Below are 45402 nucleotides of genomic sequence, written 5' to 3'. Positions count from 1 at the left end.
TTTAAATTGAATATTTCAAGTGTTTTGAATAAATAAAATTTAATGTAAAATAAAAAAAGAGCTAGGAAATGTAAGGATTAAGGTTTGGCGAAAAAAACTAAACGAGATATGGCATATTATTTGGATATTGATGTCAGCACTTTATATAATTGGAGAAAATACAAACCCAATCTTTATCGTATCGTTATGCTTGGTTTTAAGTTTGATGAAGTAATAGAACAAAGCAAGAAAAACTATGAATCTCTTTTGGATTCGGATAATATTATAAAAGAGGAAATTGAAAGATTCAAATAGGAAAAGGATAAAAATTGCTTCGCTTTAGTGGCTTTAACTTATAACGCAAATGCCTAAAATTCTACAATATTTTATGGATTGCCTGAGCTCTTTTAAATTAAATGTATCCTTAATTTTAGTTAAATTAAAATCTTTAAAGTGAATTTGGAATCCACTTCACAATGCCATTTTGTGGGTGATTGACTCGCCATTGTTGCAATTCCTCAAAATTTCGCACCCCGCCCTCTATTACCCCTTGATAAATTTCTATCCCTGCAATTTTCACATTATCGGGAATTTCAAACTTAAGCTTTAGAATCGTCTCCTTTTGCTGCTCACTCATCACTGCAAGGATTCTCTCGGCTTGTTTTTCAAAGTATCCTGCATATTTGCTACCCTGCACGATATGAATCATATCTATCTGCCATTCCTCCTCGTCCCTATACCACGCGTGCCATTCCAAACATGAATCTTCTTCGTTTAAAAGATTACGATATTTGACATGGACAATCTTTGGATTCTTTGCAATCTGTGCCATCGCTGCAAAACTCTGCGCAACATCGAGCTTGGGCGTGTAGATATGAAAATCAATATCGCGATGTTTGGCAAGCAAGCCCATTTTGAGCGAACCAATCAGATTGATTTGTGCGCCGATGCTTTGCCAAGCCTGCTTGATTTGGCATTGCTCAATGATATTAAAAGCCTTTTGGCTATTGGCTTGGGAGAGGTGGAGGTGGGGCATGGGGAACTCACTCATTATAAATTTTATTTATAACTCCACATTGTAAGCACAAAATCTGCTAATTTGTCATCTCTTTTCTTTATAGATTCTTTATCCCATTTTTCATTTTTTGCAAAATCTTTTATTTCTTTTTGTTGCATTAAAGGGGAGTCTTCATAACTTACAAGTTTGTCCTTAAAAGGTTTGTTGCCAATAGCCCCATTGTGAGAAGCTCCAATCAATAAAAGATTTCCAATGCAATGCAAATAACACTCATCATAAAAATCTTTATCGTATTTACAATAGCCACTAGCTAACTTTTCACCACTTTCTGTTTGTGGAGCAATGTGCTCTATTTGAGGTTCTTTAATTTCTTTAAGCGTGAAATCATAGCACTTTGTTTTAGCATTTTCTCCCCTTAAATGATTTTCATATCGCATCAACAAATAAGCAATGGTATTTGTATCGCTTTCCTCATATATATTCCACAAGGATTCCTCTACTGCTTCATCACGCCAATGCTTAACATCACTACAAATCTTTTGTAATCCCGAAACAAGTTTTTCCACACTATCAAAATCTTTTAAAACATTATTAAGTCTCGAAGCTAAATTGGCTCTTGTGCGCACGAGCCTATCTCTAAAAGCAATAATTTCCAAAGCTTTAAAAATTTGCTCTAGTTGTTGCTTATCCTTAAATATTGTATATGCTTTTAATATAAAAGGATATACTTCCCATATCTTGAGATAGATTAAATATTCTTTATAAGCACTTTGAGAATTTTCAAATTCTTTGAAATTTACAAAAGCATTTTTAAGCTCTTTTGTATAATCCTCAATCCAAGCAATTTTTTCATCATTGCTTTTATCTTTTGTGTCGTCTTTATATTCTTTTTTGTAATTCAGGCTATCATCATTTTCTCTATAATTAAAACCAAATTTAGAATAATAAATATTAAAGTAATTTAAAATGGAATCTTCATCGGTTTTTATGTCATTAATCAAACGATAAATTGTTTCAAAAATACTTGTTATTTCCTTAAGCTTTATTTCTGCAGCCTCTTTATCGCAGTAAGTATAAATTTGATAAGCAAGATAAGATTTGAGTTTTTCCATATTCGTAAGCTCTTTGCCACGATTATTTTGTAGTTCAAACATCAAAACAGAATCTTTTTTGTTGGCAAAAGGTATGCTTAGAATCTCGGCATTTTGCAAAGTTTCAAAAATAGCCAAAATCTCTTTAGTTTCTTTTCTTTGCAACTCCTTGATAAAAAATGCCTTCGCCTCTTTAACGCGCTTTTGTGAGGGAGTTTGTGGCTTGTGTTTTTTATCGTCATTGCAAATAATCACATCTTTAAAATAATCCCTATCGTATTCTACTGCCTGAATCTTGGCTTTAGAACGATTGATTAAATAATCCTCTTCTATATATTTTAGAAAATCCTCATTGCTTCTTTCGCTACTTAGTGTTTTATTTTTTGCTCTATCGTGCAAAATATTGCATAAAGCTCTTGCAAAAATAATAATCGTGGTAATGCGTTGCTGCCCATCAATAATATCATTCGCTTTGTCTGCAGTATTTAATTCAAGCAAAACATTGCCAAAAAAATATTGATTATTTCCCTTTGCTGCTTCCTCTAAATCAGCTAAAAAGTCTTTCCATTGTTTTTCTTCCCAAGAATACGCCCTTTGATAAACAGGGATTGTATATTGCTTTTCTCCTTGAAAAAAGTCTTGTATTTTTGTTTTATTTGGTGTCATTTCACGCTCCTTTTATTTTAACTTTTAAATCAATCTCACAATTTTTATCAAGCAATCAACAATAAGCTATCTACACATTAAACCTAAAGTGCATCACATCACCATCTTGCACGATATAGTCCTTTCCCTCCACGCGCATTGCGCCCGCTTCTTTGGATTTCGCCTCGCCACCATATTTAATAAAATCCCTATAAGCAATGACTTCGGCACGAATAAAGCCCTTTTCAAAGTCTTTGTGAATCACCCCTGCAGCCACAGGTGCCTTATCCCCTTTATGAATTGTCCAAGCACGCACTTCTTTCACGCCAGCAGTAAAATAACTAATCAAGCCAAGCTTCTCAAATCCCAAGCGAATAATCGCGTCTAATCCACTCTCGCTCACGCCTAATTCTTGGAGAAATTCCGCCTGCTCCTCCTCACTCAAGCTTACCAACTCTTCTTCAATCTTAGAGCAAAGCTTAATCACCTCTGCGCCCTGCTCCTTTGCATATTTCTTTAATTGCACGACAAGGTCATTATCGGATTCCAAGCCCGCTTCATCTACATTTGCGCCATAAATGATTTCTTTGTTTGTCAAGAATCGCAATTCTTTATCCAAGAGCAAAAACCATTCATTTTCTTTTTCTTGAAATGTCCGCACAGGCGCACCACTCTCAATATGTGCCAAAAGCACATTGGCGACTTCTAACTGCGCTTTTGCTTCTTTATCTACGCCACTTTTTGCGCTTCTTGCAAGTCTCTCCACGCGTTTTTGCAAAGTCTGCATATCGGCAATTAATAATTCAGTTTCAATGATTTCCACATCACGCAAAGGTTCAATGCTTCCCTCCACGTGCGTAATATTGGAATCCTCAAAGCAACGCACGATATGCAAAATCACTTCGGTTTCTTTAATATTTGCCAAAAACTGGTTTCCTAAGCCCTCGCCCTTGCTCGCTCCCTTGACAAGCCCCGCAATATCCACAAACTCCACCACAGAATGCTGAATCTTTTGTGGATTGACAATTTTTGCCAACTCCAAAAGTCGCGTATCAGGCACAGGTACGATTGCTTTGTTTGGTTCAATCGTGCAAAAAGGATAATTCGCAGATTGTGCGTTTTGTGTCTTAGTTAGTGCGTTAAAAGTTGTGGATTTACCGACATTTGGAAGCCCTACGATTCCGATTGATAATCCCATAAAACTTCCTTTATTTTGTTTGATTTAAGATAAACTGCACAACTGCACGAATCCCTGCACCACTCGCCCCAAAAGGATTTACTCCCCAAGCTTTTTCTACATACGCAGGTCCTGCAATATCTAAATGCAACCATTTTTGCACTAAAGATTCCGCGACAAATTCGCCTAAAAACATTCCCGCACTAATTGCGCTTCCATAGCGACTAGAAGGAATATTGCACAAATCCGCTACTTCAGAGTTAAATAGCTTTCTTAAATAAGGATTAAAAGGCAAGATTCCGCTTAACTCTCCTGCCTCAAAAGCTGCTTTGGCGAAATTCTCCTTAAGCTTTTGATTGTATCCCATAACTCCCGTGCTATAATCGCCCAAAGCCACAACGCAAGCCCCTGTAAGTGTGGCTAAGTCAATCAAAAAATCCGGCTTCAAATCACTTGCGAAGCTTAAACAATCCGCTAGCACCAAACGTCCCTCCGCGTCAGTATTGCGCACTTCAATACTTTTTTGATTCCGCGCAATCAAAATATCATCAGGCTTATACGCATTCCCGCCAATCATATTTTCAGCCAATCCTAAGATTCCATGCACTTCGGCTTGCACTCCTAATTTCGCCACAGATTCTAAAATCCCGATTACCGCGCACGCACCGCTTTTGTCAGATTTCATTGTCGTCATATAATCGCCCGGCTTGAGACTAAGCCCGCCAGAATCGTAAGTCAAGCCCTTGCCAACTAGCACGATTTTAGGTAGCTTTTTGCTCTTTGTTGCTTTGGGTTTATAGCTTAAATGCACAAGATAAGGCTTGTTTGCGCTTGCTTTTGCTACTGCTAAAAACGCACCCATTTTTTCTTTTTCTAAAAACTTTTCATCATATACCTTGCATTCTATTTGCGATTCCTTTGCGATTCTTTGCGCAAAGTTCGCAACATATTTCGGTGTCGCAATCATCGGTGGAGTGTTAATCAACTCACGCACTTGATTGATACTCTCACTCAAAATTTGGGATTCTTTGATGATTTGTGCAAGCATTTTTTGTTCTAACTTCGTAGAGCTTAAATAGATTTCTTGAAGATTGTTTTCACTCTTTTTGCTTTTAAAGGTATCAAATGCATAAGAACCAAGCAAGATTCCCTCGCAAACCTCTTTTGCCTCTTGTTGCGATTCCACTACAAGTGAAGCAGACTTTACCCGCAACTTTTTAATGCTTCCTACTGCATTGGCAAGCGCATCGCGCACGGCATTTGGAAAGGGATAATTATAGCTCTCAATTCCTACAAAAAATTTCTTGCTTGTTGCCAAAAAGCAGCAACCCTCTCCTTTGTAATTTTGAATCTCTAGTGCGTCCTTTTCGGCTTTAGTTAAGGATTTTGGCAATTTTTTATCGCGCAAAAGGACGATTTCTAGTTCCGCTTGTTTTTTAAGATTTAAGATTTTCATTTTACTTTCCTGTCATTTTTTGTTCAGCTTTTACTGTGGCTTTGTGCATATAATAATAGATTCCACCACCCAAAATCAGCGCAAATGGAATCGCAATATAATAATGCTCCTTAGCATAATGCACAATTTTAAGCAATTGTTCGCCAAAAAAATAGGCTAACAAAATTGTAATTGCCGCCCAAACAAGCGCACTGATGAGATTGATAAAAGCAAAAGTTTTCGCGCTATATCGCGTTACACCAATACTCATTGGAATCACCGTGCGCATACCATACAAATATCTTTGCGCAAAAATAATAGGCCAGCCATATCGCTGTAAGAGCAAATGCGCTAGGGCAAATTTGCGCCTTTGAGTTTTGAGCTTTTTATAAATGAATTGCTTATTGTAGCGTCCAATATAGAAATAGACTTGGTCTCCCACAAATCCGCCTAGTCCAGCGACAATAATCGCAATAGGAATCGTCATATGCCCTGTATGGCACATAATTCCAGCCATAATCAATCCAAGCTCACCCTCTAAAGTGCTCCAAATAAACAAAATAATGTAGCCATATTCTTGCAGCCATTGCGTAAATAATTCTTCCATTTGCAGTTTCTTTTAAAAGATTTTAAATCAAGATTAAGTAGCGGATTTTAACAAAAATTTGCTTAACATTTTCTCTGCATTTACATAACGCAAAAGTTTGCACAATGCAAAAACTGCTTTCTTAAATTAAGCTACTAAGAGAACGAACGAGTAGTAAATAATGTGCCTTTGCTATGCTTAGAATGAAGCAAAAAATCTTTTAAAATATTCAAATCTTTGCCACTAGAGAGAAACATTTCACGCCCATTCTCCAATAAAAACTGCGCTGCTTTTAGCTTTGTTACGATTCCGCCTGTGGCAAAGGCATTGTTGGGTGTCGCTTCTGCTTGTAATTCTTCTTGCGAAATTTCTGTTACGATTTTGCGCATTTTTGCGTTGGGATTGTCTTTGGGATTCTCTTCGTAATATCCGTCAATATCGCTTAGAATCGCCAAAAGCGAAGCGTCAAAAAAATGTGTAACATAAGCAGAAAGTTGGTCGTTATCACCAAAGCCCAAAAACATCAACTCACCTGTTGTGGTTACATCGTTTTCATTAATGATTGGCAAAACCTTGTTTTTTAACAACACTTCCATTGCATTGCGCGCATTTTGGGTGCGTTTTCTTGAATCCAAATCATAACCCGAAAACAACACTTGAGCACTTAGGATTCCATAAGGTTGCAAGGCTTTGGCGTAAATTTGCATTAAAAGCGGTTGTCCAATCGCCGCTAAGGCTTGTTTGTTTGCTAGAATCGTTTTGTCCAATTCTAGCGCAGTGAAGCCCGAAGCCACCGCTCCAGAGGACACCAAAATCACTTCATAAGCTACATTCAGTTCGCTAATTAATCGCGCGAATGCCTCTATGCGCGCGAGATTCACCTTTTGATTCTCTACCAAAATCGCACTACCCACCTTAATCACAATTCTATTTTTGCGCATCAAAATCCTTTAAACAAGAATATAAAAGGAATCGCAAGGATTCTAAATTTTCTCCACTGACACTTGAAACACCAAGCGCAAAAAGAGGCATACTCCAATCATAATCTTTGCCAAAATCTCGCTTGTCCTTTTGGATAAAAAGACCGCTAGATTCTCTTTGCGTTAATTGGAATTGAAAGGCGTTCAAAAATTTTGCAATCTCCTCTTGAATGTCTTGCGATTCCGCATTTTGTTGCACATCAAGCTTAGAAAACATAATGCCAAAAGGGCGACGAGAAAGCTCTACGCTAAAATGTTCTAACTCCGCTCTTAATGTCCCAAACTGCTCTTGTAATGTGCGATAATTTGCCAAATCTAGCACAAAAAGTAAAAATCGCGTGCGCTCAATGTGGCGCAAAAACTCTAAGCCTAAGCCTTTTCCCTCGCTTGCTCCCCCAATGATTCCGGGAATATCCGCAATCACGAAGGATTGATACTCCCCGACATTAACGATTCCAAGCTTTGGAATCAGTGTTGTAAATTCATAATTCGCAATTTTGGGCTTTGCGTTAGAAAGCACCGATACAAGCGTGGATTTTCCAACATTTGGAAAGCCTACAAGTCCGACATCGGCAATCAATTTCAATTCCAAGCGGATTTGCTTTTCAATGCCCGAAAGCCCCTTTTGTGCATAGGTTGGGCGTTGATTTATGGCACTTTTAAAATGCACATTGCCTAAGCCACCTTTGCCACCCTCCAAAAACAGAATCTTTTGGGATTCCTCTACCAAATCTAGCAAAAGCTCTCCGCTTTGGCTATCAAAAACCTGCGTTCCGGGCGGGACGATAATCACTAAGTCCTCACCCTTTTTACCATATTTATTGCGTCCTTCCCCGGGCTTGCCATTTTGAGCCTTGAAAGTCTTATGCCCTCTGAAATGCGAAAGTGTGTCGGTATTTCTATCCACTTGAAAATACACATTTCCACCCTTGCCACCATCGCCGCCATCAGGTCCGCCATTTAGGACAAATTTCTCTCTACGAAACGAAACTGCGCCCTCGCCACCTTTGCCAGAAGACACAAAGATTTCAACGCTATCAACAAACATCAAATAACCTTAAAAGTTTAGCTTAGGATTCCACTGCGAATTGTGATTTGAATACCAAAAAGGATTAATATTAAAATCAAAACCCAAAAAACTATATTAATAAATTAGGCGGAATCCCAAAGCGGAATCCCGCTAAAGAAGCTTTAAGAAGCTGGGATAATAGAGACTTTTTTGCGTTCTCTATCTTTTCTTTCAAAAGAAACGATTCCGTCAATTAATGCAAAAATCGTATGGTCTTTGCCTATTCCTACATTATTTCCGGGATGCACTTTTGTGCCTCTTTGGCGGATAATAATATTGCCCGCACGAACAAACTGCCCACCAAACTTTTTAACACCTAAGCGGCGTCCCGCAGAATCGCGGTTATTCTGGGTGCTACCCTGACCTTTCTTGTGTGCCATTTCAACTCCTTAACAATCTTAAGCCGCAATTTTTACCACGCGCACACGCGTAAAATCTCGTCTAAAGCCTCGTTTTGTTTTACTATCTTTTCTGCGACGTTTCTTAAAAGTGATGACTTTCTTGCCTCTGCCCTCATTGATAACTTCTAGCTCTACTTTTGCGCCCTTTACATAAGGCGCACCAAGCTTAATATCCTCACCCTCGCAGATTGCTAAAACTTCGCTCACTTCAACTTTTGACTTTGGCTCAAGGTTTAAACAATCTAGCAAAATAACATCGCCTTCTTGCACCTTGTATTGTTTGCCTCCATTCGCAATGATTGCATACATCTACAATTCCTTAAAATTTGAAGTTCTTTTTATTAAAGCTAATAAAAGACGGGATTTTATCTAAAATTTTATTAAGATTACTTGAAGCAAAGAGAAAGCGTATTGTAAATTAAGAATCTAAAAGGAGTTATTTTTGTATATCTGATGAGAGGGAAGCGTGCGGGGGTCAATGGATTTAATCAGGGATTGAATTTCCTCATTATACATTTCTTGCGTGTAGATTTTCTCACGCATTTTAAATCCCGCTTCAATGAGTGCAAACAATTCAGGCTTCGTAGTTTTCCACCTCTCTGCAAAAACAAAGTAAGAATCTTGTGAATCTAGTAGAAAAACATCTACAAGGAGAAAGAACATTTGCGAATAGCATTTACCCGCTTTAGCGCAAATCCATAATGTGGAATCTCTGTAAAGATTTCATTGCAAAACTTAAAGTTACACGACATTATGGATCGCTTCAGTTTTTATTGTATTTGTTCCTTGCAAGGATATAGTAGTTTGTAGCGACTTAGATTCCAATATAACGCCCATTTCAAGAATTAAAATTCAAAATAGCACAATCTATCAAATACTTACTTATGATTCCTCACAAATTTAAACAAGAGAACAAAGATAAAAATTTATCTTTATCTTCTGTATTAAAAATATTTTTTTGCAGGAATTTGCTTGAATTGTATCCAAGCTATCACAAAAGCCAAAAAAGCTAACCAACTCAAAAACAATTTAAAAAGCCCAAAAAACCAAAAGATATAATCAAATAAACCTACACTCACAGATAAAATAGCAGCAATCAAGGAATATATAAAAAAATTTTTATTGCTTATTTTGAATAACTCCCACATATATAAAGCATAATTTATTGTAATCGTCCATTTAAGCAAGTTGTAAGTAAGGTAAAATTTATTAGAGGCAGGACTAAGATAAACTGATAAACTACTATGGTCTAAAACATTGCATACATAAACCAAAAACAAATCAATCAAACAATAAATAAAAATTTTTTTTTACTAATCCGTGAAAGCAAAAAGATGCCCCTTGCCATAAACAAGGCATAAATAGTATAAAAAACCGATTCAATCACAATATAATAATAGCCCAATATCAAATGCAAAGAATAGCTGAAATATTGCAAAAAATAAACAAAGAGCAAAAAAGCAGAAATAAAAGCATAAATGCCCAAAGCAATATAAATATGTCTTTTAATTTTTGCAAACAATTCTAAAATTTGCATTTGCATTGCGCTATCTCACTTCGCTCTACACCAACGCCATACACTCAATCTCCACCAAAGCATTTTTGGGCAATGTTTTTACCGCAATCGTGCTGCGCGCGGGTTTATGCTCTCCGAAAAATTCCGCATAGATTGCATTTACAAGCGCGAAATCCTCCATATTGCTTAGGAAAATTGTTGTCTTAAAAACTTGTTGCAAGCTACTTCCTGCTGCCTGTAAAACTTCGCTAAGGTTGTTTAGTACTTGTCTTGTTTGCGCTTCAATGCCTTCTACTAAGATTCCTTGCGGTGTTAATCCAATCTGCCCTGAAGTATAAACGATACCCTTTACAACCATTGCTTGAGAATAGGGACCAATGGCTTGGGGTGCATTTTGCGTGGAAACAATGTCTAACATTGCAATTCTCCTTTACTTTATTGTTTAAATGTTATAAAATTATAGCTAAATTTAATTTTAAGGAAAACTTATGAAATCCACTTTGAGATTCCTACTTGCGACTTTTTGTATTAGCACGTTTGCAAATGCGGATAATTTCGTGCAAGCCACCACTCCTGCTGCTGAACCAAAAGTCGTTGTCAAAGTCCCTCCACTCACGCCTTTTGATGAAACTTTGCAAAGAGAAATGCAAAAATACCCTCAAGATTCTATGTTTTTTGTAGATGGCAAGACAGGCAAGATTCTCTCTGTCAATAAAACTCCAAGCATAAAATCCAGCGGACCAAATCCGGGTAAATTTTATCCAAGAGAAACAAAAGAGATGAAAAATCAGCCCAATGAATTTGTGCCATACCAAATACAAGAAGAACGCATAGATTTATTATAAAACAAGGCAATGAATGATAGAAGTTGAATTTTTAGGACCTCTTGGCAATAAAACTTTCAAGAGCCAAGCAAAAGACTTTCACGCATTAAAACAAGAATTACAAGCGATTCCAGATTTAAAAGATTGGCTAAAAGATTGCGCCATTGCCTTAAATAACGAAATCGTTACCTCATTGGACACCCCGATTAAAAAAGGCGATAAAATCGTGTTATTGCCTCCCGTTTGTGGTGGATAAATGCAAACCCAAATTGATGGATTAGAAATTTTTGAAGGCGCATTGGACACTGCGACAATTTATAAAGATTGGATTGCCCTAAGCGCACAAGCCAATTTGGGAGCTAATGCAATCTTTACCGGAATCGTGCGCGCAGAAAATAGCTGCGAGGGCTTAAGCTTTGATATTTATCCTCCACTATTAGAACAATGGTTCTTGGATTGGGCAAAAAAAGCCCTTGAGAGCGAAGTTTTACTTAGAATGGCACATTCTAAAGGCGATGTTTTAAACCACCAAAGCTCCTATATGGCTGGGATTTTTAGCCCACAAAGACGCGCAACATTAGAGATTTTTGAAGATTTCATTGAGGATTTCAAACATCGTGCGCCTATTTGGAAATATGATTTGAAAAATGGACAAAGAATCTACGCAAAAGAACGCAGTCATAGACTACCCCATAGCGGAATCCTAAGCTAAAATGAAAATAGTCGCATTTACAGGAAATTCTAATAGCGGCAAAACAACCCTTATTGAGAAATTATCCCTACACCTAAAGGCGCAAAATAAACGCGTAGGAATCATCAAACACGACCCAAAGGATAAGGCAATTTTTGATGTAGAGGGCAAGGATTCTGCGCGTTTTTACCAAACAGGTGCTGATGTCGCAATTTTAGGAGCAACGCGAAGCACCTTGCGATTCCATAAAGCCTTAAGCATAGAATCCCTTGTGGGACAATTTGTAGATTATGATTATCTTTTTGTAGAGGGCTTAAAAACATTGCCCTTTCCTAGAATCTGTGTTGCTAGAGATTCCTTTGATACGCGATTCTTACCCTATATTCAAGCTATTGCGACAGATTCTAGTATTCCTAACCTAGAATCCTGCGCCCTACCCCTTTTAGACCTCAACAACACCTTAGAAATTTTAGAATGGATTGATACTAATATAAAGGAATCTTGAAGAATGGAAAAAAATAAAAAAAAGGCAAAAATCGGTGTTTTAACCCTATCCGATAGAGCGAGTGCGGGAATCTATGAGGACATATCGGGCAAGGCAATCAAAGAAACTTTGGAGCAATACTTAATCACGCCATTTGAATGCGTTTATCGTGTGATTGGGGACGATTTAGAGGAGATTAAGCGCAATCTAATAGAGCTAGCCGATGGGGAGCTTTGTGATTTGATTGTAACAACAGGTGGGACAGGACCAGCACCGCGCGATGTAACACCGGAAGCCACAGAGGCAGTTTGCCAAAAAATGCTTCCGGGATTTGGTGAGCTAATGCGCCAAGTAAGTTTAAAATATGTACCAACCGCCATTCTTTCTCGTCAAAGTGCAGGTGTGCGGGGCAAAAGCCTCATCGTCAATCTACCCGGCAAACCAAAATCTATCCGCGAATGCCTAGACGCAGTTTTTCCTGCGATTCCCTATTGCCTTGATTTAATCGGTGCAAGCTACCTTGAAACAGACGAAGAGATTATCAAAGCATTCCGCCCAAAAGCATAGTATAAAGGCGACTTTCTGCTGCCTTGTAAGCAAAACAATCTGTAAATGTTGTATCAATAAAAACTCTACGATGGAATCGCAAGATTCTAAGTTATGGATTGTTTTTGGCATTACCTTGCAAGGACGTGCAGCAAGTGTTTTAATTTGCAAGATTATGGATTGCAACTTGCATTTGAACGATATAGCAGTGAAGTATAAGCAATTATATTTTAAAATTTTAGGCTTTCACATTTAGTGTGAAATTTACTGAAAAATCCTCTTTCCTCCCCTCTTTTTCCTCGCGTTCTTTGCGGATTTTTTCTAGCTCTTCTAACATTTTTTCTATATAGCTTTTCTCGTTAGATTCACTCTTGGAGCGACTAATACTCCAACCACTCACGCTACCATCGGCATTAATCACAAATCCACTTGCTTCAATCTCACCACCTAGCAGATTCTTCCTAAGTGGATTCTTAGCAAGCTCGTTTATATCATAAATCAATGCCTCATATTTCTCTCGCACCTTTGGGTCTTGTGCCATTTCTTGTAAGATGTTTGGGGCTATACTAAGATTATTCAAGCCTTGTTGTGTATTAGCATTAAACTTAAAATTGGAATATTTCTTTGCAAGTTCGCTTAAGAGTGAATTTGCGTTTGGATTGTTAGAATCTGTATTTTCTGATTCTTTTGCCTCACTAAATCTTTGGCTTTTCACATAATCATACGCCGCTTGTGAAACATAAATATCACTCATTTGCACCGCCATTACTTACTCCTTAAACAAAATCACATAAACTATATCGGTATTTGAGGATAAAAATCAAGAGAAAGATTCAAGTTTTTGCACTATTGCGCAAGTATTGTTGTGAGAAATAATATTTGCATTTTGTGCCTAGGGGATTCACCACCAAAAGCACCAAATACGAAATCTAAGCTATACAAGCTCTACAATTGCCATAGTAGCAGCGTCGCCTACCCTCATTCTTGTTTTGATAATTCTTGTGTAACCACCATTTTTGCTAGCATACTTTGGTGCAATCTCTTTGACTAATTTTTTCACAGAATCTTTATGTTGCAAATGAGAGAAAACCAAACGATGTGCCATAGAATCACCTTTTTTTGCTTTTGTAATGAGTTTTTCAAAATAGCTTTGCAATTCTTTTGCCTTTGGCAATGTAGTTTCAATTTTTTCGCTAGTAATTAAAGCAATTGAAAGATTTTTTAGTAAAGCTTTTCTGTGAGAGCTTGTTCTCCCTAGCTTTCTATATCCGTGTCCGTGTCTCATTTCTTATCCTTTTTTAGTTAGAAAATTTTTTCTTAAGTAGCGCAACCAAATCTTCTGGAATTTCTTTACCCACAGGATAACCTAGTTCATCTAGCTTTGTGGTGATTTCATCTAAAGATTTTTTACCTAAATTTTTAATGTTTTTAATTTGGTCTTCATTTAAAAGCACAAGCTCTCCTAGATATTTAATGCCTGACCTGTCTAAGCAGTTAAAGCAACGCGCGCTAAAATTCAAACTATCAATAGTTTGCAACAATGTTTTGATTTCTGGACGATCTTCATCTCCATTATTGATTTCTGGCACTTCAATGTTAAGTTCTGTATTGAAAATAGCCATTTGTTTGTGCATTACACTTAAAGCATTTTTGAAAGCTGTTAGTGGCTCTACCTGACCATCAGTCTGAATATCAAAAATCACTTTTTCATAATTCGGGTCATCTTCTACAAGCATATTTTCAGTATTATAGGTAACATTTGTAACGGGTGTGAAATAAGAATCAAGTGGCATAAAACCTTCTGGTACTTGATTACGAATCTCTTCGCTTGGCACATAACCAATTCCTCTACAAATTACAATAGAAAAATTCAATACCGCATCTTCATTAATGGTTGCCAAATGAACATTTGGAGTAACGACTTCTACTAATTCGTTAGCCAAATCTGCACCTGTGATAACCTTTGGACCTGTAAATTTATAATCTACACTGATACTTTCGCTTTCATCTTTACCTTTAAAGCGAATCGTCTTAAGATTCACGATAAAATGTGATACATCCTCTACCATACCACGCACGGAATCAAATTCGTGTGCTACACCAGCAATTCGCAACGCAATAGGAGCGAAACCAACAGAACTTCCAAGCAATAATCTACGCAAAGGGTGCGCTAAAGTAATTGCATACCCTGATTCAAAAGGGTAAGCAATGATTTGAACTCTATTGACGCTAATTTCCTTTACCTCAATTTTTGTTGGAACATGTGGAGAAGTTTTAATACTTTTCATACTAACACCTTCCTACAAATTATTTAGAATACAACTCAACAATGAGCCTTTCTTCAATTGGAATTACTACCTCTTCTCTTTCTGGCAAGCGCGTAAAGATTCCAAATACTTTATCTTGATCCACATCTACCCAAGGGACGATTCCTGTTTGCTTTGTTAGCTCAATTGCTCTTTGAATTTGTGGATTTTTTTTGCTTTTTTCACAAATTTCTATCTTTTGTCCTACTTCTACAAGAAAGGAAGGAATGTCTATTTTTTTGCCATTTACAAGAATATGTCCATGCACAACCAATTGCCTTGCAAAACGTCTTGTCGTAGCAAAACCCATCCTATAAACAACATTATCCAATCTTCTTTCAATGAGTTTGACAAGATTTTCTCCCGTATTACCTTCTAAACGATTCGCCTCAACGAAAATTGAATGGAATTGCTTTTCAGAGATTCCATACATCATTCTTGCTTTTTGTTTTTCACGAAGCTGAATCCCATATTCCGAAATTTTCCCTCTTCTTTGCCCGTGTTGTCCCGGACCATAAGGACGCTTATCTAATGCACTTTTCCCTGCTAATCTACGCTCGCCTTTTAGTGCAAGACTAACACCGAATCTTCTTTCAATTTTTTCAACAGGACCTCTATATCTAGCCATTATCTCTCCTTACACTCTTCTTCGTTTTGGCGCACGACAACCATTATGTGGCAATGGTGTAACATCTTTAAACCATAAAACTTTAATGCCTTCAATGCTTCCTAAACTTTTTACCGCAGTTTCTCTACCGCTACCCGGACCTTGAATTTTTACTCCTAATTCCTTGATTCCATGTTCTTTTGCTTTGGAAACTGCATCCTCTACTGCTTGTTGAGCAGCATAAGGAGTTGATTTTTTGCTTCCTTTAAAACCTAATGCACCTGCTGTGCTCCAGCAAATAACATTTCCCATTTCATCTGTGATGGTTACGCTTGTATTGTTAAAAGCAGCCGAAATATGAATGATTCCTTTTGCAATATTTTTCTTAACAATTCTTTTTTTATTTACATTTCTTTTAGCCATTATTTACTCCTATTTTGATGCACTACCAACAGTTTTTTTCTTACCTTTACGCGTTCTTGCATTATTTTTTGTTGTTTGACCGCGAACAGGCAGACCTTTACGATGTCTAAGACCACGATAGTTTCCTAAATCCATAAGAGCTTTAATGTCCATTGTAACTTTTTTGCGCAAATCACCCTCTACGATATGATGAGATTGTATTTCTTTTGCAATAGAAGAAATTTCGTCTTCACCAAGGTCTTGAACCCTTTTGTCATAAGAAATATTTACAGCATTTAAAATATCTCTTGATGTCTTTAAACCAATACCATAAATATAGGTTAAAGCATATTCAATTCTCTTTTTTTTGGGTAAATCAACACCAGCAATTCTCGCCATTATTTTTCCTTTTATCCTTGTCTTTGTTTATGTTTTGGATTCTCGCAAATCACTCGAATCACGCCTTTTCTCTTAATAACCTTGCATTTGTCGCACATTTTTTTGACAGAAGGTCTCACTTTCATAGCTTACTCCTAACTTCAAAGGCAAATGCCTTATATAATACTTTAGCGTCCCATTTAGAAAATATCTAAACTATGCCTTTGGAATGTTTTAAAAAGATTTTATCACTTCCCATTTCTCAATAGGCATTGAGTTTATAGTCCTCAAAGGCTTATCCAATATCACCCAAACGACTATGTCGCAATTTAAAACTTTAAAAACTAAAAAATTTTAGTTTTAAGTTTAATTTTTGCAATAAAGAGCAGATTATATTTAAATTCTTATTAAAAACTACTTATATCTAAAAGTAATTCTTCCTTTATCTAAGCTATAAGGAGTTAATTCTAGCTTTACTTTATCGCCTTGTAGAATCTTAATATAATGCATTCGCATACGTCCAGCAATATGACATAAAATAATATGTCCATTTTCAAGCTCCACACGAAAGGTTGCATTTGGTAAAGCTTCCTTTACGATTCCATCTACTTCAATTACATCATCTTTTGCCACTTATTTTCCTTTTGACCTCTTTATTCCAAAGATAAAATTTCAGCTTTATTCTTAATAATTGCCACCGTGTGTTCATAATGGCTTCCCCTTAATCCATCTACTGAAACTACACTCCAATCATCTTCCAAGATGACAGGCTCACTTTCCTTTTGACAAATCATTGGCTCAATACAAAAAACCATTCCTTCTTTGATTTTATCACCTTGCTTAGCTTTTTTTCCTTCCAAATAATTAGGAATCTCTGGCTCTTCGTGCGGTTTTCTACCGATTCCATGACCACAAAAACCACGCAAAGGGACATAACCATAATCCAAAATGAATTGCTCTATCAGCGCACTTAATTCTTTAAAATGCATACCTACTTTAATTTGACTAATAGCAAAATACAAGGCGTCCTTAGAACAAGCAATCAACCGCTGATCACTTTGAGAAATATTACCCACACCGCAAGTAATTGCCGCATCACCATACCAACCATTGAGTTGTGTGCCAATATCAAGTCCCACAATGTCTCCCTCTTGCAATTTATAATCATTTGGGATTCCGTGTATAATGACTTCATTAACCGAAATACAAATAGAACCGGGAAATCCATAAAGCCCCTTAAAAGAAGGGGTTGCTCCGCAAGAGCGAATCATTTCTTCGCCCATTTGGTCTAGTTCTTTTAAAGTAATACCAGGCTTGATTTGGCTTTTAAGATGATTTAGAGTTTTGCCTACAATTCTGTTTGCAGCCCTTAAAGCTTCAATTTCAGAGGGCTTTCTAATTGCAATTGACATTATAATCCCACTGCACTAAGTGTTTTATACTTATTCATATAAATTTGAGCTTCAATTTTGCGCATTGTATCCACTGCAACTTGGACAACAATCAAAACAGCTGTTCCTCCAAAATAAAATGGAACTCCAGAAGCTTTTACCAAAACCCATGGCAAAGTTGCAATAATTGCTAAATATAAAGCACCCCAAAAGGTTAGTTTATTTGCAACTTCCGTCAAGAAATTTGCTGTACCCTCGCCCGGTCTAATGCCGGGTATAAATCCACCTTGACGTTTAAGATTCTCTGAAATATCTTTCGCATTGAATACAATAGAAGCATAAAAATATGCAAAAAATACCACTAAAAAGAACATCAACACATTATATAAATAACCATTGGGATTCAAAAAATCAGCAATTTGCATTACAACGCTATTAGAGGAGCTTTGCAGAATTGTGCTAGGAAACATTAAAAGAGCTGACGCGAAAATGGGAGGAATCACTCCACTTAAATTCATCTTAATAGGAATGTAATTCATAATGCGTTTGTCTTGATTCTGCATAACTACCTTACGAGAATAAGAAATAGGAATCCTGCGCTCGCCTAATTCTATAAAAATAATGCTAGCAACAGTTACCACGATAACCACAGCGATAAACAGCAACACAAGCCAACTAATTTGATTTGTATTGACTAAGTTAAATGTCCCTGCGATTGCACTTGGGATTCCAGATACAATTCCCCCAAAGATAATTAAGCTGATTCCATTGCCAATGCCTCTTTGTGTAATTTGTTCTCCAATCCACATTAAGAGCATTGTTCCACAGAGCATAGAAAAAGCAGAAATAGCGATAAAAACATTCATATCAATCATAATTGCGCCATTTGCTCCTGTGCCCAAGCTTTTTAATCCAATAGAAACACCAATAGCTTGAATCAATGTAATCGCAACAGTGGTATAACGTATAATTTGCATATATTTCTGCATTCCATCACGTTCTTTTTTCATTTTCCCAAGATTTGGAAATGTCGCAGCAAGGAGTTCCATAATAATAGAAGCTGTAATATAAGGCATAATCCCAAGAGAAATAATACTAAGTCTCTCCACTGCATTACCGCTAAACATATTAAATAAACCCAAAGCATTGGAAGCGTTGTTATCAAAAAAAGCTTTAATCACCGTCGTATCCACGCCTGGAACAGGAACATAAGCCAATACACGATAGGCTAAAAGAAAGCCTAAAGTAATAAGAATCTTATTGACGATTGTCTTGTTCATTATTTTTGTCCGCTTGTTGTGATTCTTTCATCTTTGATTTTTGATGTAAGATTCTTAGCATTTACACCAATTAATTTGATCTTTGTGGCATAAGACGGAAACTTATGAACCGCTCTAATGGTTTCAAAAGTAATTTCTTCTAGTTTCATAATTGCTTTAATGAATTCTACATTAATCACATAAGGCTTGACTGCACGACTTGTAAAGCCAACTTTTGGAAGACGTCTTTGCAAAGGTTGTTGCCCGCCCTCAAAACCTCTTTTCTGTTTAGAGCCTGTTCTTGCAGTTTGACCTTTACCGCCTCTTGTAGAGGTTTTGCCCATACCGCTTCCTTGTCCCCGTCCTACTCTTTTAATTTTTTTAACACTACCTTTTGCAGGTGCTAGATTTTCTAATGCCATACTCTCTCCTCTTTACGCTTTAACCTTGGAAAGGGCTTCAATGGTGGCACGCACAACATTGTAAGGATTATTTGAACCTAATGATTTTGTCAAAATGTCCTTAATCCCTGCCTTTTCTAATACCGGACGAACTGAACCACCAGCAATAACACCCGTTCCCTCACTTGCCGGCTTTAGTAAAACAACGCTAGAATTATATTTCTCTTGCACATCGTGCGCAATAGTTGTGCCTTTAATATTTACTTTGATGATATTTTTGAAGGCATCATCAATAGCTTTTTTAATTGCATCAGGCACTTCTTTTGCTTTGCCAAGTCCAAATCCAACCAAGCCAGCCTTATTTCCTACGACTACCAAAGCATTAAAGCGGAATCTACGACCCCCTTTAACAACTTTTGTTACGCGTCCAATATTTACAACATATTCTTCAAACTCTTCTCTATTGATTTCCATATTATCCCCTACAAATTAATTCCATTCTCGCGGAGAGAATCGGCAAAACTTGCAACAACACCATGATACAAATAGCCATTTCTATCAAAAAGCACTTCTGTAATCTTTGCTTTCTTAAGACTATCCGCTAATGCAACAGCAATTTTTTTAACATCTTCTTTATTGTTTTTCAAACCCATTTTTTTACCATCTACACTGACCAAAGTTACGCCTTTTGTATCATCAATGGCTTGAGCATAAAAATATCTATTGGAGCGGAAAATGCTTAATCTAGGAGTTGTTGCACTTCCAAAAACTTTGGCACGGATTCTTAATTTCCTTTTAAGTCTTAAACTTCTTTTCTTGCTAATAATTTTATTTGTCATTATTTATCCTTACTTTTTAGAAGTTTTACCTGCTTTGCGAATAATACGCTCATCAGTATATTTTACACCTTTACCTTTATAAGGCTCTGGTGGTCTAAACTCTCTAATTTCAGCCGCAATCTGTCCAATTTGTTGCTTATCTGCACCTTTAATGGTTACAAGATTTTTATCAACAGAAATTTCAATACCCTCTGGAATATCATAGTTAATAGGGTGAGAAAATCCGAGTGCAAGCTCTAAAACTTTGCCTTTTACTGCCGCCTTATAACCTACACCATTAATCTCTAATTGTTTTGTAAAACCTTCAGTCAAACCTACTACGATATTATTTGCCAAAGCCCTATATGTTCCCCAATAGGCTTTTGCTTGTGCGTTTTCACCATTTAATGTGAAAGTCAATTCGCCATCTTTTAACGCAATGCCTACACGACCATAAGTCTCTAGCTCTTTTGTAAGTTTGCCACCCTTAAAAACTATTTTGCTTCCTTCTACGCTCACTTGAATGCTATTTGGAATGCTAATAGGTTTTTTTCCAACTCTTGACATTAAATACTCCTACCAAATACTGCAGAGGGCTTCACCACCCACATTTGCCTTATAAGCATCATCGTTGGCGATTACGCCTTTACTTGTGCTTACAACAATTGTTCCATAACCATTTTTGAAACGTTTGAGTTCATTTCTGCCTTTATAAACGCGTCTTCCCGGTTTTGAGATTCTTGTAATCTCATTAATCACCGTGCGTCCTTTTTCGTCATACTTTAAAACAACATTAATAGAATGTTTTTTGTCTTTCTCTATAACTTTAAAGCCCTCAATAAAACCTTTTGCCTGAAAAACCTCAAGAATAGAAACTACGATTTTCGCATAATACAAGTTTGTAGTATCTAAACGTCTCATACTTGCATTTCTGATTCTCGTCAAAGAATCTGCAATAATATCATTTACCATATCTTCTCCTTACCAGCTTGCTTTTCTAAGTCCGGGTATTAGACCTTCATTTCCCATTTTACGGAGACAGACACGACAAATACCAAAATCCCTATAAACAGAATGTGGTCTTCCACAAATAGAACATCTTGTATATGCTCTTACTTTGAATTTAGGTGCTCTTGCTGCTTTTGCAATCATAGATTTTTTAGCCATTATTTCTTCCTTTTGCAAAAGGTAAGCCAAAAAGCTCAAGCAACTTAAACGCATCTTTATCATTTGCAGCTGAAGTTACAAAGGTAATATTCATACCATGACTTACCATAATATCATCATAAACGACTTCTGGAAAAATGAGTTGTTCATTCACACCAAAGCTATAATTTCCTCTCCCATCAAATCCATTGCGAGGAACTCCTCTAAAGTCTTTTACTCTTGGAAGTGCAATCACGATAAGCTTCTCAAGGAAGTTATACATTTGATTTCCTCTCAAAGTAACTTTGACTCCCATAGGCATTCCCTCACGCATTTTAAATCCTGCGACAGACTTCTTAGCAATTGTAATCACTGCTTTTTGTCCTGCAATCAATGAAATGGTGTCGGCAATATTTTGCATAATCTTAGTATCTTTTGCATGCATACCTGCACCCACACTAATTACAATTTTTTCTAATTTTGGCAAAAGCATAGGATTTTTAATCCCCAATTCCTCTGCCAACTTTGGTTTAATTTCATTTTTGTAGGCAGTTTTTAAAGCAAACATAAATTAATCCTCCGCTTTCTTGACATTTGAAATGTGAATTGGCATTTCTTTATTGATAAAACCACCTTTAGGATTCTTATCCGTTGGCTTTACAGCTTTTTTTGCAATCTTACAACCCTCTACAATTACTTGTGAAGTTTTAGGCAATACCTGTAAAACTTTTGCCTTCTTTCCTTTATCCTCTTTATCACCAGTAATTATTTCTACTAAATCACCTTTTTTAATTTTGAATTTCGCCATTACAATACCTCCGGTGCTAAGGATACGATTTTCATAAAATTAGCATAACGAATTTCTCTTCCAACCGGTCCAAAAATACGTGTTCCAATAGGGTCTCTTTTGCTATCCAATATCACTGCAGCATTGTCATCAAAACGAATCAAAGCACCATCTTCGCGATGTAATTCTTTTTTTGTTCTGACAACAACTGCTTTTACAACTTGACCTTTTTTAACTTTTCCGCTTGGAAGCGCTTTTTTTACAGAAGCGACAATCACATCACCCACCGTTGCATAACGTCTTTTGCTCCCACCTAAAACTTTAATACACATAACTTCTTTCGCACCACTATTATCTGCAACATTTAAGCGTGTAAAACTTTGAATCATAATTCAACTCCTACAGATACAACTTTATGAAGCGAGAAAGCTTTTCTTTTGGAAATTGGTTTGCATTCAATTGCTTCAATTACATCTCCGACTTTTACGCTATTGTTTTCATCATGCACAATATAACGTTTGAATCTTTTGACAATTTTTCTATATTTTGGATGCGTAACGCGCCTTTCTACTAGAATCGTTACGCTCTTATCGCCAGTTTTTGTAACAACCTTTCCAGCAATAATTCTTTTATGCGGTTGCACATTACTCATACTTATGCCCTCCTTTTAGCATTCAGAGCTGTTTTGATTCTTGCAATATCCTTTTTCGCAACTCTTATTTCGCTTGAATTTGTAAGCTGCATTGTTCTTAACTTCAAATTTAGCTCAAATAAAAGCGTCTCTTTTTCTTTCAAAAGAGTATTTAGCTCTTCAATTGTTTTTGTGTTAATCTCAGTATATTTCATTTTCGCCCTCTCTTGTTACAATTTTTGTTTTAAAAGGGAGTTTGCTTTGGGCTAGAGCCAATGCACTTCTTGCAAGAGATTCATCTACACTACCCATTTCATAAATAATTCTGCCCGGTTTAATATTCATTACCCATTTATCTACTGCACCTTTACCTTTACCCATTCTTGTTTCAAGAGGTTTAGCAGTCAAAGGTTTATCAGGGAAAACACGAATCCAAACCATTCCTGTTCTCTTTGTTGCACGTGTCATAGCAATACGAGCCGCTTCAATTTGGCGTGAATCAATTCTTCCATGCTCCAAAGCTTTAATTCCAAATTCACCAAATGCTAAGGAAGTTCCACGAAATGCCTTTCCGCGATTGCGTCCTTTCATTTGCTTTCTGTATTTTGTTCTTTTTGGCATCAACATCGTTTATTGCCCCCTTCTTTTTCTTGTCGGACGATTGGATTTTTCTTCGCCCTCTTCACTTTGTTTATCTGCTTGGATTCCTTTTTGCAATACCTCACCTTTGAAAATCCAAACTTTTACACCAATATTCCCATAAGTTGTCAAGGCTTCTGCAAAACCATAATCAATTTTTGCCCGCAAAGTATGAAGTGGGATTCTACCTTCCATATACCATTCCGTTCTTGCCATTTCAGCTCCAGCTAAACGACCAGAAACACGGACCTTAACTCCTCTTGCACCAGATTTCATCGCACCTTGCATTACTTTTTTCATTGCTCTTCTAAAAGCAACGCGTCTTTCAAGTTGTGTAGCAACACTTTCTGCGGATAGCTGTGCATTACTTTGTGGTTTTTTTACTTCCTTAATATTAATAAAAACATCTTTATCCACAATCTTTTTTAGAGATTCTTTAAGTTTTTCAACATCTGCACCCTTTTTCCCAATAATAATACCCGGACGAGCAGCAACTACTGTTACGCGGACTTTTTTTGCAGTGCGCTCCACCAAAATATCACTCACGCCAGCATAATAAAGCTCTTTTTTCAAGAATTTTCTAATTTTATGGTCTTCGGCTATATTTTGTGGTGCGCTAACAAATGAAGGAAACCATCTTGATTCCCAATTTCTATTAATACCAAGTCTTAGACCAATCGGATTAACTTTTTGACCCATTACTTATCCTTACTTTTTTGTGCTACTTCTACAAAAATATGTGAAGTCGGTTTTCTAACTGGAGTTGCCCTACCTCTTGCTCTAGGCGTAAAACGTCTAAGCACAGGACCAGCATCTACTCTACAAGAAGAGACAATTACATTTTCAGCCTCATAGCCGCCATTTGCAACTGCTGATGCGATTACTTTAGAAATTACTCTTGCCGCTTTATTTGGCATAAATTCTAATGAAGCAATCGCTAATTCAGCATTCATTCCTTGAACTTCTCTTGCAATCAATCTTGCTTTTGTAGGAGATAAACGAATATATTTTAATAATGCTTTACTCATTTGAATCTCCCTTATTTGCCAATTTTCTTTTGGACACTACCTTTGTGCCCTTTAAAAGTTCTTGTAGGAGCAAATTCTCCCAACTTATAACCCACATGGTTTTCTGTTACATAAACAGGAACGAAAGCTCTACCATTATGCACATTAAAAGTAAAGCCAATCATATCAGGCACAATAGTGCTTCTGCGCGACCATGTTTTAATTGGTTTATTATCTTTTGTCTCTTTTGCTTTGAGCACTTTTTTCATTAAATGTTCATCAACAAAAGGACCTTTTTTTATTGATCTAGCCATTTACTTTCCTTATTTTTTTCTTCTTGAGATAATCAACTTATCACTTGCTTTCTTTCTACGTGTTTTATAACCTTTAGCCGGCATACCCCATGGAGAAACTGGATGTCCGCTAGAACCTGTTTTACCCTCACCACCACCATGTGGGTGATCTACTGGGTTCATTGCTGCACCTCTTGATTGCGGACGAATACCCAAATGACGATTGCGTCCTGCTTTACCAATAGAGATATTTGCAAAATCTTCATTTCCAACGGTTCCGATTGTTGCCATACATTCACCCAAAATATAACGCATTTCACCACTTGGCATTCTTAGAATAGAGTATTTACCCTCTCTACCCATTAATTGTGCGCTAGCTCCTGCACTTCTTGCAAGTTGCCCTCCGCGTCCGGGATACATTTCAATATTATGAACCACCGTTCCAATTGGAATATTTTTAATCTTCATTGCATAGCCAAGACGAATATCTAATCCACCCTCTGCAGAGATAATTGTATCTCCCAATTTTAAACCACTAGGTTGAATAATATATCGTTTTTCGCCATCTTTGTAGTTAATTAATGCGATTCTACAATTTCTGTAAGGGTCATATTCAATCGCACTGACTTTGCCCTCAATATTATGCTTATTGCGCTTAAAGTCAATAATACGATAGAGTTTTTTTGCTCCACCCTCTTTATGACGACTTGTGATTCTACCATTATTGTTGCGTCCTGCATGCACAGGAAGTTTGACCAATAACTTTCTTACACTAGCTTTTGCAGTAATATTTTCTGAACTAAGATTACTCATAAATCTTCTACTTGGAGTGTATGGTTTGTAAGTTTTAATTGCCATTTGTTACTCCTTAAACTGCCAAAGATTCAATTTTTGCGCCTTCTGGAAGCTTCACATAAAACTTCTTGAAGTCGTTTCTTTTACCAATAACACCACGGAATCTCTTAACTTTTCCTTCTTGTCTCAAAGAATTAATTGACAAAGGCGTTACACCAAAATATTCTTTAAACACTTCTTTTAATTGTGTTTTACTCAATTTTGGAGAAGTTTGCACCACAAGAACACTTTGCTCTTGAAGCTTCAAAGACTTCTCGGTATACATAATGGATTTAATATCTGTAATACTTGCCATCTTAACCCTCTTTAGTGATAGATTCAAAAAGCGATTTTTCAATCACTACAGACCTAAATGTCGCAACAAGATAAGCATTTAATTCGGCACTATCAATCAAATAACAATCTTTAATGTTTCTAAATGCCAAAAATGTTTTTTCATCAAACAATGCAGAAATAAAAAGAGTATTGCGTTGATTTAATGCTTTGAACAAAGCACAAGCATCTTTTGTCTTACCACTTTCTATTTGAATCTTATCTACAATAAATAAACTATTTGCATTTGCTTTTTCTAGTAAAGCGTATTGCAATGCAAGTCTTTTTTGTTTTTTATTTACTTTTAAATTGTAGTTTCTGTTATTGCTTGGTCCGTGTGCTACACCACCACCTACAAAGACAGGAGAAGTAATGCTTCCTGCTCTTGCTCTACCGCCACCTTTCTGGCTCCACGGCTTTTTACCGCCGCCACTCACTCTACCGCGCGTCTTTGCCATTGCATTATTTGCGCGCAATGACGCCAAAAATGATTTAATGTAGAGATAAAGATTATGCGCATTGATGTCTTTATAAGATTCTGGCAATTGTTCTTCACCAGCTTTTTTCAAGTTTTTATCTAAAATAATTGCTTTACTCATTTCACAACCTTTAACTTACCAAATGCACCTTTAAATCCCGGAACTGAACCTCTCAAAACAAGCACATTATGTTCTTTGTCAAAAGAAATAATTTCGTTTTGCACTGTTACTTTTTCATCGCCATAATGTCCTGCCATTTTTTTGCCCGGCTGAACACGTCCTGGCCACTCACGATTCCCGATTGAACCTGGAGCTCTGTGGAATCTACTACCATGCGCTCCCGGACCACCTTGGAAATTCCATCTTTTCATTACACCACTAAAACCGCGTCCTTTTGTATTAAAAGAAACTTTTACTCTTTTTGCACTCTCTAAAACAGATAAATCTAAATCGCCTGCTTCCGTATTGCTTACTTGAAGTGTTGCAAATTTATTATATTCTTTACCAAGATTATATTTTTTTTGCTGACCCGCGACAGATTTATTTACACTCTTGCCTTGTTGATAAGCAACAAGTGCCTTACCACCTTCTAAGATTTCACAAATCTTTGCAGATTTTACTTTTAGCAAGGTTACAGGAATACTTGGTTTAGCAACGGTTCTGCTCATTCCAATTTTTTCTACTAAAAATTCCATTTATACCCCTTATTTTCCCATTGAACGGACTTCTACATCCACTTCTGGTGCCATATCTAATTTTGTCAGACTATCCACCGTTTCTGGAGTTGCTGAAACAATATCAATGATTCTTGTATGCACTCTGATTTCAAATTGCTCTCTTGAATCTTTATTGATATGGGGAGATTTTAAGACGGTATAACGTCTTTTTTTAGTTGGAAGCGGAATAGGACCACGAATCTCTGCACCTGTTCTCTTAACAGCTTCTACGATTGAGATAACCGATCTGTCAAGAACGCGATGATCATACGCTTTTAACTTAAGTCTAATTTTTTCCATATTATTTTTCCTTCAAAGAACTCATCTAACATTAAATTGCCGATGTATATTTTGGAAGCCGAGATTATACTAAACATTCCTATTTTTAGCAATATTTTTTGATAATATTTTTTGATATTTTTATAATTTATTTCCTTTATAAAAGGACATAAATAAAATTTAGAGGCTTCAAAAATCAACTATAATTTTCTATCCATTGTTCATTTTCTGCTTTAATGTTAGTAAAAATAAACCCAAAAATTAAGGAGTTTGCTATGAAAAAACTAGGGTTGATTGGTGGCGTGGGTGTAGAATCCACGATTCCTTATTACAAAGGCATTGTTTATGGTGTGCAAAAATGCGTAGGCAAACCCTTTTTCCAAATCTCACAATTGAAAGTCTAAGCACCTTTAAGGTGATACGTATTACCCAAAATGAATCTCCAAGAACTAAAAAATTATTTTTATAAAGGCATACAAACTCTTATCAAATCAGGCGCACAAGTCGCTGCAATGGCTTGCAATACAGGACATTTGGTTTTTGACAATCTACAAAAACTCCGATTCCACTCATTAGCATTGTAGGGCAAACCTGCAAGGCGATTCAAACTTCAAGATTCCATAAAGTCGGCTTGATGGAAATGAAAACTACAATGGAGGGTTCTCTCTATCAAGCTCCACTCCAACAACAAGGCGTTGCAGTGCTGCTGCCAAACCCTAAAGAGCGGGAGTTGATTCACACAATCATCGCAGAAGAGCTAGAACTCGGAATCCTAAAACAAGAAAGCCTAGAAAGATTCCTAAAATCATAGAAAGAATGCGTAAGGAGCAAGGAATAGAGGCGATGATTCTTGCCTGCACAGAATCACCCTTACTCTTTGGAGACACAAAGGCTTGCACCGACTTTAGATACGATGGATTTGCATATTCAAGCCCTCATTAGCACGATTTTGAAGGATTAATGCGGAATCTCATTTGCAATTCTGCGTTGCGATTCCACATTTTGCTCCTTTAGCAGCGATAAGTAGTCTTGCTTTTGCACAAATGACTTAAAAAACACTCGGTGCATTTAGGATTCACCGCCTTGCAGGTATAGCGTCCAAAAAGCACCATTGCTTGATGAAGCGTTGCGAGATTATCCTTAAAGATTCTTGTCAAATCTTCTTCTGTGGCAAGAGGCGTGCTTGCACTACTCAAACCTAAACGATGAGAAACACGAAATACATGCGTATCTACGGCGATGAAATTTGCTTCCTTAGATTCTATCAATACAACATTAGCTGTTTTTTGTCCTACTCCGGGCAGAGACTTCAATGCTTCGCGCTCTAGTGGAATCTCTCCACCAAATCGCTCGCAAACTTCTTTTGCCATTGCTTTTAGATTCTCTGCCTTATTGTTAAAAAAGCTGCAAGTTTTGATACATTCCTTAATAGAATCTAAAGTAGCACCACTCAATGCCTCTGGTGTAGGATATTTTTCAAAAAGGGCTGGAGTAATGAGATTCACGCGCTTATCAGTGCATTGAGCCGAAAGCATAACTGCAATCAAAAGCTCAAAATCATTCCGATAGCTTAACTCTGTTTTTGCATTTTTATAATGCTCCAAAAATAAAGCTTTGATACAAGCAATTTCTGCTTTGGTAGCTTTCTTAACTTTTATTTTCTTGGTAATATTGGAATCTTTTTTGGGTTTTGATTCTGGCATTTGTTTTTCCTCTATTTAGTTAAAGATTTCAAAGGGCGAAGTAATCACGCGCTTTAAGACATTAAAAGGCGAGAGCAAAAAGTCTTGCACCGCTTGTGTATGCACTTGCGGGTTTTCTAATGTGCCATCAATCTTAAAGGCTGTGGAAATCGTCCCATTCTCTCCTAATATAATATAATTCACAAGCGGAATCTTATTGATGATTCCACTAAAAGACTTCGCTGTAATCAACTCCGCATTAAAATCAATGGCTTGCGATTCTATCTGCACGATTCCGCGCCCTTTAATATCAATAGAAGAACCTTTCAAATCAAGCACTTCAATGGCTAAAAACTCATCATTTAAGCCAAATTCTACCACTCCCTCATCAACATAATAGCCCTTATGATTGAATCCCGGGGATTTCAAAGTCAATAAGGAAGGAATCGTATCAATAAATGCCATCATATTTTGCAAGACATTCAATTCATTCAAGGAAGTATTTAAAAGAGTGATTTTTCCTATTAACGCGCCCTTTTCATTTGTGTTTGCATTCACAAAAAACCGCCCCTTATGCACGCCTTGTTTTTGTAGAATCGCATTGATAAATTCATCGCCAAACTCTTTTGCATCTATTGTCAAGGAATCGCCACGTTTATAAAGATTAGCTTGTCCATTTTTATGCTTCAATCCCACATTAATTTCTCCATTAACAAGCGAAATTTCAAAAGAATCTGCTAAAATATTGCGATTCTTTATCCATAGATTAGAATCTTGTCCTTTAATAAGAATTGGAACATTATCACTCGGGCTATTATTAGAAAATTGTTCCAAATCTAAACCTAAGCTAAGATTTTTTAAGTTGATTCTTTTTGCCTCTGCATTGCTTTGTAAAACAAAAGAGTCATCTTTGGATTGCAGAGTAAAACCCAAAGGAGTATAATCAAAAGTCAAATCTATTGTTTGAAGCGGTGCATTGTCTTGCTTATTGCGCAAAATTTCTTGCCCTGTTTGCACAGAAATGTCTGCAAAATACTTTTCAAAATCTTGCGTGCGAACTTGCAAGATTCCCTCCGTAATTTTGTATTCCTGCAAGATTTTAGAAAAAGGCAGAATCGCACTTAATTTGTTTAAATTAAATACATAGTTTTGTCCAAAAATTGCTTCAAAATTAAAAGTTGGCAACGCAAAAACAATCTTTTCTCGTTGCGTAAAATTTACATTAAAGGGCAAAGATTGATTTGTAATCTGCAAAACTTCAGGAGATTCCTTAGAAAGCAAAAGCGAGGCGATGAGCAAATCCCCACTAATTGTTTTTGCCTGCGTATCAATCACAAAATTAGAATCGCTTTGAAGCAAATTTTTATAACTCGTGTTTTTGGATTCCACTTTGATGAGATGATTATCAAGTTGGAGATTCAAGCTATCAGAAATCAATGGAGCTCCTTGAAGCAACACTTCAATATCTTTTGATTTAAAGATTCCTTTAGCAGTCAAATCCAATGTCTCCAAATTTAATCCGATATACAAGTCTGAAGCAATCTTTGCATTGGGAGCACTAAGCGGCAAAGTAATCTCATACGCCTCTAGCAATTTTAAAATTGCAGAATCCAATGCGGTGTTAGTTTTAATATGCACTTGTAGCAATGGGTTATCACTTATGATGTCTTTTAAAGCGACTTGACTACCATTTGCGCTATGGTGTTGGTAGGTTGGATTCAGAGGATAAAATTCTAAAGAATTATTTTGAAAAACGAGCTTCACAGAATCCGCGTGAGCTGGGGGAAGTTTGGGGTGAAAGATGACTTCTGCATTTTGTGCTTCACCCAACACATACAAGGAAGCAAGAGAATCTTGCAAGATTGTTTTACTTCTTAATGGAATCGTAATGCCAAATTCATTAATTCTAGCCGATTCCACACTATAATTATCAAAAATCCATTCCTCTACCAACTTATTCTCAAACTTCGGTAGCAAAGTGCGCAAAAATTTAATATCCACAAAAGTATCACTAGAACCTTTAATCGTAAGATTCCTAAGATTGCTTTGCATTTGTAAATTTAAACGCATATAAGGATAATAATGCTCACGATGGACAAAACTTAGCTTGCCCTCCATTTGCACATTTTGGCGACGCAAGTCATAAACTCCACTGCCTTGATAGTAGATTCCATAAGATTTCATATACAAATCTTGAATACGAATCAAAACCTTAGACGCATTTTCTTGTAAGTTGATTTTGGCATAAACCTCTGGGAGATTTAAAGTAAAATTATCTCCGTCATAATAAAGATTGGCTTGATAATCTTGAAAATCAATTTGTTGAATGTTAATTTTTTGGAAATATTGTAAAATAAAATGGAAATTTTTAGCATAAAGAATCTGCGTTTTAATATCCAAATGATTAGGGGAATGCGAGGTTTCTATTTTATTGAGATTTAAAGATTCTATTTCTAAAATCAATTTTTTATCTAATCTTAGATAAAATCCCTGAATTTGTGTGCCGGCTAGTCCGAATCGCTCAATTTTAATTCCATTATACAAAAAGGTATAAAGAACAATGAATATTCCAACAAAAAAAATGAGAAATAAGACAATCTTTAATGTTTTAGTAGATGGTTTTTTCATTTTGCTCATTATTTTATGTTTTTATTTACAAATCCCAATGAATTCAAGCCAAGTAGTTTATATTCCAAAGGGTGGGACGAGTGAAATTATAACATACTTAAAGAAAAATAACTTTGATTTATTAAACATCGATAAACAAATCATAAGATTTTTTGGTTATCCGCAAAGTGGTTGGCTCAATATTGGACGCACGCACTTGAGTAAAGGGGATTTTCTCTATGCACTCGCAAACGCAAAAGCTGCATTAGAAGAAATCACCTTAATTCCGGGTGAAACTTTATATTTTTTTATCAAAAACATAAGTCAAAAATTAAATTTAAATGAAGAGGCTCTACATTTAGCTTATACAAACTATGCCCCTATGATTGAGGGTGTTATTTTGGCAAATACCTACAAAGTCCCCAAAGGAATCAGTGAAACACATTTAATGTATTATTTAGTGAATACTTCTTTAAAAGAACATAAGAAATGGGCAATCAAATTTTTAGGGCAATACGACCAAAATCAATGGTTTAGATATATCATCATTGCTTCTATTATCCAAAAAGAATCTGCAAATGAGGAGGAAATGCCTCTAGTCTCTGCGGTGATTCGGAATCGTTTAGACAAAAAAATGCGATTACAAATGGACGGCACTTTGAATTATGGTAAATATTCTCATACCAAAATTACTCCTGAAATGATACGAAATGATACAACTAGTTACAATACTTATCGTTATGATGGAATCCCTAAAGCACCTGTTGGAAGTGTAAGCTTTAAAGCAATTCAAGCAGCAATTTTTCCTGCAAATGTTGATTATCTCTACTTTGTAAGAAACAAAAATGGCGTGCATTCTTTTACAAAAAACTACAATGAACATTTAAAGAATTTTTCAAAATAAGAAAAAGCACGGACAAAAAGTCAAAATATAAGATTAATTTAAGAAAAAATACTTGAAAATACTTTTAGACAAGTTGAGCAAAAAGTTAAATAAAATTTTGCTTTTTATCTAGGTAATAATTTTTAAAGAACCTAAAATTCAGAAAATAATTGTTTAAGGATACAGATTATGGAAAGAGTTAAAAAAGTCGGAATTATCGGGGCGGGCAATGTAGGCTCTACTCTAGCTTATATTCTCTCAGCTACAACACCTTATGAAATTGTTTTACAAGACAAAGACAAAGACCGCGCAAGGGGAATGTTGCTTGATATGTTTCAAGCTTCTTGTGTAGGCACGAAATTCACCAAACTCGGTGTCATTGCATCACCTAAAGATTTGAAAGGCTGTGATGTGATTGTGATTGCCGCTGGTTCGCCACGCCTACCTGGAATGAGCCGCAATGACTTACTTTTTGCTAACGCCAAAGTCATTAGTGAAGTTTCCCAAAATATCAAAGAAAATTCACCCGAAGCCATTGTGGTTTTGATTACCAATCCACTAGATGCAATGGTTTATACTGCTTTAAAGGAAACAGGATTCAATCCCAAACAAATTATGGGAATGGCGGGTGTGCTAGATAGTGCAAGAATGGTGAGTTTCATTTACGAAAAATTACAATGCGCACCGGGTCAGATTATGGCACCTGTTATGGGCGGACACGGCGATGAAATGGTGCCACTTCCTCGTTTTTCTATGGTAAATGGTGTGCCGCTTACTGAATTATTAAACCAAAACGAAATAGAAGAAATTGTGCGCCGCACGAGAAATGCGGGAGCAGAGATTGTGAATTGCCTCAAAAAAGGTTCAGCTTATTTCGCTCCTGCAAGAGCAGCAGCAGAAATGGTTAGGGCAATTATGAGTGATAGTCATAAGATTCTACCTTGTTCTGTATTGTTGCAGGGCGAATATGGCTATAGTGATGTGGTAGGCGGTGTTCCTGTAGAACTTGGAATCCACGGAATTGAACGCATTGTAGAATTAAAATTAAATACAGAAGAAAAAACACAATTTGAACGTTCTATTAATTCAGTGAAAAGCTTGATTGAGGCTTTGAAAAATGAATACTTCTAAATCTATTTCAAGGAGGCAAAGCTAATAAAGACTTTTTACAAAAATGCAGAATGTTAGGAAATAGGTTTAAATTTAGAAAATTAAGGAGTTAAAATGGGATTATTACAAGCCCCCAACAATACACCGGTTTGGGTTAATGAAAATCGTTGCAAGGCGTGTGATTTATGTGTGTCTGTTTGTCCAACAGGCACACTTGCTATGCGTTTAGATGAACACAGAGTTTTAGGCAAAATGGTAGAAGTACTCCACCCTGAAAGCTGTATTGGTTGCCAAGAATGTGAATTGCATTGTCCTGACTTTGCTATCGCAGTTGCAGATAGAAAAGAGTTTAAATTTGCAAAATTAACTGATGAAGCAAAACAAAGAGCCGAAGCAATTAAAGCAAATGGCTATATGGTTGTATAAGGAGCAAGAAGTGAGTAGAGAATTAATTTCAAGCGGAAATGAATTGGTTGCACACGCAGCGATTGACGCAGGCTGTAAGTTTTTTGGTGGTTATCCTATCACGCCTTCTAGCGAAGTGGCTCACGAGATGAGCGTATTACTTCCAAGAGAAAATGGAAGTTTTATCCAAATGGAAGATGAGATTGCTGGAATCTCTGTGGCACTCGGTGCTTCTATGAGTGGAGTAAAGTCTATGACAGCAACTTCAGGACCGGGAATCTCCTTAAAAGCTGAACAAATTGGACTTAGCTTTATGGCAGAAGTACCTTTGGTAATTGTCAATGTTATGCGCGGAGGACCATCTACGGGACTTCCAACGCGTGTAGCTCAAGGAGATGTTGCACAAGCAGCACACCCAACACACGGGGATTATCAATCCATTGCTTTATGTCCGGGTAGCCTAGAAGAAGCCTATACAGAGACTTTTCGCGCGTTTAACTTGGCAGAAAAGTTTATGACACCTGTCTTTTTGCTTTTAGATGAAACGCTAGGGCATATGCACGGCAAAGCGATTGTGCCTGATTTGAATGAAATGCAAGAAAAAATAGTCAATCGCCGTGTTTATAGTGGAGATAAAAGCTCCTATAAACCTTACGATGTACCTCAAGATGAACCTGCGATTCTTAATCCTTTCTTCAAAGGTTATCGCTACCATATTACAGGACTTCATCACGGACCAACAGGCTTCCCCACAGAAGATGCTGTGCTTTCACAACAATTAATTGATAGGCTTTTCAATAAAATTTTAAGCAAAAAACAAGAAATTGTAACTTATGAAGAATACAAGCTAGAAGATGCCGAGATTCTTTTAATTGCTTATGGTTCTACTTCAAGAAGTGCGAAAGAAGCTGTGGATAGATTACGAAATGAAGGAAAAAAAGTCGGATTGTTTAGACCTATTACGCTTTGGCCTTCCCCTAGTGAAGAACTTGCGAAACTAGGCAAAAAATTTAACAAGATTCTAGTAGCAGAACTCAATAAAGGACAATATGTCAAAGAAGTGGAACTTGCAATGAAAAAAGAAGTTGCGTTACTTGCAAAAGCAAATGGACGCCCGCTATCCCCAATGGAAATTATGAGCAAAATTAAGGAGTTATAAAATGGCATTTAATTATGATGAATATTTAAGAGTGGATAAAATGCCAACACTTTGGTGTTGGGGTTGCGGCGATGGCGTAATCTTAAAATCAATTGTTCGTGCGATTGATAAATTAGGCTGGAATATGGACGATGTTTGCTTAGTTAGTGGAATCGGTTGTAGCGGACGCGTTTCTTCTTATGTGAATTGCAATACCGTGCATACAACACATGGTAGAACACTTGCGTATGCCACAGGTATTAAACTAGCAAATCCTACAAAAAAGGTAATTGTTGTGGGCGGCGATGGTGATGGGTTAGCAATCGGCGGAAATCATACAATCCACGCTTGTAGAAGAAATATTGACATTAATTATGTCTTAATCAACAACTTTATTTATGGTTTGACAAATTCTCAAACTTCACCTACTACTCCCAAAGGAATGTGGACCGTAACTGCGCAATATGGCAATGTAGATCCAGAATTTGACCCGTGCAAACTTGCTATTGCAGCAGGCGCAAGCTTTGTCGCAAGAGAATCTGTGCTAGATCCTAAAAAACTAGAAAAAGCTTTAATAGAGGGATTCTCCAATGAGGGCTTCAGTTTCTTTGATATTTTTAGCAACTGCCATGTCAATCTTGGTAGAAAAAACAAAATGGGAGAAGCAATTAATACACTTAAATGGATTGAAAGCCGTATTGTTTCCAAGAAAAAATACGAAGAATTAAGCGAAGAGGAAAGAATCGGAAAATATCCAACAGGAATCTTGTACCACGATACAAACAAATTGGAATACTGCAAGGCTTATCAACAAGTGCGAGAAAAAGCACAAGCAAAAAAAGGAGGTGCAAAATGAGAAGACAACTCCGCTTTACAGGTGTCGGAGGACAAGGTGTTTTGCTAGCAGGTGAAATCCTTGCAGAAGCACAAATCAAAACAGGTGGCTATGGTGTCAAAGCTGCAACTTATACTTCTCAAGTGCGGGGAGGACCAACAAAGGTTGATATTCTGCTAGATGAGGACGAGATTCTTTATCCTTACGCAAATGATGGGGAAGTAGAATATATGCTTTCCACAGCACAGGTGAGCTATGACCAGTTCAAAGGTGGCTTAAAAGAGGGTGCGATTATTGTAGTAGAGCCAAATTTGGTAACTCCAAGTGCAGAAGATAAAAAGAAATTTAAAATCTATCCAATTCCAATTATTACCATTGCCAAAAATGAAGTAGGCAATGTCGTAACACAATCTGTTGTAGCACTAGCAGTAACCGTAACACTAACACAATGTGTGGATAGAAATTTAGTTTATGACACAATGATTAGCAAAGTCCCTGCAAAAGTTGTAGAACTTAACAAAAAAGCCTTTGAGCTTGGCGAAAAATATGCTAAAGAAGCTTTAACGAAAGGCTCTTTATAATCCCTAGCCCTTTGGGTTTGGGATTATTTCACTTTTTTCTCAATACAATATAAATTTATCCTTGCAATTCAAGGCGCGCATTCCATCATCACAAAAAATTCAAGAAATCGCAATGTATTTTGTTCTTGTGAGATTCCACTTGCAGAATCGTAGCAATTTGCAATTTTTATCTTGTAGTAGAATATTTGATTGCCAAGATAATTGCTTCGGCTAAAGCTTGCAATGGACGAGTTGATATGTCATTGCAAAGCCTTGTTTTAGAAGCTGCGGCAATCTATAATTTTATATAAACAAAATTTATTATGAAATCCATAAAGATTCAAAGATAAAATTCTTTCCTGTAAGAACGAGGTTGTTTAAAACTAACGACAACCAAAGACAACATTCCCTCGTGCCATCTTTTGTGTAGGTTTAGCAGTTGGCAAACTCACACTTTCTAGTGCTTTTGCCTCATCTCTTGCAACATTTAAAGAAGCTTTTAGCATTGTAGGCATTACGCGCTCTTGTATTATTGGGCTTAAATTAATCTCCTTAACACTGCATTTTTGCTTAGAAAACTTAGAATATTCTTTGGCTTTTTGCATAGCAAGCCCTAACAACTCCATATTTAATTGCTCATCTATCTCCGCAAGCTTTTTTTCATCTAGGACTTTTTCAATACTTGGCAGAGCAAATAATAAATAAGGATTCTTTCTTGCCTCATCTTCGATTTTTTGAATGATTTGGTCATAAGATTTCTTTTGTTCTTTTGTAAATTCACAATTTAAACTATAATGTGTTCCAAATCCATTCTGCATTTTTTTGCCATTTTTGTATTCGTAAATTGGCTCAATATTGAAACTTCCACCCTTGCAAATACTATCCTCTCCCAAAAAAGTATTTAAGGCATTATAAGTTTTGATGATGGTATTTTTATCTTCCACACTCAAACTTTTAAGTTTTCGCAAAGATTCACTCTCTCTAATGTTTATAAAACTAATATATTTCGCAGCTTCCACTTCTATGCTGACGCTTAAATCCTGCTTGATTAACATCTCTGCCCACGCATTTATACTCAAACCAAACCAAAATATACCAATAAAAGCTAACTTCTTTAACATTAAAATCCTTTGAAATTAATATTTTTTATTAATTTAAAAAAATTTGAATTTAGGGATTCTATTTTTAAGAATCCCTAAATGCTTTAGAGTGCTTTTTTGGCACTTTCAACAATTTTTGCAAATGCAACAGGCTCATTCATTGCAATATCTGCCAAAATTTTCCTATCTAGTGTGATTCCAGCTTTTTTCAATCCAAACATAAATCTTGAATAGCTTATCGCATTGATTCTGCAAGCTGCATTGATTCTCACAATCCAAAGCTTTCTGAAGTCTCTTTTCTTTTGCTTTCTATCACGGAATGCATAACATAAACTTCTTTCTAGCTGCTCTTTAGCCTTCCTGAAATGCTTATGTCTTGCACTATAAAATCCACGCGCTAATTTTAAAACCTTTTTGTGGCGACGTCTTCGCACAACTCCTGTTTTAACTCTTGCCATTTTTATCCTTTACCATATTGTGGTGTGGTATTATCTACCAAACTTGCCCAAAAATTGGGGAATGACATACTTTTATGTATGAAACTTCTTTAACCTATGCCATACAAAGCATTTTTTTTACTGATTCAATGTTGGCATCATGAACATATTTTGGCGCATTCAAGTTTGCAATTTTTCTTGGACGCTTTTTAGTCAAAATATGACTTTTAAAAGCAGAACCGCGTTTAATAAGATTCTTTTTGAGTTTGAATCTCTTAGCTGCACCACGATTTGTTTTCATCTTTGGCATTGCTTTCTCCTTTCATAAGATAAATTATTTTTTGGGTGTTACAAGCATATTGACATAGCGACCTTCTACCTTATAATCTTTGTCAATATTTGCAACCTCTTCAAGCATTGAAGCAACTTTATTTAGCACCTCAAAACCTGCTTGAGGTTCGCTTACTTCGCGCCCACGCAAAAACACACGGAATCGCACATGCTTATTTTCCTCTAAAAATTCTTTTGCGTGTTTTACTTTGTAATTAATATCATTGCTCGCAATCTTCACAGAGAGCTTGATTTCTTTAATTTCAATTTGCTTTTGTTTTTTCTTGGCTTCTTTTTGCTTTTTTTCTTGTTGATAACGAAATTTACCATAATTCATTATTTTACACACTGGCGGCTTTGCATCTGGTGCGATTAAAACCAAATCCAAACCTTTACTATCGGCAATCTTTAAAGCCTCTTCAGAGCTAATCAACCCATATTGCTCACCATCATCACCCACACAGCGAATTTGTGGAAAGTCTATTTCCTCATTGAGGACTATTTCATCATTCTTACTCAAAAGCTAACCTCACGCATTTTCTCCTTATTGAATTGAATAAAATCATCAAAATTTACATTGGATTGTTCTTTAGTGCGGCGATTGCGCACTGCTACTTTTCTTTCCTCCATTTCCTTAGCACCCAAAACTGCAATAATTGGCACTCTTTGCTTCTCTGCATTGCGGATTCTCTTGTTAAGCGTTTCGCTTTTTTCATCAATTTCTGCATAAACACCAACTTTTAAAAGTGTATTACGCAATTCTTTGGCATAAGCATTTTGAGCTTCATTGATTGGAATAATAATCACTTGGGCTGGCGCAACAAAAAATGGAAATTCTCCTCCAAAATGCTCTGTTAGAATCGCTACGAATCGTTCAAAACTACCCAAAATTGCACGATGAATCATCACAGGCTGCTGTGCTGTGTTGTTCTCATCTGTGTAAGTTAAGTCAAATCTCTCTGGCAAATTCATATCAATTTGCACCGTGCCACACTGCCACTTGCGCCCAATTGCATCGGTAATTTTAATATCAATCTTAGGACCATAAAACGCCCCGCCCCCCTCGTCAATCTTATAAGAGATTCCACAGCGATTTAACGCGCCTTTTAATGCTTCTGTTGCTTGTTCCCATACCGCATCACTACCGATAGATTTTTCTGGCTTAGTAGAAATCTCCATTTCATAGCTAAACCCAAAGGCATTCATAATTTTTTGTGTGAAATCAATGATATTTTCTACTTCACTTGCAATTTGGCTTGGGCGACAGAAAATATGCGCATCATCTTGGGTAAATTCACGCACACGCAATAATCCGTGCAAAACTCCACTTTTCTCGTGGCGATGCACCACGCCATATTCATAGAATCGTAAAGGCAATTCGCGATAACTACGCAATGCGCTTTGATAGACTTTGATATGCCCAACGCAATTCATAGGCTTGATGCCATATTCCACCTCATCAATCGTTGTGAAATACATATTTTCGCCATAATTTGCATAATGTCCGCTTGTTTTCCACACTGCACTTTTTAGAATCTCTGGACCGCGCACAGGCTCATATCCTCTCTCAATGAGGGCTTGCGTCAAGAGATTTTCAAGATTGCGTCTAAGCCTAGCTCCCTTAGGCAACCAAATGGGCAATCCCGCTCCGATTTCCTCATCAAAGGTGAAAAGCTCCATTTCCATACCCACTTTTCTATGGTCGCGCTTTTTGGCTTCTTCTAATTGTCTTAAATACTGATTCAAAGATTCTTTGTCAGCAAAGGCAATCCCATAAATTCTTGTTAGCATTTCAGCCTTTTCATCTCCTCCAAGATAAGCACCAGCAATTTTTGTAAGCTTAAAGGCGTTTAGCAATTTTAAAGTTGGCAAATGCGGACCACGACACAAATCTTCAAAATCTCCTTGCGAATAAATGCTCAAAGTCCCATCACCTAGCGGAATCTTGCGAATGACTGCCTGCTTTAAATCATCGTTTTGAAATTTTGTGATTGCTTCTTCTCGTTTTAGATGGTATTTTATAATTTTCTCACCCTTTTTGGCGATTTCTTTCATTTTGGATTCTATTACACTCAAATCTTCTTCACTGATTTTTTGGTGTATGCGAAAATCATAATAAAATCCCTCTTCCACCACAGGACCGACGAAAAATTGTGCTTCAGGATAAAGTGCTTTAATGGCTTCTGCCATTAAATGCGCGCAAGTATGGCGCATAATAGCAAGCGATTCTTCGGAATTATCAAAATAAATCGGCTCGCCTTTTAAGCCCAGTTCCTCCGCACTTTGTGTATCATAAATTGCGTTATTTGCTTTGATACCAATGATTACAGACATAAAATCTTGCCCTTTAAAATTAAAAAATAAGTATAGATTATAGCAAAAAAATAGACAACTAACGCTTAAAAGATTTTGAGAATTATAAATATTGTTAGATTTTGGATTCTGCTACTCCCAATATGCAATATGCACGCTACCATTGCATATTGAGATTCGTCATTGCAACAAAGCTTTTATGGAGAATCCCTATTGCATTTTAAGGAAGTTTTGGCGAAGGTAAATCCCCTTTACGCGCAGCCAAGAGGATAAGCAGAATCGTAAAACCAACAAAATAATACAAAAAGATGGGAATTGGCAAAGGGTCTCCCGCTGCGTAAGAATGCAATCCAGAGAGATAAAAATTCACTCCAAAATAAGTCATCAAGATAGAATAAAATGCAATCACGCTAAGCGAAGCAAAGACATAAGGATTATCTCCTTTTGGCACAAAACGCGCGTGCAAGACAACAATATAAACGACAATAGAAATCAAAGCCCAAGTCTCTTTTGGGTCCCACCCCCAATATCTCCCCCAAGACTCGTTTGCCCAAACACCACCTAAAAAGTTTCCAATCGTAAGCATTGCAAGCCCTAGAATCATTGCCATTTCATTAATCGTGTGTAAAGTTAGAATCGTGCGGTCTAATTCGGGATATTTCGCGCTTCTAAAAATAAACAAAAGCAAGGTAAGCGCACCAAGCATAAAACAAAGCCCCAAAAATCCATAGCTTGCGGTAATAATAGAAACGTGAATATTAAGCCAATAGGACTTTAACACAGGGACTAAATTGCCAATTTGTGGGTCCATAAATCCCAAATGTGCCACAAAAAGCGAAATTCCAGCTAAAAAACTTGCCATACTTTGTGCCAAATAACTTTTCTTAAAAAACACAACACCCGCGATTCCTGAAGCAAACGCAATATATATCATAGATTCATACGCATTGCTCCACGGCGCGTGTCCTCCCACATACCAGCGCACACCAAGTGCCACTGCGTGCAACAATACCAAAAGCGAAATCGCCCAATAAAGCACGCGACTCACCAAAATATCTGCTTTTTTATGTCGGAAAATCTGCACAAGCACCACTGCAAAAAGCAGGATTCCACAAACCAAATAAAGCGGCATAAGGTTTTTAAAAAGATTATAGTGATTCAAAAAGATTTCCAAATCAATTTGCGTTTGTGGCGGAATCAAATTTGCACCAAATTTTTGCTGAATCTTCTCTAGCGCATCAAGTGCTAAATCTGCATTTTCCCATTTATTCTCTACCAAACCATAATGGAAACTATTAAAATACGCTCCAAAAAGCTTTTGAAGCTGACTTGCGCTTTCTTTGTCAAAGCTGGCAATCGCATCACTTGGAGCAAACCACTTGTCTCCCTCACCGCTAAAACTCGGCAAAATACGCAAAGCTTGCGCGGTATAAATCAGATAAGCAACATTTACACGCTCATCAACGCTTATTACATCTTTATCAAACTTATCCCGCATAGCAGGCTTTTTGCGATTCGCATCTTCTAAATAATTGCTTAATTTATAAGTTTCCCCCACAAACAAATCTTCAAAGGCAATGTATTTTTCTTCTTGGCTTACTCCGATAACTTCTTTAAGCTTTGGAGTGGAGAGCGCAAGCATTTTGACTTTTTTAAATTCATTGGGATAAACCATCATTCCCAAAAATAATTCCATATTATTAAGCCCTAAGAAGCCATCTTTTTTCGTCATTTTATGCACATATTCCATTGCCAAAGTATCCACAGGTTTCATACGCCCGCCAAAATCCTGCACAAGCAATTTCCCGAATCGCTCGGAATGCTCTTTGCTTTTTTCTTTTAGATTTTTAATCAAATCCAAAATGCTTTCATTGGTAATAGGTGGAATCTCTAATTCTCCTTGAATATGTGGGTTTTGAGATTCTATATTTTGCGCCATTTGTTCTGTATCGTTGGTATTTTCTCCACTTGCATACAAAGGCATACTCATACTTAAGCCCACAACAAGCGCAATCGCTAAATTTTGGGATTTCAAATAATTGCTCAAGCGCACAAATCTCCCATTTTTGGCAAAAAACTCCCACAAAAGCCCGATGACCAACATCGTATAACCAATATAAGTTGGGATTTTCCCCGGGTCGTGATTAACTGATAAAATCGTGCCTTGCTCGTCTAAATCATACGAAGATTGAAAAAAGCGGAATCCTCCATAATCCAAAACATTATTCATAAAGATTTTATAAGGCTTTTCTACATTGTTTTTTGGGTCAATTACCACGACTTCTGAAGCATACGAAGAGGGACTCATAGAGCCAGCATAGCGGTCAAGTTGAAAATCTTTTAGTTCTATAAAAAAGGGTAATGCCACCACTCTGCTACCCCAATCAAGCGCAAACCTTGTTTCTCCAAGCACAAAAGGAGTAATATTTTCTCCCTTTGAATTTTTGATAATTTCTATTTCTTGGCTTTCTCCCTTAAAACTCACCTTAACTTTTAATCTATCCAAATCCATTTTGTCTTTGGCAGGGAGATAATCCAAATACTGCACAGACAAATTATCCCCCTCAAAAGGCAAGGTTTGATGAAATTTCTTTTGCACCAAAGGTGTAATTGTAGTCGGGAAAAAAGCGCGGTAGAGCTTGTCCTCTATCTTTGCTAAAATCGTAATAAATTCCTCTTGAGATTCTATGGTATTGCTTCTTTCGCCCTCTCGTATGTGCATTACGCCCTCAAAGCCATAATAACGCGTCATTGCTGCACCGATAAAAATAACAATCAAAGAGCTATGAAACAAAAAGGAGGCGTATTTTTTCCTTTGCCAAGCACGCGAAAAAATCAAAACACCTATCAGATTCAGCACTAATAACAAGTGTAACAAATCAAACCAAGCAGTATTATAAATCAATGCTTTCGCGCTTGGTGTGCCAAAGTCATTTTCTACAAATGTTGCCACCGCACAGGCACTTCCATAAGCAAGAAGTAAAACAAATGTAACAAAAAAACTGCAAAATCCTTTCACTATACCATTTACAAATATTTGCACTTGGTTCATACTTTTCCCTAAATTCAAAATAAAAAACGTTATTTTACCCAAAGGTTTTTTAGGATTCATTAACAAATGGCAAATGAATTAAAATTAAATGAAAAATTAAAAAGTCAAGGAAGTAAAAAGTCATAGAGCCTTGAGTTTGGCTCTATGATAAAACAAAAATTAACCTAAAAATTCACGTTTGAAATATTCGCGTGAAGCCTTACAAAGCGGGCAAGCACCGGGAGCCTTTTTGCCTCTATGAATATGTCCGCAGATTTCACAAACCCAAACTTCCTCATTACTGCTTTCAAAGAATCCCTCCTCATCTAGCATTTTCTTGAGTTCTAAATATTCTCTTTCGTGTTCTACTTCTACCTTACCAATAGCTGTAAAGAGTCGCGCAATATCTTTTTTGCCCTCTTCTTCAGCGATTTTAGCGAAGTTTGGATACATAATCGTATGTTCATAATTTTCGCCCTCTGCGGCTGTAATAAGGTTTTTGGTTGTAATATCCAACTCTTTACCATCTACAATTTTATGATACGCTTTAAACTCTGCTCTTGCGTGCCATTTTTCATTTTCTGCTGCTTCTCTGAAATGTTTTGCTACTGCGTGCCAACCTTCCTCTTGTGCCACATCGGCAAACAAATCATATTTGTTGCGTGCCATAGATTCTCCAGCAAAAGCTTTCATAAGATTAACTGCTGTTAAGTCAGTGGTGATACAGGTCATTTCTGCTCCACAACAACTAAGTGTTCCACCACCTACATTTTGCACTTCCACTTCATTGCCACATTTTTGACATTTATAAGTTTCGTATTGCCTCATCAACAAATCCTTTAATAAAATTTAGGCTGAAATTATAGCATATTTTTTTTAATTAATAAACTTTATCCATTAATTTATTTTTATCTCTTAAGATGCAAGCTGCGTCTTCGCGATTCTGTGTTTCTTCCATCGCAAGACTATTTATCAAATCATGACTATTATTATCTTGCTACGACCTTGCCTTTGCGAGTGTAGCGAAGCAATCTATAATTTTATATAAAGTAAATCATCTACTTCGTCCTTGCAAAGCCTTGTTTAGAGGCTATGGCAATCTATCCTCTTGCACTACTTTAACGATTCCATTGTTTGAATTATTCTTTTCTTGATTATGGATTGCTTCGTCTGTTACACTTCCTTTCAATGATAAAACATTGTGCGCATTCAATCTCTTAGGATTTAATAAGGGAAGATAAGGGTGGTTAGTAGTAATGTATTGTTCTTTAAATTCTTTAGAGTTTAGCCATTGTAGGATTAATTTATAATGCTGGAGAATGAATTTTAGATTCTTTGGGTTAGCTATAAGAATATTTTGTTGTCTTAAAGTGCGATAGATTCTAAAGGCTTTGAAATCTCTTTGAAGATTAAAGAGAAAATAAAGCATTAAAGGTTTTTGCACAAAGGTTTTTCTTAGAATCTTTCTCTTTGTTTTCCTGATTCTATAAGCTAAAGCAAACTTTAAACCAAATCGTTTATAAATCTTACTTCCTATACTCATAGAGATTCCTTTTGCAAAGAACGGAACAAAGAGGGAATCAAAAGTGGAATCTTGAAAGTTTGAAGACTGAATAAATGAGAAGAAAGAAACAAAAAGTGGAGTGGAATCCAAAAAAATGGATAGAAATAGAAAAGAAATTTTAAAAAGTCAAAAGAACTAATTAAGAGAGAGATGGTTTGATGATATTGAATCTCATTATGGAATCCTTATGTAATCTTTTCTTAAAAACTTTCAAAAGCTTAAGAATCTCTAGATTTTATGCTGTCTCTTATACACATCT

At 36.6% G+C, this 45402-nt stretch carries 67 protein-coding genes; 16 read left to right on the top strand and 51 right to left on the bottom strand.

From position 1 onward, the window contains the following. The first annotated feature begins 84 nt into the window (after window positions 1-84). Window positions 85-294, top strand: coding sequence for a transcriptional regulator (locus tag K2N75_RS05750; RefSeq protein ID WP_297679899.1), 210 nt, complete (start codon window positions 85-87; stop codon window positions 292-294). A 133-nt stretch (window positions 295-427) separates the two neighbouring features. Here K2N75_RS05750 and K2N75_RS05745 read toward each other — a convergent pair whose 3' ends face one another. The 11 genes from K2N75_RS05745 to K2N75_RS05695 all read right to left on the bottom strand — a co-directional run bounded on the left by K2N75_RS05745 (window position 428) and on the right by K2N75_RS05695 (window position 10315). After that, a complete protein-coding gene (locus K2N75_RS05745) occupies window positions 428-1030 on the bottom strand; it encodes a phosphoglycerate mutase family protein (RefSeq protein WP_297679898.1) in 603 nt (200 codons plus the stop codon). Window positions 1031-1038: 8 nt separating this feature from the next. Next, the gene (locus K2N75_RS05740) at window positions 1039-2754 is read right to left on the bottom strand and encodes a DUF262 domain-containing HNH endonuclease family protein (protein ID WP_297679897.1); all 1716 of its coding nucleotides are present in this window, start codon (window positions 2752-2754) and stop codon (window positions 1039-1041) included. 70 nt (window positions 2755-2824) lie between these two features. Next, window positions 2825-3931 carry a redox-regulated ATPase YchF gene (gene ychF / locus K2N75_RS05735; protein WP_297679896.1) on the bottom strand — a complete coding sequence of 369 codons (1107 nt, stop codon included), beginning with the start codon at window positions 3929-3931 and terminating at the stop codon, window positions 2825-2827. 10 nt (window positions 3932-3941) lie between these two features. Then, window positions 3942-5366 (bottom strand): leucyl aminopeptidase, encoded by a 1425-nt coding sequence (locus tag K2N75_RS05730; protein ID WP_297679895.1) that lies wholly within the window; start codon window positions 5364-5366, stop codon window positions 3942-3944. A 1-nt stretch (window position 5367) separates the two neighbouring features. Next, on the bottom strand, window positions 5368-5952 hold the full coding sequence (locus K2N75_RS05725) for a DedA family protein (RefSeq protein ID WP_297679894.1): 585 nt from the start codon (window positions 5950-5952) through the stop codon (window positions 5368-5370). 134 nt (window positions 5953-6086) lie between these two features. Next, the gene (gene proB / locus K2N75_RS05720) at window positions 6087-6872 is read right to left on the bottom strand and encodes a glutamate 5-kinase (RefSeq protein WP_297679893.1); all 786 of its coding nucleotides are present in this window, start codon (window positions 6870-6872) and stop codon (window positions 6087-6089) included. Next, a complete protein-coding gene (obgE, locus tag K2N75_RS05715) occupies window positions 6859-7959 on the bottom strand; it encodes a GTPase ObgE (protein WP_297679892.1) in 1101 nt (366 codons plus the stop codon). Before obgE ends, proB begins: the two co-directional genes overlap by 14 nt. 143 nt (window positions 7960-8102) lie before the next feature. Further along, window positions 8103-8360, bottom strand: coding sequence for a 50S ribosomal protein L27 (gene rpmA / locus K2N75_RS05710; RefSeq protein ID WP_297679891.1), 258 nt, complete (start codon window positions 8358-8360; stop codon window positions 8103-8105). An 18-nt stretch (window positions 8361-8378) separates the two neighbouring features. Beyond that, the gene (rplU, locus tag K2N75_RS05705) at window positions 8379-8690 is read right to left on the bottom strand and encodes a 50S ribosomal protein L21 (protein ID WP_297679890.1); all 312 of its coding nucleotides are present in this window, start codon (window positions 8688-8690) and stop codon (window positions 8379-8381) included. A gap of 117 nt (window positions 8691-8807) precedes the next feature. Continuing rightward, window positions 8808-9044: a hypothetical protein gene (locus K2N75_RS05700; protein ID WP_297679889.1), complete on the bottom strand. Its 237-nt coding sequence runs from the start codon at window positions 9042-9044 to the stop codon at window positions 8808-8810. Window positions 9045-9943: 899 nt separating this feature from the next. Then, window positions 9944-10315, bottom strand: a complete 372-nt coding sequence (locus K2N75_RS05695; RefSeq protein ID WP_297679888.1) for a RidA family protein — start codon at window positions 10313-10315, stop codon at window positions 9944-9946. Window positions 10316-10385: 70 nt separating this feature from the next. Here K2N75_RS05695 and K2N75_RS05690 point away from each other — a divergent pair, with 70 nt between their 5' ends. From K2N75_RS05690 to mog, 5 genes are read left to right on the top strand one after another with little or no spacing between them, the layout of a single operon-like run. Beyond that, on the top strand, window positions 10386-10742 hold the full coding sequence (locus K2N75_RS05690) for a hypothetical protein (protein WP_297679887.1): 357 nt from the start codon (window positions 10386-10388) through the stop codon (window positions 10740-10742). A 13-nt stretch (window positions 10743-10755) separates the two neighbouring features. After that, entirely contained in the window at window positions 10756-10977 is a 222-nt protein-coding gene (locus tag K2N75_RS05685) for a MoaD/ThiS family protein (RefSeq protein WP_115551067.1), read from the top strand. After that, on the top strand, window positions 10978-11433 hold the full coding sequence (locus K2N75_RS05680) for a molybdenum cofactor biosynthesis protein MoaE (protein WP_297679886.1): 456 nt from the start codon (window positions 10978-10980) through the stop codon (window positions 11431-11433). 1 nt (window position 11434) lies between these two features. Continuing rightward, window positions 11435-11917: a molybdopterin-guanine dinucleotide biosynthesis protein B gene (mobB, locus tag K2N75_RS05675; RefSeq protein WP_297679885.1), complete on the top strand. Its 483-nt coding sequence runs from the start codon at window positions 11435-11437 to the stop codon at window positions 11915-11917. A gap of 3 nt (window positions 11918-11920) precedes the next feature. Beyond that, window positions 11921-12463 (top strand): molybdopterin adenylyltransferase, encoded by a 543-nt coding sequence (gene mog / locus K2N75_RS05670; RefSeq protein WP_297679884.1) that lies wholly within the window; start codon window positions 11921-11923, stop codon window positions 12461-12463. Between the two features lie 217 nt (window positions 12464-12680). Here the strand turns inward: mog and K2N75_RS05665 are convergent, their stop codons facing one another. The 30 genes from K2N75_RS05665 to rpsJ all read right to left on the bottom strand — a co-directional run bounded on the left by K2N75_RS05665 (window position 12681) and on the right by rpsJ (window position 27169). Further along, entirely contained in the window at window positions 12681-13208 is a 528-nt protein-coding gene (locus K2N75_RS05665) for a DUF6033 family protein (RefSeq protein WP_297679883.1), read from the bottom strand. A 168-nt stretch (window positions 13209-13376) separates the two neighbouring features. After that, window positions 13377-13727 (bottom strand): 50S ribosomal protein L17, encoded by a 351-nt coding sequence (gene rplQ, locus K2N75_RS05660; RefSeq protein ID WP_297679882.1) that lies wholly within the window; start codon window positions 13725-13727, stop codon window positions 13377-13379. Between the two features lie 13 nt (window positions 13728-13740). Continuing rightward, entirely contained in the window at window positions 13741-14730 is a 990-nt protein-coding gene (locus K2N75_RS05655) for a DNA-directed RNA polymerase subunit alpha (protein WP_297679881.1), read from the bottom strand. Between the two features lie 19 nt (window positions 14731-14749). After that, window positions 14750-15376 (bottom strand): 30S ribosomal protein S4, encoded by a 627-nt coding sequence (gene rpsD, locus K2N75_RS05650; protein ID WP_297679880.1) that lies wholly within the window; start codon window positions 15374-15376, stop codon window positions 14750-14752. 9 nt (window positions 15377-15385) lie between these two features. Continuing rightward, window positions 15386-15778, bottom strand: coding sequence for a 30S ribosomal protein S11 (gene rpsK / locus K2N75_RS05645; protein WP_115551075.1), 393 nt, complete (start codon window positions 15776-15778; stop codon window positions 15386-15388). Between the two features lie 9 nt (window positions 15779-15787). Then, window positions 15788-16156, bottom strand: a complete 369-nt coding sequence (gene rpsM, locus K2N75_RS05640; protein WP_297679879.1) for a 30S ribosomal protein S13 — start codon at window positions 16154-16156, stop codon at window positions 15788-15790. Between the two features lie 11 nt (window positions 16157-16167). Next, complete coding sequence (rpmJ, locus tag K2N75_RS05635) at window positions 16168-16281, bottom strand: 50S ribosomal protein L36 (protein ID WP_005022299.1); 114 nt, start codon at window positions 16279-16281, stop codon at window positions 16168-16170. A gap of 268 nt (window positions 16282-16549) precedes the next feature. Then, window positions 16550-16768 carry a translation initiation factor IF-1 gene (gene infA / locus K2N75_RS05630; protein ID WP_026943286.1) on the bottom strand — a complete coding sequence of 73 codons (219 nt, stop codon included), beginning with the start codon at window positions 16766-16768 and terminating at the stop codon, window positions 16550-16552. A gap of 20 nt (window positions 16769-16788) precedes the next feature. After that, window positions 16789-17547, bottom strand: a complete 759-nt coding sequence (gene map, locus K2N75_RS05625) for a type I methionyl aminopeptidase (protein ID WP_297679878.1) — start codon at window positions 17545-17547, stop codon at window positions 16789-16791. Further along, window positions 17547-18806 carry a preprotein translocase subunit SecY gene (secY, locus tag K2N75_RS05620; RefSeq protein WP_297679877.1) on the bottom strand — a complete coding sequence of 420 codons (1260 nt, stop codon included), beginning with the start codon at window positions 18804-18806 and terminating at the stop codon, window positions 17547-17549. Before secY ends, map begins: the two co-directional genes overlap by 1 nt. Then, entirely contained in the window at window positions 18806-19207 is a 402-nt protein-coding gene (gene rplO, locus K2N75_RS05615; RefSeq protein WP_297679876.1) for a 50S ribosomal protein L15, read from the bottom strand. Before rplO ends, secY begins: the two co-directional genes overlap by 1 nt. A gap of 12 nt (window positions 19208-19219) precedes the next feature. After that, the gene (gene rpsE / locus K2N75_RS05610) at window positions 19220-19660 is read right to left on the bottom strand and encodes a 30S ribosomal protein S5 (protein ID WP_026943282.1); all 441 of its coding nucleotides are present in this window, start codon (window positions 19658-19660) and stop codon (window positions 19220-19222) included. A gap of 8 nt (window positions 19661-19668) precedes the next feature. Next, entirely contained in the window at window positions 19669-20025 is a 357-nt protein-coding gene (gene rplR, locus K2N75_RS05605; RefSeq protein ID WP_297679875.1) for a 50S ribosomal protein L18, read from the bottom strand. A 9-nt stretch (window positions 20026-20034) separates the two neighbouring features. Beyond that, complete coding sequence (gene rplF / locus K2N75_RS05600) at window positions 20035-20571, bottom strand: 50S ribosomal protein L6 (protein ID WP_297679874.1); 537 nt, start codon at window positions 20569-20571, stop codon at window positions 20035-20037. Window positions 20572-20580: 9 nt separating this feature from the next. Continuing rightward, the gene (gene rpsH, locus K2N75_RS05595; protein WP_297679873.1) at window positions 20581-20976 is read right to left on the bottom strand and encodes a 30S ribosomal protein S8; all 396 of its coding nucleotides are present in this window, start codon (window positions 20974-20976) and stop codon (window positions 20581-20583) included. A gap of 9 nt (window positions 20977-20985) precedes the next feature. Continuing rightward, entirely contained in the window at window positions 20986-21171 is a 186-nt protein-coding gene (locus K2N75_RS05590) for a type Z 30S ribosomal protein S14 (RefSeq protein WP_115551083.1), read from the bottom strand. Continuing rightward, a complete protein-coding gene (gene rplE, locus K2N75_RS05585) occupies window positions 21164-21718 on the bottom strand; it encodes a 50S ribosomal protein L5 (RefSeq protein ID WP_115551084.1) in 555 nt (184 codons plus the stop codon). Before rplE ends, K2N75_RS05590 begins: the two co-directional genes overlap by 8 nt. Window positions 21719-21721: 3 nt before the next feature. Next, complete coding sequence (gene rplX, locus K2N75_RS05580; RefSeq protein WP_115551085.1) at window positions 21722-21958, bottom strand: 50S ribosomal protein L24; 237 nt, start codon at window positions 21956-21958, stop codon at window positions 21722-21724. Further along, window positions 21958-22326: a 50S ribosomal protein L14 gene (gene rplN, locus K2N75_RS05575; RefSeq protein ID WP_026943275.1), complete on the bottom strand. Its 369-nt coding sequence runs from the start codon at window positions 22324-22326 to the stop codon at window positions 21958-21960. The genes rplX and rplN overlap by 1 nt, the downstream gene beginning before the upstream one ends. Next, on the bottom strand, window positions 22323-22589 hold the full coding sequence (gene rpsQ, locus K2N75_RS05570; protein ID WP_115551086.1) for a 30S ribosomal protein S17: 267 nt from the start codon (window positions 22587-22589) through the stop codon (window positions 22323-22325). Before rpsQ ends, rplN begins: the two co-directional genes overlap by 4 nt. Before the next feature lie 2 nt (window positions 22590-22591). After that, window positions 22592-22783, bottom strand: coding sequence for a 50S ribosomal protein L29 (gene rpmC / locus K2N75_RS05565; RefSeq protein ID WP_297679872.1), 192 nt, complete (start codon window positions 22781-22783; stop codon window positions 22592-22594). Beyond that, entirely contained in the window at window positions 22770-23195 is a 426-nt protein-coding gene (gene rplP, locus K2N75_RS05560) for a 50S ribosomal protein L16 (RefSeq protein ID WP_115551088.1), read from the bottom strand. Before rplP ends, rpmC begins: the two co-directional genes overlap by 14 nt. Before the next feature lie 3 nt (window positions 23196-23198). After that, entirely contained in the window at window positions 23199-23906 is a 708-nt protein-coding gene (gene rpsC, locus K2N75_RS05555) for a 30S ribosomal protein S3 (RefSeq protein WP_297679871.1), read from the bottom strand. After that, window positions 23906-24235, bottom strand: a complete 330-nt coding sequence (gene rplV, locus K2N75_RS05550; protein WP_297679870.1) for a 50S ribosomal protein L22 — start codon at window positions 24233-24235, stop codon at window positions 23906-23908. Before rplV ends, rpsC begins: the two co-directional genes overlap by 1 nt. Window positions 24236-24246: 11 nt before the next feature. Further along, complete coding sequence (rpsS, locus tag K2N75_RS05545; protein ID WP_297679869.1) at window positions 24247-24528, bottom strand: 30S ribosomal protein S19; 282 nt, start codon at window positions 24526-24528, stop codon at window positions 24247-24249. A 9-nt stretch (window positions 24529-24537) separates the two neighbouring features. After that, window positions 24538-25365, bottom strand: a complete 828-nt coding sequence (gene rplB, locus K2N75_RS05540) for a 50S ribosomal protein L2 (RefSeq protein WP_115551092.1) — start codon at window positions 25363-25365, stop codon at window positions 24538-24540. Between the two features lie 10 nt (window positions 25366-25375). Next, window positions 25376-25657, bottom strand: a complete 282-nt coding sequence (locus K2N75_RS05535; RefSeq protein ID WP_006801862.1) for a 50S ribosomal protein L23 — start codon at window positions 25655-25657, stop codon at window positions 25376-25378. Between the two features lies 1 nt (window position 25658). Then, window positions 25659-26273, bottom strand: a complete 615-nt coding sequence (gene rplD / locus K2N75_RS05530; RefSeq protein ID WP_297679868.1) for a 50S ribosomal protein L4 — start codon at window positions 26271-26273, stop codon at window positions 25659-25661. After that, the gene (gene rplC / locus K2N75_RS05525) at window positions 26270-26848 is read right to left on the bottom strand and encodes a 50S ribosomal protein L3 (RefSeq protein ID WP_297679867.1); all 579 of its coding nucleotides are present in this window, start codon (window positions 26846-26848) and stop codon (window positions 26270-26272) included. The genes rplD and rplC overlap by 4 nt, the downstream gene beginning before the upstream one ends. Before the next feature lie 9 nt (window positions 26849-26857). Further along, complete coding sequence (rpsJ, locus tag K2N75_RS05520) at window positions 26858-27169, bottom strand: 30S ribosomal protein S10 (RefSeq protein WP_115551095.1); 312 nt, start codon at window positions 27167-27169, stop codon at window positions 26858-26860. A gap of 254 nt (window positions 27170-27423) precedes the next feature. On the opposite strand from rpsJ, the gene K2N75_RS05515 reads away from it, so the two are divergent. The 4 genes from K2N75_RS05515 to K2N75_RS05500 are packed head-to-tail and all read left to right on the top strand — an operon-like array spanning window position 27424 to window position 28090. Beyond that, window positions 27424-27552 (top strand): hypothetical protein, encoded by a 129-nt coding sequence (locus K2N75_RS05515; protein WP_297679866.1) that lies wholly within the window; start codon window positions 27424-27426, stop codon window positions 27550-27552. Window positions 27553-27582: 30 nt separating this feature from the next. Further along, on the top strand, window positions 27583-27732 hold the full coding sequence (locus K2N75_RS05510) for a hypothetical protein (RefSeq protein WP_297679865.1): 150 nt from the start codon (window positions 27583-27585) through the stop codon (window positions 27730-27732). A 50-nt stretch (window positions 27733-27782) separates the two neighbouring features. After that, on the top strand, window positions 27783-27959 hold the full coding sequence (locus K2N75_RS05505) for a hypothetical protein (protein ID WP_297679864.1): 177 nt from the start codon (window positions 27783-27785) through the stop codon (window positions 27957-27959). Between the two features lie 5 nt (window positions 27960-27964). After that, window positions 27965-28090, top strand: a complete 126-nt coding sequence (locus tag K2N75_RS05500) for a hypothetical protein (RefSeq protein WP_297679863.1) — start codon at window positions 27965-27967, stop codon at window positions 28088-28090. Between the two features lie 68 nt (window positions 28091-28158). Here the strand turns inward: K2N75_RS05500 and nth are convergent, their stop codons facing one another. Continuing rightward, window positions 28159-28851: an endonuclease III gene (nth, locus tag K2N75_RS05495; protein WP_297679862.1), complete on the bottom strand. Its 693-nt coding sequence runs from the start codon at window positions 28849-28851 to the stop codon at window positions 28159-28161. 15 nt (window positions 28852-28866) lie between these two features. Next, a complete protein-coding gene (locus tag K2N75_RS05490; RefSeq protein ID WP_297679861.1) occupies window positions 28867-31458 on the bottom strand; it encodes an AsmA-like C-terminal domain-containing protein in 2592 nt (863 codons plus the stop codon). Here K2N75_RS05490 and mltG point away from each other — a divergent pair. From mltG to K2N75_RS05460, 6 genes are all read left to right on the top strand, one after another. Beyond that, on the top strand, window positions 31391-32341 hold the full coding sequence (mltG, locus tag K2N75_RS05485) for an endolytic transglycosylase MltG (RefSeq protein ID WP_297679860.1): 951 nt from the start codon (window positions 31391-31393) through the stop codon (window positions 32339-32341). The two genes, K2N75_RS05490 and mltG, sit on opposite strands and share 68 nt — an antisense overlap. A gap of 168 nt (window positions 32342-32509) precedes the next feature. Continuing rightward, a complete protein-coding gene (locus tag K2N75_RS05480) occupies window positions 32510-33451 on the top strand; it encodes a malate dehydrogenase (RefSeq protein WP_297679859.1) in 942 nt (313 codons plus the stop codon). A gap of 93 nt (window positions 33452-33544) precedes the next feature. Beyond that, window positions 33545-33856: a 4Fe-4S binding protein gene (locus K2N75_RS05475; RefSeq protein WP_115551099.1), complete on the top strand. Its 312-nt coding sequence runs from the start codon at window positions 33545-33547 to the stop codon at window positions 33854-33856. A gap of 10 nt (window positions 33857-33866) precedes the next feature. Then, entirely contained in the window at window positions 33867-34994 is a 1128-nt protein-coding gene (locus tag K2N75_RS05470; RefSeq protein WP_297679858.1) for a 2-oxoglutarate synthase subunit alpha, read from the top strand. Window position 34995: 1 nt separating this feature from the next. Continuing rightward, the gene (locus K2N75_RS05465; RefSeq protein ID WP_297679857.1) at window positions 34996-35829 is read left to right on the top strand and encodes a 2-oxoglutarate ferredoxin oxidoreductase subunit beta; all 834 of its coding nucleotides are present in this window, start codon (window positions 34996-34998) and stop codon (window positions 35827-35829) included. After that, the gene (locus K2N75_RS05460; RefSeq protein ID WP_297679856.1) at window positions 35826-36389 is read left to right on the top strand and encodes a 2-oxoacid:acceptor oxidoreductase family protein; all 564 of its coding nucleotides are present in this window, start codon (window positions 35826-35828) and stop codon (window positions 36387-36389) included. The genes K2N75_RS05465 and K2N75_RS05460 overlap by 4 nt, the downstream gene beginning before the upstream one ends. Before the next feature lie 362 nt (window positions 36390-36751). Here K2N75_RS05460 and K2N75_RS05455 read toward each other — a convergent pair whose 3' ends face one another. The 8 genes from K2N75_RS05455 to K2N75_RS05420 all read right to left on the bottom strand — a co-directional run bounded on the left by K2N75_RS05455 (window position 36752) and on the right by K2N75_RS05420 (window position 45122). Further along, window positions 36752-37489, bottom strand: a complete 738-nt coding sequence (locus K2N75_RS05455; protein ID WP_297679855.1) for a hypothetical protein — start codon at window positions 37487-37489, stop codon at window positions 36752-36754. 83 nt (window positions 37490-37572) lie between these two features. Then, entirely contained in the window at window positions 37573-37926 is a 354-nt protein-coding gene (gene rplT / locus K2N75_RS05450) for a 50S ribosomal protein L20 (RefSeq protein ID WP_297679854.1), read from the bottom strand. 94 nt (window positions 37927-38020) lie between these two features. Continuing rightward, window positions 38021-38215, bottom strand: a complete 195-nt coding sequence (rpmI, locus tag K2N75_RS05445; RefSeq protein WP_005021283.1) for a 50S ribosomal protein L35 — start codon at window positions 38213-38215, stop codon at window positions 38021-38023. A gap of 24 nt (window positions 38216-38239) precedes the next feature. Continuing rightward, window positions 38240-38755: a translation initiation factor IF-3 gene (infC, locus tag K2N75_RS05440; protein WP_297679853.1), complete on the bottom strand. Its 516-nt coding sequence runs from the start codon at window positions 38753-38755 to the stop codon at window positions 38240-38242. Continuing rightward, window positions 38752-40569, bottom strand: a complete 1818-nt coding sequence (thrS, locus tag K2N75_RS05435) for a threonine--tRNA ligase (protein ID WP_297679852.1) — start codon at window positions 40567-40569, stop codon at window positions 38752-38754. Before thrS ends, infC begins: the two co-directional genes overlap by 4 nt. 199 nt (window positions 40570-40768) lie before the next feature. Beyond that, complete coding sequence (gene ccsA / locus K2N75_RS05430) at window positions 40769-43600, bottom strand: cytochrome c biogenesis protein CcsA (RefSeq protein WP_297679851.1); 2832 nt, start codon at window positions 43598-43600, stop codon at window positions 40769-40771. Window positions 43601-43759: 159 nt separating this feature from the next. Continuing rightward, complete coding sequence (locus tag K2N75_RS05425; protein WP_297679850.1) at window positions 43760-44407, bottom strand: ferritin family protein; 648 nt, start codon at window positions 44405-44407, stop codon at window positions 43760-43762. A 262-nt stretch (window positions 44408-44669) separates the two neighbouring features. Continuing rightward, entirely contained in the window at window positions 44670-45122 is a 453-nt protein-coding gene (locus tag K2N75_RS05420; protein WP_297679849.1) for a hypothetical protein, read from the bottom strand. Between the last annotated feature and the right edge of the window lie 280 nt (window positions 45123-45402).

The organism is Helicobacter sp. (assembly GCF_029067145.1).
Lineage (GTDB): Bacteria > Campylobacterota > Campylobacteria > Campylobacterales > Helicobacteraceae > Helicobacter_D.
Note: the sequence above shows the minus strand (reverse complement) of the source record. Positions and strands in the feature narration are given on the sequence as shown.

Excerpts from the sequence above, each read along its gene's own strand:
- K2N75_RS05745 (WP_297679898.1), bottom strand. The coding sequence starts at position 1,030 with ATGAGTGAGTTCCCCATGCCCCACCTCCACCTCTCCCAAGCCAATAGC.
- K2N75_RS05740 (WP_297679897.1), bottom strand. The coding sequence starts at position 2,754 with ATGACACCAAATAAAACAAAAATACAAGACTTTTTTCAAGGAGAAAAG.
- ychF (WP_297679896.1), bottom strand. The coding sequence starts at position 3,931 with ATGGGATTATCAATCGGAATCGTAGGGCTTCCAAATGTCGGTAAATCC.
- K2N75_RS05730 (WP_297679895.1), bottom strand. The coding sequence starts at position 5,366 with ATGAAAATCTTAAATCTTAAAAAACAAGCGGAACTAGAAATCGTCCTT.
- K2N75_RS05725 (WP_297679894.1), bottom strand. The coding sequence starts at position 5,952 with ATGGAAGAATTATTTACGCAATGGCTGCAAGAATATGGCTACATTATT.
- proB (WP_297679893.1), bottom strand. The coding sequence starts at position 6,872 with ATGCGCAAAAATAGAATTGTGATTAAGGTGGGTAGTGCGATTTTGGTA.
- obgE (WP_297679892.1), bottom strand. The coding sequence starts at position 7,959 with ATGTTTGTTGATAGCGTTGAAATCTTTGTGTCTTCTGGCAAAGGTGGC.
- rpmA (WP_297679891.1), bottom strand. The coding sequence starts at position 8,360 with ATGGCACACAAGAAAGGTCAGGGTAGCACCCAGAATAACCGCGATTCT.
- rplU (WP_297679890.1), bottom strand. The coding sequence starts at position 8,690 with ATGTATGCAATCATTGCGAATGGAGGCAAACAATACAAGGTGCAAGAA.
- K2N75_RS05700 (WP_297679889.1), bottom strand. The coding sequence starts at position 9,044 with ATGTTCTTTCTCCTTGTAGATGTTTTTCTACTAGATTCACAAGATTCT.
- K2N75_RS05695 (WP_297679888.1), bottom strand. The coding sequence starts at position 10,315 with ATGTTAGACATTGTTTCCACGCAAAATGCACCCCAAGCCATTGGTCCC.
- K2N75_RS05690 (WP_297679887.1), top strand. The coding sequence starts at position 10,386 with ATGAAATCCACTTTGAGATTCCTACTTGCGACTTTTTGTATTAGCACG.
- K2N75_RS05685 (WP_115551067.1), top strand. The coding sequence starts at position 10,756 with ATGATAGAAGTTGAATTTTTAGGACCTCTTGGCAATAAAACTTTCAAG.
- K2N75_RS05680 (WP_297679886.1), top strand. The coding sequence starts at position 10,978 with ATGCAAACCCAAATTGATGGATTAGAAATTTTTGAAGGCGCATTGGAC.
- mobB (WP_297679885.1), top strand. The coding sequence starts at position 11,435 with ATGAAAATAGTCGCATTTACAGGAAATTCTAATAGCGGCAAAACAACC.
- mog (WP_297679884.1), top strand. The coding sequence starts at position 11,921 with ATGGAAAAAAATAAAAAAAAGGCAAAAATCGGTGTTTTAACCCTATCC.
- K2N75_RS05665 (WP_297679883.1), bottom strand. The coding sequence starts at position 13,208 with ATGGCGGTGCAAATGAGTGATATTTATGTTTCACAAGCGGCGTATGAT.
- rplQ (WP_297679882.1), bottom strand. The coding sequence starts at position 13,727 with ATGAGACACGGACACGGATATAGAAAGCTAGGGAGAACAAGCTCTCAC.
- K2N75_RS05655 (WP_297679881.1), bottom strand. The coding sequence starts at position 14,730 with ATGAAAAGTATTAAAACTTCTCCACATGTTCCAACAAAAATTGAGGTA.
- rpsD (WP_297679880.1), bottom strand. The coding sequence starts at position 15,376 with ATGGCTAGATATAGAGGTCCTGTTGAAAAAATTGAAAGAAGATTCGGT.
- rpsK (WP_115551075.1), bottom strand. The coding sequence starts at position 15,778 with ATGGCTAAAAGAAATGTAAATAAAAAAAGAATTGTTAAGAAAAATATT.
- rpsM (WP_297679879.1), bottom strand. The coding sequence starts at position 16,156 with ATGGCGAGAATTGCTGGTGTTGATTTACCCAAAAAAAAGAGAATTGAA.
- rpmJ (WP_005022299.1), bottom strand. The coding sequence starts at position 16,281 with ATGAAAGTGAGACCTTCTGTCAAAAAAATGTGCGACAAATGCAAGGTT.
- map (WP_297679878.1), bottom strand. The coding sequence starts at position 17,547 with ATGTCAATTGCAATTAGAAAGCCCTCTGAAATTGAAGCTTTAAGGGCT.
- secY (WP_297679877.1), bottom strand. The coding sequence starts at position 18,806 with ATGAACAAGACAATCGTCAATAAGATTCTTATTACTTTAGGCTTTCTT.
- rplO (WP_297679876.1), bottom strand. The coding sequence starts at position 19,207 with ATGGCATTAGAAAATCTAGCACCTGCAAAAGGTAGTGTTAAAAAAATT.
- rpsE (WP_026943282.1), bottom strand. The coding sequence starts at position 19,660 with ATGGAAATCAATAGAGAAGAGTTTGAAGAATATGTTGTAAATATTGGA.
- rplR (WP_297679875.1), bottom strand. The coding sequence starts at position 20,025 with ATGACAAATAAAATTATTAGCAAGAAAAGAAGTTTAAGACTTAAAAGG.
- rplF (WP_297679874.1), bottom strand. The coding sequence starts at position 20,571 with ATGTCAAGAGTTGGAAAAAAACCTATTAGCATTCCAAATAGCATTCAA.
- rpsH (WP_297679873.1), bottom strand. The coding sequence starts at position 20,976 with ATGGTAAATGATATTATTGCAGATTCTTTGACGAGAATCAGAAATGCA.
- K2N75_RS05590 (WP_115551083.1), bottom strand. The coding sequence starts at position 21,171 with ATGGCTAAAAAATCTATGATTGCAAAAGCAGCAAGAGCACCTAAATTC.
- rplE (WP_115551084.1), bottom strand. The coding sequence starts at position 21,718 with ATGTTTGCTTTAAAAACTGCCTACAAAAATGAAATTAAACCAAAGTTG.
- rplX (WP_115551085.1), bottom strand. The coding sequence starts at position 21,958 with ATGGCGAAATTCAAAATTAAAAAAGGTGATTTAGTAGAAATAATTACT.
- rplN (WP_026943275.1), bottom strand. The coding sequence starts at position 22,326 with ATGATTCAAAGTTTTACACGCTTAAATGTTGCAGATAATAGTGGTGCG.
- rpsQ (WP_115551086.1), bottom strand. The coding sequence starts at position 22,589 with ATGAGTAATGTGCAACCGCATAAAAGAATTATTGCTGGAAAGGTTGTT.
- rpmC (WP_297679872.1), bottom strand. The coding sequence starts at position 22,783 with ATGAAATATACTGAGATTAACACAAAAACAATTGAAGAGCTAAATACT.
- rplP (WP_115551088.1), bottom strand. The coding sequence starts at position 23,195 with ATGTTGATGCCAAAAAGAACAAAATACAGAAAGCAAATGAAAGGACGC.
- rpsC (WP_297679871.1), bottom strand. The coding sequence starts at position 23,906 with ATGGGTCAAAAAGTTAATCCGATTGGTCTAAGACTTGGTATTAATAGA.
- rplV (WP_297679870.1), bottom strand. The coding sequence starts at position 24,235 with ATGAGTAAAGCATTATTAAAATATATTCGTTTATCTCCTACAAAAGCA.
- rpsS (WP_297679869.1), bottom strand. The coding sequence starts at position 24,528 with ATGGCTAGATCAATAAAAAAAGGTCCTTTTGTTGATGAACATTTAATG.
- rplB (WP_115551092.1), bottom strand. The coding sequence starts at position 25,365 with ATGGCAATTAAAACTTACAAACCATACACTCCAAGTAGAAGATTTATG.
- K2N75_RS05535 (WP_006801862.1), bottom strand. The coding sequence starts at position 25,657 with ATGGCAAGTATTACAGATATTAAATCCATTATGTATACCGAGAAGTCT.
- rplD (WP_297679868.1), bottom strand. The coding sequence starts at position 26,273 with ATGAGTAAAGCAATTATTTTAGATAAAAACTTGAAAAAAGCTGGTGAA.
- rplC (WP_297679867.1), bottom strand. The coding sequence starts at position 26,848 with ATGGAATTTTTAGTAGAAAAAATTGGAATGAGCAGAACCGTTGCTAAA.
- rpsJ (WP_115551095.1), bottom strand. The coding sequence starts at position 27,169 with ATGGAAAAAATTAGACTTAAGTTAAAAGCGTATGATCATCGCGTTCTT.
- K2N75_RS05515 (WP_297679866.1), top strand. The coding sequence starts at position 27,424 with ATGAAAAAACTAGGGTTGATTGGTGGCGTGGGTGTAGAATCCACGATT.
- K2N75_RS05510 (WP_297679865.1), top strand. The coding sequence starts at position 27,583 with ATGAATCTCCAAGAACTAAAAAATTATTTTTATAAAGGCATACAAACT.
- K2N75_RS05505 (WP_297679864.1), top strand. The coding sequence starts at position 27,783 with ATGGAAATGAAAACTACAATGGAGGGTTCTCTCTATCAAGCTCCACTC.
- K2N75_RS05500 (WP_297679863.1), top strand. The coding sequence starts at position 27,965 with ATGCGTAAGGAGCAAGGAATAGAGGCGATGATTCTTGCCTGCACAGAA.
- nth (WP_297679862.1), bottom strand. The coding sequence starts at position 28,851 with ATGCCAGAATCAAAACCCAAAAAAGATTCCAATATTACCAAGAAAATA.
- mltG (WP_297679860.1), top strand. The coding sequence starts at position 31,391 with ATGAATATTCCAACAAAAAAAATGAGAAATAAGACAATCTTTAATGTT.
- K2N75_RS05490 (WP_297679861.1), bottom strand. The coding sequence starts at position 31,458 with ATGAAAAAACCATCTACTAAAACATTAAAGATTGTCTTATTTCTCATT.
- K2N75_RS05480 (WP_297679859.1), top strand. The coding sequence starts at position 32,510 with ATGGAAAGAGTTAAAAAAGTCGGAATTATCGGGGCGGGCAATGTAGGC.
- K2N75_RS05475 (WP_115551099.1), top strand. The coding sequence starts at position 33,545 with ATGGGATTATTACAAGCCCCCAACAATACACCGGTTTGGGTTAATGAA.
- K2N75_RS05465 (WP_297679857.1), top strand. The coding sequence starts at position 34,996 with ATGGCATTTAATTATGATGAATATTTAAGAGTGGATAAAATGCCAACA.
- K2N75_RS05460 (WP_297679856.1), top strand. The coding sequence starts at position 35,826 with ATGAGAAGACAACTCCGCTTTACAGGTGTCGGAGGACAAGGTGTTTTG.
- K2N75_RS05455 (WP_297679855.1), bottom strand. The coding sequence starts at position 37,489 with ATGTTAAAGAAGTTAGCTTTTATTGGTATATTTTGGTTTGGTTTGAGT.
- rplT (WP_297679854.1), bottom strand. The coding sequence starts at position 37,926 with ATGGCAAGAGTTAAAACAGGAGTTGTGCGAAGACGTCGCCACAAAAAG.
- rpmI (WP_005021283.1), bottom strand. The coding sequence starts at position 38,215 with ATGCCAAAGATGAAAACAAATCGTGGTGCAGCTAAGAGATTCAAACTC.
- thrS (WP_297679852.1), bottom strand. The coding sequence starts at position 40,569 with ATGTCTGTAATCATTGGTATCAAAGCAAATAACGCAATTTATGATACA.
- ccsA (WP_297679851.1), bottom strand. The coding sequence starts at position 43,600 with ATGAACCAAGTGCAAATATTTGTAAATGGTATAGTGAAAGGATTTTGC.
- K2N75_RS05425 (WP_297679850.1), bottom strand. The coding sequence starts at position 44,407 with ATGAGGCAATACGAAACTTATAAATGTCAAAAATGTGGCAATGAAGTG.
- K2N75_RS05420 (WP_297679849.1), bottom strand. The coding sequence starts at position 45,122 with ATGAGTATAGGAAGTAAGATTTATAAACGATTTGGTTTAAAGTTTGCT.